The organism is Novosphingobium sp. ZW T3_23 (assembly GCF_044987305.1).
Lineage (GTDB): Bacteria > Pseudomonadota > Alphaproteobacteria > Sphingomonadales > Sphingomonadaceae > Novosphingobium.
Genome location: NZ_JBJDRF010000025.1, coordinates 1 through 55394, shown reverse-complemented (window position 1 = coordinate 55394; position 55394 = coordinate 1). Strand labels below are relative to the sequence as shown.

The following is a 55394-nucleotide window of genomic DNA, read 5'->3' as shown; positions in this document are numbered from 1 at the left end:
TCCAAGCGTGACGCGGTGAAGGTCAGCCTCGACTACATGGGCCTGACGCCCGGCACCCGCCTCACCGACGTGGAAGTGCAGAACGTCTTCATCGGTTCGTGCACCAACAGCCGCATCGAGGACATCCGCGCCGCCGCCGCCGTGCTCAAGGGCCGCCACAAGGCGGACAACGTGAAGTGGGCGATCGTCGTCCCCGGCTCGGGCCTGGTCAAGGCGCAGGCCGAGGCCGAGGGACTGGACAAGATCATCGTCGAGGCGGGCCTGGAATGGCGCGAACCGGGCTGCTCGGCCTGTCTCGCCATGAACCCCGACAAGGTTCCGGCCGGGGAGCGCTGCGCCTCGACCAGCAACCGCAACTTCACCGGCCGCCAGGGCCCCGGCAGCCGAACCCACCTGATGAGCCCCGCCATGGCCGCCGCCGCCGCGGTTACCGGCAGGCTCACCGATGTGCGCGAACTGGTAGGATAAGCACGACATGTCGAACGATTCGGAAAACAACCTGGCCGGCAAGGCCGCTCTCGCCGCCGGCGCCGCCATCGGTTCCGCTGCTATCGCCGCGGCGATGCTGTTCGTGAAGCGCCGCAAGGCGCGCGCCAGCGAAAAGCCGCTCCACCCCGAACACGCACCCGAGACCGATTGATGCAGGCGATCTCCCACGTTGCCGGACGGGCCATCCCGTTCGGCCGCAAGAACGTCGACACCGACGTCATCATCCCGGCGCACTGGCTCAAGACCATCACCCGCGAAGGCCTCGGCAAGGGCGCTTTCGAGGCGGTGAAGAAGGAAGAGGGCAACGTGTTCGAGAACCCCGAGTTCTCGGGCGCGCCGATCCTGATCGCGGGCGACAACTTCGGCTGCGGCTCCAGCCGCGAACATGCCGCCTGGGCCCTGCTCGACATGGGCGTGACCAGCGTGATCGCGCCCAGTTTCTCGGACATTTTCTCGGGCAACGCCTTCAAGAACGGCATCCTTACCGTGGCGCTGCCGCAGGAAGCGATCGACCGTCTGATGGAAGTGGCGCAGACCGATCCGATCGAGATCGATCTGGAGACCCAGACCGTCACCACGCGTTTCCAGGACCGCTACAGCTTCGAAATCGACCCCTTCCGCAAGCACTGCCTGCTGGGCGGGCTGGACGAAGTGGGCCTGACCATGGCCCAGGGCGATGCGATCGCGGCCCACGAAGCGAAGGCGCGCGACGCGCTGCCGTTCCTGGCAAAGGCACCCGCGACGGCCTGAAGACCCGTCCTGATATCCCGTCGTCCCGGACTTGATCCGGGACCGCTGGCCGTGAACAGCCCACCTCGCGGCAGGGCGCTCTCAAGCAAGCTACCGCCTCAGGAACTGCCAGCGATCCCGGATCAAGTCCGGGACGACGGACAAATCTCCATTGCCCCGACCCGCTTCGCCCCCTATCGGCAGGATGAAGTCCTAATCCGAGGGTATCCGATGACGAGTTTCCAGGATCGCGAACGCGGCGAAGAGGCCAAGTTCGTGCATGATGCAGACACCCAGTTTCGCATCCAGGCGCGCCGCAACCGTCTGCTGGGCGAATGGGCCGCCGCGCGTATGGGCCTTTCTCAGGCCGAAACCGAAGCCTATGCCAAGGCCGTGGTCCAGGCCGACTTCGAAGAAGCCGGCGACGAGGACGTGATCCGCAAGCTGCTGGGCGACCTGATCGCCGCCGGCGTCGATGCCTCCGAACCCGAAATCCGCACCGCGCTCGAAGAAAAGCAGGTCGAGGCGCGCCGCGCCTTCCTGGGCTGATAGCCCGCCGCTTCAAAGGAATCTGCCATGGCGATGCCCGCCAGTGAAATCGAAGCCATGATCCGCGCCGCCCTGCCCGACGCGACGGTCGAGATCACCGATCTTGCAGGAGACGGCGACCATTACGCCGCGCGCGTCACCAGCGCGGCTTTCGCGGGCAAGCCTCGCGTGGCCCAGCACAAGATGGTCTACGAAGCGCTGGGCGGCCGCATGGGCGGCGTGCTCCACGCCTTGCAACTCACCACCGCCGTCCCCAATTGATGTCGGCACATTCTGAAGGTTTTAGCGAAATGTCCGACGTCAACGCCCGTATCGACGCGATTGTAAAGAACAACGACATCGTCCTGTTCATGAAGGGCACGCCGCTGTTCCCGCAGTGCGGCTTCTCCAGCCGCGCGATCGCCATCCTCGAACAGCTTGGCGCGCCCTATGAAAGCGTCGACGTGCTTCAGGACATGGAAATCCGCCAGGGCATCAAGGCCTATTCGGATTGGCCCACGATCCCGCAGCTCTACGTGAAGGGCGAATTCGTCGGCGGCAGCGACATCATGATGGAGATGTACGAGGCGGGCGAACTGCACCAGCTCTTCATCGATACCGGCCTTGCCACCCAGGGCTGATCGGCGCCATTGCAAGCAATTCCGAAGCGTCCGGGGGCAACCTCGGGCGCTTTTTCATGGCAGCGTGTAGGGAAGCGGCTCGGGTGAGACGGGGCCGGGAGACATTCGGCCCCGTCTCGATCGAGAATACTCGAGGGTACGTTATCCTATAAGCACGAGGCGTGCCAATTGCGGAATAGCGCCAAATTCCGCAGTTTTCCCGGGATGCCCGAGCACCGCGCCCATAAAACTGTAAAGCATACCGACAGGTGCGATGCGTTGCCGATATGGCCAATACCCCGCACGATTACGCTTGCCTCTCCCGGTGGGCCACGCAAACTCGCGTCATGACCCTCTATGCTCCCAGCAACGATCCCATGCCCGCGGACGGCCCGCAGGTCGTGCCCGCGGCGACTCTCGTGATCTTCCGCAACGCTGCCGACGGCGGGCCTCCCGAACTGCTGATGGTCCAGCGCGCCCGCGAAATGCGCTTTGCCGGCGGTGCGGCGGTCTTCCCCGGCGGCCGCGTCGATCCCGCCGATCGTGAGCTGGCCGCCGCGCTCCTGCCGGATGAGCCCATCGAACTGGCCGCCGCTAGGATAGCGGCCATTCGCGAGACCCTGGAAGAAACCGGGCTGATGGTCGCGACCCACCAGCCGGTCAGCGCTGCGGAAGCGGCAGGCGCGCGTCTCATGCTGCTGGAACAGGGCGCTCTTGGCCCGGTGCTCGGGCATTTCGGCTGGACGCTCGCGCCCGAACGGCTCGTGCTCTATGCCCACTGGTGCCCGCCATGGGACAAGGGGTTCGATACGCGGTTCTTCGTAACAGACCTGGGCACCGGCGCCGTCGACGTGACCGTGGACGCCACCGAAAACACCCGGCTGTTCTGGGCCAGCGCCGCGCAGGCGCTCGACATGGCGGATCGGGGCGAGATTGCCGTGATCTTCCCCACGCGCCGCAACCTGGAACGGCTTGCCCGCTTCGCCAACCACGAGGAGGCGCTAGCCGATATCCGCCGTCATCCGGTGGAACGCATCCATCCTCGGATCGAGACGGTCGAGGGAGAGGAATGGCTGCTGATTCCGGATGGCCATGGCTATCCGGTGCGCGGGCAACTCAGGGCCAAAGCCGATCGCGGCTGATCCGCGACCGGCCTTGCCTTCAGGTCAGGCCGGCTCGGGAACGGCGTCCGGCCCTTCCACCTTGGGCCCGGTCGCCGCGAACAGGCCCAGTATGACAGCCAGTACGAAGAAAACCGTCATCGCCTTGATCGCCGGGTCGTAGCTGCCGGTGAGCGTGAAGGCCTTGGCCGATCCGATCACGGCCGAGGCGATGAACGGCAGGCCGATCAACGTGTTCAGCCCGAAGCCGCGGCTGTAGCTGGCCTGCCCGAAGGTGTCGGAAAGACCGCGACCCAGCGTGGGAATCGCACCGACACCGTGCATGCCGATCAGGCCCACGACCACGGCCGCAACGGCGAACGACGGATGAAGCAGCAACACCGCCCACAGCATCGCGCAGTTGAAACCGATAAGCGCCAGCGAGCGACCACCGCCGAGCTTGTCTGCCAACCATCCGAAGATGATCGATCCGGCGAACCCGGCGAGCGACATGATCGACTGGAGCTGCGCGGATTCCGCACGCGTAAAGCCCCAGGATTCACCCATGGGCACCAGCAGCGAGCCGAGCATGATGGAACTTGTCATGCTCGCCACCGCCGCCAGGCAAAGCGCCCAGAACCGAGGCGCGGCGAGCAGTTGGGCGACACTGAGCGATCCGTCCGACGTGCGCCGATCGGGGGAAACCGGGGCTTCGGTCTCCCTGCCGGGCGGGTGGTCGATTGCCATCAGGCTGAGCGGGATCAGGATCGCGGCGGTGACGAGGCCGATGGTGAGGTAGAGCGTGGTCGGCGCGATGCCATCCAGCATGTTGTGCAGCAGCCACGGCATGATCGCGATGACCACCGGCAGGTGAACGATGCCGAGCGCGAGCCCGCGATTGCCGTGGAACCAGCGCGTGACCAGCGTGGCCGGTCCGATCGATCCGGCAAGGCTCAATGCAGGCCCGAAGAACAGCCCATAAGCCACCAGATAAAGCGCGTAGCTCTGGGTGAAGGCCAGCACGACATATCCGCCCGCCGCCAGCACCGATCCGGCCAGCAGCAGCAGTCGCAAGGAAATCCTCGCGATCAGCACCCCCACGAACGGAGCCAATATCGATGACCCCACCAGCACCAGGGGGATACCGGCAGCGGCAGCCTCCGCGCTGACGCCGAGGCGCTGCTCGACCGAAGCCAGCATGATCCCGAAGGATCCCATGATCGTGCCGATGATCAGATTGTGCGCCACCCCGGCGATGACGCCCATGCGAATTGCCAGAGGGTGATTCGGAATATCCGGCGTATCGCCGGCTGCATGTGCCATGGTTCTCTCCCGGATGGCGAAGTGCCGGCTTTTCGCCGTGCATGTCTTTGCCGGGAGGATACGTGGCCGATGACCGGGCGCGAGAATATTGCTCCCACGACCAGAAAATAACGCCGGGGCGAAGCTGCGCTTCGTCTGGAAAATGCCTCAGGCATTCTCGTTGCGGCACCAGCCCACGCCCCCACCCGACCACCCAACGGTAGTATCCTGCGGGTGGTCGGGTGGGGGCGTGGGCTGGTGCCGCGAAATTCGCATTTCGCGAATTTCAAAATAGCCTTTAACCGACCGCGCGCCGATCGGGCGTGAACGTCGCGTGGAGCCGAACGAGATGGTCGACCACGGGCGCGTAGAGCGGGCGGTCGAACTCGATGCCCGCGAAGTCCCCGCTGATCCAGCGGACGATGCCGGTAAGGCCTTCCAGCCCTTGGGGGCGAATCACCACGCGCATGCCCACGCGAAAGAACGGCCCGGCCATGTGGAGGCAGCAGCCTTCGGTAGTGATGTCGGAAATCTCGCCCCGGTCGCGCAAGCCGCTGGCCGTGCGGCATTGTGCCGCCAGCGAAACCGGCTGTCGGCGAGATCGGCGCTGGAGAAAGGGGCGGTCCATGATCCGGTTATGCCGCAAACCGGTTGATCAACCCTTAAGTCGCCTCTTCGACGGCCGGCGCTTCATCGTGCTTCCGGGCCAGCCGTTTGGCCAGCACGGCGCAGACCATCAGCTGGATCTGGTGGAAGAACATCAGCGGCAGGATCACGGCGCCCACTTGCGCCGCCGGGAACAGCACGCCGGCCAGCGGGACGCCGGTGGCCAGGCTTTTCTTGGAGCCGCAGAACAGGATCACCAGACGATCCTCGTGCCGGAAGCCCAGCAGGCGGCCCAGCACATTGCCGATCACCATGATGGCGGCCAGCAGCGCCAGCGACAGGACCGCGATCAGCGCCAGCTCGGCCGGCGTCACCTTCTGCCACAGGCCCTCCAGCACCGCCGCGCCGAATGCCGTATAGACTACCAGGAGGATCGAGCCGCGATCGGTATAGCCGATCACTTTCTTGTGACGCTGCACGAAGCCGCCGATCCACGGCCGCAGCAGATGCCCGGTCACGAAGGGCAACAGCAGTTGCAGCGATATCGAAACGATCGGATCGGTCGAGAAGCCCTGCGCGCTGCCGGTGATGAACAGCGCCGTGAGCACGGGCGTGACGAAGATCCCGGCGAGGTTCGAGAACGAGGCGCTGCACACCGCCGCCGCCACATTCCCGCCTGCTATCGCGGTGAAGGCGATCGAGGACTGCACGGTGGAGGGCAGCAGGGTGAGGAACAGCATGCCCGTGCCCAGCGAGGGTTCCAGTCCGGGAATGGCCCTGATGCCAAGCCCCAGCAGGGGGAAGATCACGAAGGTCAGGCAGCCGACCGTCAGGTGCAGCTTCCACGCTCGCGCGCCTTCGAGGATCGCCTCCCGCGAGAGCTTGGCGCCGTGCAGGAAAAACAGCAGCGCGATGGCGGCGTCGGTCACACCGCCCGCGAGTCCCGCCCAGACGCCACGCGCCGGCAGCACGGAGGCCAATCCGACGGTCGAGAGCAGCATCAGGAGGTAGGGATCGATGTTCAGCCGGGCGAGAAAGCGATTCATGCGCTCTCCCTAGGCTCTCGCGCTCCTCGGCAAAACCCGCAACCGAGCCTCGCCCATGCAAAAACCGCAAGAACAATAAGATGTGGCGCGCCCGACAGGGTTCGAACCTGTGACCCCAAGCTTAGAAGGCTCGTGCTCTATCCAGCTGAGCTACGGGCGCGCGTCGCGCCTCCCATAGCGCGGTTCGCCGCTCGCGCAAACCGCATGGACGTCGCAAGTTGTGCTTTGCGGCATTGCGGCGACGGGTTACGCACAGCCGATGAGCGAAGCAGACCCTATCGGCCCCGATTTTTCCGGCTCCGGTTCTTCCGGACCAGGCACTCTTGCCCGCATCGACGGCCTCGCCGGGGCGCGACGCCACTTCCGCTACTTCGATTACATGCTGGTCGCCTTCGTGGTAATCCTGCTGCTCTCCAACCTGATCGGCGCGGCCAAGCAGGCGCAAGTCGACTTTCCCCTCGTCGGCCCGGTCACGTTCGGCGCGGGCGTGCTGTTCTTTCCGGTGTCCTACATCATCGGCGACGTGCTGACCGAGGTCTACGGCTATGCCAACGCCCGCCGCTGCATCTGGGTGGGCTTCTTCGCGCTGCTGTTCATGGTGCTGATGAGCGTGGTGGTCGTCGGGATTCCCGCCAATCCCGAATGGGCGCTCGCCTCGGCAACCTACACGGTCGCCGGCCAGCAGGTGACGGCGCCGAACCAGGCCGCCTACTACGCGATCTTCGGGCAGACCCCGCGTATCGTCTTCGCTTCCGTCTGCGCGTTCTGGGCCGGCGAGTTCGTCAATTCCTTCGTGCTGGCGCGGATGAAAGTCTGGACCAAAGGCAAACACTTGTGGACCCGCACCATCGGATCGACGGTGTTCGGACAGGGCGTGGACAGCGCGCTGTTCTACCCCCTCGCCTTCCTTGGCGTCGCCGGGTTCACGCCGCATTCAATCGCCTTGTTGGCGTTGACGCAGTGGCTGATCAAGACCGGATGGGAAGTCGTGCTCACGCCCCTGACTTACGCCGTCGTCGGCTGGCTCAAGCGGCGCGAGGGCGTGGACGTGTTCGACAGCAACGTGGACTTCTCGCCTTTCGCGAAGACGGGCAGACCGGCCGCAACGCCATAATAAAGCGCGCCTTCGGCTTGGCATGACCCGCCCACCCCGTTAGGTCCGCGCCGACCATGCTCGATCGCATCCTCCTGTCCCGTTTCCGCAACCATCGCGAAACCGCGGTGGACGGCACGGCGCAGTTCAATCTCTTGGTCGGCGAAAACGGCGCGGGCAAGACGAACGTGCTCGAAGCCATATCGCTGCTTTCGCCCGGACGGGGACTGCGCCGCGCCGGGCTGGGCGACATGCCGGGTCAGCAGTTCGACGGCGGCTTCGCGGTCAGCGCCGCGCTTCTCGTGGAAGGAGAAGAGCCGGTGCAGCTCGGCACCGGCGTCCTGCCCGAGCGACCGGGGCGGCGGCTGGTCCAGATCAACGGAGCCGAAGCGCCCGCCGTGCGGCTGGCGGAATGGATGTCGATCGGTTGGCTGACCCCGGCGATGGACCGGCTCTTCGTGGAGGGCGCCGGCGCGCGGCGCCGGTTCCTCGACCGGCTGGTGCTGGCCGTCCGCCCCGATCACGCCGGCAATGCTACTCGTCTCGAGAATGCGCTGCGCGAACGCAATCGCCTGCTGTCGGACGACATGCCCCCAGACCCGCGCTGGCTCGATGCGATCGAAATGCAACTTGCCGAGGCCGGATCGATGGTCGCCATGGCGCGCGCCGATCTGGTCGAAAAGCTGGAGCACACGCTGGCCGCCTTGCCGGAATCGCCGTTCGCGCGGCCTTCGCTCGCCTATCAACCGGGCGGGCCGATCGAAACCGAGGCTCTCATCCGCGCGCTTCGCGAAGGCCGCGCGCGGGAGCGCGCCGCGCAGCGCACCCTGACCGGGCCGCATCGCGACGAGATTCGCGTCACGCTTTCAGGCAAAGGCCAGCCCGCCGCCGACTGCTCGACCGGCGAGCAGAAGGCGATGCTGATCGCGATCACGCTGGCCCACTCCCAGCTTCTGGAAGGCGGCGCGGAGCAGCGCCCACGCCTGCTGCTGCTGGACGAAGTGGCCGCCCATCTCGACCCGCTGCGCCGCGAGGCCCTGTTCGACCGCCTCCGGGCAGGCTCCGCGCAAGTCTGGCTGACCGGCACGGAACTGGCGCCGTTCGATGCCATCGCCAAGGAGGCAGCCGTCTGGGAGGTCAGCTCGGGCTCGGTCCGCCGCTTAAGTTAGGAAGCGCCTCCACCACATCGTCCACCGTCGCGCTGACGATCGCGTCGATGCCCAGTGCGGTCGGGTGGACGTGGTCCTGCTGCATCAGGTCCGGCTTGTCGATCACCGGCTGAAGGAAGAACGGCACCAGCGTTGCCCCGTATTTCTGGGCGAGCTGGGGATAGATCGGATTGAACTTTTCCGCATAGTCCTTGCCCAGATTGGGTGCGGCCATCATGCCGAGCAGGACGATGCGAATGTTATCGCCCTTCAGCCGCTTGAGCACGTCCTCCAGGTTTCGGCGTGTCTCGGCAGGCGGCAGCGAACGCAGCATGTCGTTGCCGCCCAGGCTGACGATCGCGAGTTCCGGTTTCGGGGACTGGCTCTTCAACGTGAAGTCCAGCCGCTCCAGCCCCGCCGCCGTGGTATCTCCGGAAACGCCGGCATTGGCGATCTTCGCGTTCACCCCGCGCGCGCGCAGCGCCTGTTCGAGCCGGTCGGGGTAGCTTTCGCCGTCATCAAGGCCGTAGCCTGCCAGCAGCGAATCCCCGAATGCCAGGATCGGTCGCTCCGGCCCCATGACGGGAATCGCGGGCGGCGCATCGACGGCGCCTTGCGTCTGCTCCGACGCAGCCGAAGCCGCTCTATCTGCTCCCCTGTCGCAGGCGCCGAGCAGGACGGGCAGCAGCAGCGCGGGAACCAGCAGGACTTTCGCGTGAGCGTGCAAGGCTTTCTCCTTGAAAAACGGGGTTTCGCCTCGCCATATGGGGCCTGTGAACGATCCTTCCCAGCCCCCCGCCCCGTCAATTCTCGCGCAGGACCTGCGCCTCACCCTCGGCAGCGGCGACAGCGCGGTCGAAATCCTCAAGGGTATCGACCTCGTCGTGCCCCGCGGCCAGACCGTGGCCCTGCTCGGCCCCTCGGGCTCGGGCAAGTCCTCGCTGATGTCGGTTCTTTCCGGGCTGGAGCGGGCGAGTTCGGGATCGCTGAGCGTTGCCGGAGAGGATTTCGCGGCCATGGACGAGGACGCGCTGGCCCGCGCGCGGCGCGGACGGATCGGCGTGGTGCTCCAGGCATTCCACCTCCTGCCGACGATGACCGCTGTCGAGAACGTGGCCACCCCGCTGGAACTGGCCGGAATGGCCGACGCCCGCGAGCGGGCCGAGGCGGAACTGGCCGCCGTCGGGCTCGGCCATCGCCTTTCGCACTATCCCGCGCAGCTTTCCGGCGGCGAACAGCAGCGCGTGGCGATCGCCCGCGCGCTGGCCCCGCGCCCCTCGCTGGTCTTCGCCGACGAACCGACCGGCAATCTCGATGCCGCCACCGGCGCCACGATCGTCGACCTGCTGTTCACCCGCCGCGCCGAGGCGGGGGCGACCCTGCTCATCATCACCCACGATGAAAGCCTCGCCCATCACTGCGAGCGCGTGGTGACTCTGGCCGATGGCCGGATCGCGAGCGACCGACTTGCCTGACCAATCGCCTGCTTCGACGCTCGGCCCCCACCTGCCCAGTGACGCGCTTCCCTGGAGTACCGCCTGGAAGCTGGCCCGGCGCGATCTTTCGGCGCGGTTCAAGGGCCTGCGTCTGCTGCTGGTCTGCCTGTTCCTGGGCGTCGGCGCGCTGGCCGCCATCGGTACGCTGACCGGCTCGATCGAGCGCGAATTGACGACGCGCGGGCGTGAGGTGCTGGGCGGCGACATCGAACTCAAGACCTGGCAGCGCAGCCTGTCGGACAAGGAAATCTCCGCGCTCGCCCGCTATGGCAAGGTCTCGGCGGGGCTGCGCCTGCAGGCCATCGCGCGCAAGGGCGACCTCACGGCACCCGTGGCGTTGAAGGCGGTGGACGTGCATTGGCCGCTCTATGGCCGCCTGGAACTCAAGGACGGCCGCAAGGTCGGCGCGCCGCCACAAGGCGTGGTCTGGCTGTCGGAAGGGACGGCCGCGCGCCTTGAGGTGAAACCGGGTGATACCGTGTCCCTCGGCGGCGTGGACCAGCGGGTCGGCGGCGTGATCGCCAGCGATCCGGAAAAGCTTTCCGAAGGCTTCGCGCTGGGCGACACCGCGATTTCGACGCTCGACTTGCCTGAACTCGCGGGGCTGACCCAGCCGGGCGCCATGTATCGCAGCGCCACCCGCGTGCGCTTCGCCGATCCGGTCCGCGATCCGGACACCGTGGTCGATACGCTCAAGAAGCGCTTCGGCGACGACGCCTTCGACGCCCGCACCCGCAACGCGGCATCGCCCTCCACGCAGCGCTTCATCAGCCGGATGGGCCAGTTCCTTGCGCTGGTGGGCCTGGCGGCGCTGGTCATCGCCGGGATCGGCATCGGCGGCGGGGTATCCTCTTATCTGGAAGCGCGGCGCAGCTCGATCGCGACGCTCAAGGTGCTCGGCGCCACGAGCCGCGACATCGCGCGAATCTATCTGCTGCAAGTGGGCGCGGCGGCGCTTGTCGGCAGTGTCGCCGGGCTCGTGGCGGGTGTGCTGGTGACGCCGCTGCTGGCGCAGGCGCTGGGATCGCTGCTTCCGGTCGATACGGGGTTCACGATATCGCCTGCCGCGCTGGCCACGGCTGCGGCCTATGGCCTGCTGGTGGCGCTGATCTTCGCGGCGCCGCCGCTTGCAAGGGCGCGCAGCTTCCCGGCAATGGCGCTGATGCGCGCACAAGTGGCGCCGCTGGCGGCGAAACGCCGGGCCTGGCTTCTGCCCGTCGGCCTCGGCCTCGCCGCCGTGGTCGCCCTGGCGCTGCTCAACGCAGCCCAACCCCTGGTGACGCTGGGCTTCCTGGCCGGCGCCGCGCTGATGCTCGCCTTGCTGGCGCTGATCGGGCTCGGCATCCGGCAGCTCGCCGCGCGCCTGCCCCGCCCGCGCGACCCCATGCTGCGCGCGGGCCTCGCCAACCTCCACCGTCCCGGCGCCCAGACCGGCGCGCTGGTGACGGCGCTGGGCTTCGGCCTTTCCGCCTTCGTGCTGATCGCCGCCGTCCAGACCAGCCTCGACGCCAACATCCGCAAGACCGTGCCGGCCCGCGCCCCAGCCTTCTTCCTGCTCGACGTTCCGAAGGACAAGGCCGGTGAACTGCGCCAGATCGCCGGACGCGAGATGCCCGGCGCGATCGTGCGGACGGTGCCGAACATGCGCGGCCGCATCCTCGCCTATGGCCCGAAGGACCGCATGACCCGCGTATCGGATTTGAAGGAAATTCCCGAGGACGCCTGGGCCCTCAAGGGCGAGCGCGGACTGACCTATTCGGCCAAGGTGCCAGAAGGCAGCACCGTCACCTCCGGCCGCTGGTGGCCTGCCGACCACGCCGGAGAGCCGCTCGTCTCAGTCGACGAGAAGTTCGCGCAGACGATGGGCCTGAAGGTGGGAGACTACCTGACGATCGGCCTGCTCGGCGTGGAGCGCACTGCAAGGATTGCCGCGCTGCGCCGGATCGACTGGGACACGCTGGGCTTCAACTTCGTGCTGGTGTTCTCGCCCAACGCGCTGGCGGATGCGCCGCACAATCTGGCAGCGACCATCGAGGCTCCGGACGGAAAGGCTTCAGGCGGACAGGATTCGAGCCGGCTGCTGCCCCGCCTCGCCCGCGCCTTCCCGTCAAGCTCGGTGATCGAAACCGGCACCGTGCTGCGCGACGCGCGCGATCTGCTGGACCAGATGACGCTGGCCATTCTCGCTGCCGCCTCGGTAGCCGTGCTGGCGGGTCTTGCGGTGCTGTTCGGCGCGATCGCGGCGGCACGCGCCAGCCGCACTTACGACAACGTGATCCTGCGCGTGCTGGGCGCCAGCCGGGGCCAGCTCCTGCTGCTTCAGGTCGCGGAGTACGGGCTGATCGCTGCGGTACTCGCCGTGGTCGCGCTCGGTGCGGGCAGCGCCATGGCCTGGGCGGTGATCGTCAAGCTGTTCGAGTTCGACTGGTTGCCCGATTGGCCACGCATCCTGGCCGTGCTCGGCGCCGGGATTGCCCTCATCCTGACGTTTGCCCTCGCCGGCTCGCTGCCGCTGCTGCGGGCGAAACCGGCAAGGGCATTGCGGGAGCTTTAAGCCCGGAACTTAAGCGAAGACTTCGGCGCCGGTGGGGTCGCGCGGGTCCATGCCGAAGCGGTTGGGGCCGGGCGTGCCGGGCAGGCAGGTGATGACGAACGAGGCGATCGTCGCGATCCAGCCAACGAACGGAATCACGCCGAGGACGATCAGGCCCAGATACCACCAGCCGCTCATGTCACGGTCGTGGAAGCGGCGCACCGCCACGGCGATGCTGGGGATGAAGACCGCAAGGCTGTAGATGCCCGCAAGACCGACGAGAACGAAGAAGCCGGCACCGAACAGGGCCGAGGGATCGCCGCCTTGTTCGAGCTGCTGGAAGGCGTCGAAGGAAAGCCCCAAGACCATTGAAATGCCCAGGATCACCGCGAAGACGATGAAGTTCAGCAGGGCGAAGCCCCAGTATTCGATCCGCAGCGAACGCCCCTTGAAGTCCGCGTAGCGCTTGAACGGCAGGATCATATATTCAAGCATAGTCTTTTCCCCTCTTGCTCAATGCCTTGCTAGATGGCGCGAGTATAAGCCGCGAAGCGAAGCGGGCAAGGCACGGAAATGTTCCGGCAAAACAGGAAAAAGGAAAAGGGACGAAAGCAGTTTGGAAATTCGCCGCAGGCGAATTTTGCGGCACCAGCCCGCGCCCCCACCCTACCTCCCATCGGTAGTATCCTGCGGGTGATAGGGTGGGGGCGCGGGCTGGTGCCGCTCTAAAACGCCCATACGGGGCATTTTTCAAGGAAAACGCGCAAGGAAAAGGGACGCGCGGGAAACCCTGCGCGTCCCTGACTGAGTTTGCGGTTCCTGCGTCTCCTCCCCTGCCGCCGGTTCCGCCTTGTCACGCTCCGGCTGTGCGCCGGTAACGCGCCGCCGCGCCATGACGGCGTGGCTGGATCTCGATTCCATGGATGACAAAGCCGGCCGACGGGAAACCCGTTGGGGAAAGCCTTTAGCATCCTCTCCCGGCGGCGGTGCACTTCTCGAGTCACCGTCTCGCCCTTGATTACGCAGCCGACACTAAGAGAATAATGCGCGCCGAACAATCACTCTTGCAGGCAATCAAGCGGCTAATTCGAAAGCATCTTCCGGATGTGACACAAGTGCCACAATTGCACGGAACGCCTTGCACGCTTGCCGAATTTGCCGGGATCGGTTAAGGGCGCGCCAATTTTGCGGCGCAGCATGCGCTGCTGGCCAACTCCTCGAACCGATAGGCAACGCATGTCCGCCCCGCTTCCCTTGCGCAATATCGCAATTATTGCGCACGTCGACCATGGCAAGACCACCCTTGTCGACCAGCTTTTCCGCCAGTCCGGCACGTTCCGTGAGAACCAGCGCATCGAAGAACGCGCCATGGACTCCAACGACCTCGAAAAGGAACGCGGGATCACCATCCTTGCGAAGCCGACTTCGATCGAGTGGAACGGCTACCGCATCAACATCGTCGACACCCCCGGCCACGCCGACTTCGGCGCCGAAGTCGAACGCATCCTCTCGATGGTCGACGGCGTCGTCCTGCTGGTGGACTCGTCGGAAGGCGCGATGCCGCAGACCAAGTTCGTCACCGGCAAGGCGCTGGGCCTCGGCCTGAAGCCGATCGTCGTCGTCAACAAGATCGACCGTCCCGACGGCCGTCACGCCGAAGTGCTGGACGAAGTGTTCGACCTCTTCGTCAGCCTCGACGCCAACGACGAACAGCTCGACTTCCCGACCCTCTACGCTTCGGGCCGCAACGGCTACGCCAGCTACGATCCGGACGCGCGCGAAGGCAACCTGACCCCGCTGTTCGAAAAGATCGTCGAGCACGTTCCCGCGCCCGATCTCGATCAGGACGCGCCGTTCTCGTTCCTCGCCACCCTGCTCGACCGTGACAACTTCATGGGCCGCGTCCTCACCGGCCGCGTCCAGTCCGGCACGCTGAAGGTCAACGACCCGATCCGCGCCATCGACGCCGACGGCAAGGTGATCGAAGTCGGCCGCGCCACCAAGGTGCTGTCGTTCCGTGGTCTGGACCGCGTTCCCGTGGAAGAAGCCCGCGCGGGTGACATCATCGCGCTGGCCGGCCTCGAGAAGGCCACCGTGTCGAACACCATCGCCGATCCCTCGGTTTCGGTGCCGATCAAGGCCCAGCCGATCGATCCGCCGACCCTGGCGATGCGATTCGCCGTCAACGACTCGCCGCTCGCGGGCCGTGAAGGCGACAAGGTCACCAGCCGCATGATCCGCGACCGCCTGATGCGCGAAGCGGAAACCAACGTCGCCATCCGCGTCACCGAATCGGCCGACCGCGACAGCTTCGAAGTTGCCGGTCGCGGCGAACTCCAGCTGGGCGTCGTCATCGAAACGATGCGCCGCGAAGGCTTCGAGCTGGGCATCAGCCGCCCGCGCGTGCTGTTCGGCACCGACGAAAAGGGCGGCCGCACCGAGCCGTACGAAACCGTCGTGATCGACGTGGACGACGAATTCTCGGGCACCGTCGTCGAGAAGATGCAGCGCCGCAAGGCCGAGCTTACCGACATGCGTCCTTCGGGCGCCGGCAAGACCCGCATCACCTTCTCGGCCCCTTCGCGCGGCCTGATCGGCTACCACGGCGAATTCCTTTCGGACACCCGCGGCACCGGCATCATGAACCGCCTGTTCGAGAAGTACGACGCGCACAAGGGCCCGATCGAAGGCCGCCAGAACGGCGTGCTGATCTCGAACGGCACCGGTGAAGCCGTCGGCTACGCGCTGAACAGCCTCGAAGATCGCGGCATCCTGTTCGTGAAGCCGCAGGAAAAGATCTATGAGGGCATGATCATCGGCGAAAACGCCAAGCCCGACGATCTCGAAGTGAACCCGATGAAGTCGAAGCAGCTGACGAACTTCCGTTCGACCGGCAAGGACGACGCCATCCGCCTCACCCCGCCCCGCGTGATGACGCTGGAGCAGGCGATCGCCTATATCGACGACGACGAAATGGTCGAAGTGACCCCGCAGTCGATCCGTCTGCGCAAGGCGTTCCTCGACCCGAACGAGCGCAAGAAGCAGAGCCGCAAGAAGGACTGATCCTTCCGGCGCTTCGGCGCCGTCGGCCAATCAGGAAAAAAGGGGCGGCAACCGCAGGGTTGCCGCCCCTTTCTCGTGTACTGGAGCCGTTTTCGGCCCTCTCCCAATCAGGGTATGGTAGGGATCAGAACTGGAACCCGACCGTCGCGCGCAGCGAGTGATACGAGAAGTTCTTGTTCGATCCCTTGATGCTCGTCGAGCCCGAATCGATCAGGAATGGATTGGTTGCCGGCGCGGTGCCGGGGCCGACTTCGACGCTGTACTTGTTGTCGTTGTAGCGGTTGTAGAGGTACTCAAGGCCAAGGCTGACGTTGCGGGCGACCATGATTTCGCCGCCGCCGCCGGCCTGCCAGCCCCAGACCAGCTTGTTGTTCCGCTGCGGATCGAACGAGTTCGCCGTGTTGGTGGTCAGGAAGGTGTGGTCGATCTTGGCGACGCCGCCACCGCCCGTCACATAGAACAGCGCGCCGCCGCCCGGCGTGTAGCCAGCACGCAGGCGGGCATTGAGGCCATAGTCGAGCTGGCGCTGGATCACATAGCTGGCGGGCGTGCTGCTGAAGCCGGACGTGGCGTCCTTGGCCTCGCTCTTCACGCCTTCCACGAGGCCGCCGAGCACGAAGTTGCCCATGCGCTTGTCGTAACCGAAGCGCACGCCGTATTCGGCGCCGTCCTTGTCGCTACGGCAACCGCCGTCAGGGGTCGCGCCCAGCGCGCGGCCGTTGCAGAAACCGGGAGCAAAGGCATTCGCCCCAGCAGCGGTGTTTACCGTATTGTCGTAACGGCCGTCACCGTCGGTATCGAAGCGCAGGCCGTCTCCACTGTCGTTCCCGCGAGTCGAAAGACCTCCGAACGCCTGGACATAGGGGCCGTCGAAGTGGCTGTTGCGCGCAGGGGTGTCGACGGCGATGGGCGCGGTGGCCGGGGCCGTATCGTCCTGCGCCATGGCCGGAACCGCAACGACGGCGACCGCGAGGCCGATTGCCGACGAAAGAAGGCGGGCAGTTTTCATGGTAATATCCCTGTCAAATTCATGCTTGGCTCTGCGTGAAGTTCAACCAGCGGATTTTGTTTCCTTTTCTGCGACGAACCGACGATGAATAGCAGATGGGCGGAGAACAGGCGCAGGACCATTCATACAATGACGTACAAACCTGAACGGAATCTGCTAGGCTCGCTTCGATCCGGTTCAGCCTCATCAGCGTAGAAGAACTTCAACAAGGGACGAGACCCCGGCCCCACCGGAGCCCCTGCCCAGCAAGGAGTTTCGACTATGACATTCTTCCGCAACACCGCGATCGCCACCGCCCTCGCCGCCACGGCGCTGGCAAGCGCCACCCCCGCAATGGCGCGCGACCACTATCGCAACAACGACAACACGGCCGCCGTCGCTATCGGCGCCGGCGTGATCGGTGTGGCCCTGGGCGCGATCCTGGCCTCGAACAACAACCGCGACCGCGATCGCTATCGGGACGATCGCTATTACGGGAGCAGCTACGGCTCCGCCTACAACAGCAGCTGGCAGTATCGCGACGGCGGACGCCACAGCCGCGACGACTACGACCGCTACCAGCGCGGCGACTATCGCCGGGGCTACGACCGCGATCGCGGTGACTTCCGCCGCGGCTACTGATCGACACGGCTACTGATCGACACGGCTACTGATCGACACGGCTACTGATCGACACGGCTACCGAGGCAGACCGGAAAAACCCCTCTCCGGCCTGCTGGAGACGCCCGGCCAAGCGGCCGGGCGTCTTTGTTTCGCCGGCATTTTTCATGCGATGGGCGGTTCGTCGCAAGGCCACCCATAGACCGGCGGAATTCACGCCAAGTTCACGGCCGGAGGCGGATTTTGATGCTCCAACGTGCCCACCGACTCCGCCGTAACTTGGTTGGCCCGGAAAGGAGTGCGATATGATCAAATTGAACTGGAAGTCCCTCGGGCTGGCGACCGCGCTTGCGGCTTCGGCCCTGACCGCTTCCGCGCCAGCCATGGCGCGAGACTACTACGACAGAGGCGGGAACGACGCGGCCATCGCCATCGGCGCGGGCGTGATCGGCCTCGCTCTCGGTGCGGCCCTGGCCGATCGCGACGACGACCGATACTACGATCGCGGCTACTACGATTCCCGCCGCTACGTGACCGTTCGCGACCGTCCCGGCTATTACTACTACTATGACGGCGCCCCCAATCGGTACTACCGAGATCGCTATTACGACCGGTACTATGCGCCCTATTATCGGGACCGCTGGAGCGGCCGCGATCGCTGGCGCGACGGCCGCCATGCCTGGCGAGACGATCGCCGGGGCTGGCGGGGCGATCGGAACCGGTGGGATCGGGGGCGCGACTGGGATCGACGTCGCGATCGCGACCGCCGCGACTGGGACCGCCGTCGCGATTGGCGCCGCTAGAGCGGTTTCCGATCCTGCTGCACCGGATCAACCGCTCTTAGTTTTTGGTTTGCCGCATTTTCCCAGTCATCAGGTGATTCCACCTGATTAGAAAATGCTCTGATCAAACTTCCCCGGCGCGCTGTGCCGCGCCGGGGACAGTATCCCGATCGGCGGTTTTCCGCAGGAACCAGCAACCGGCCATGAAGTCTACTCGCCATTTGCGGCAGGGAAGGCTATGGGGCGCCCACCATGCAAACCGCCGATCTGCGCATCGCCCTGTTTTCGGGCAACTACAACTATGTCCGTGACGGTGCCAACCAGGCGCTCAATCGCCTTGTCGGCTATCTTCTGCGTCAGGGCGCGCAAGTCCGGGTCTACGCGCCGGTGGTCAAGAACCCCGCCTTCGAAGCGACCGGCGACCTGATCGGCATCCATTCGCTGCCGATCCCGAACCGTCCCGAATATCGCGTTCCGCTGGCCATCTCGATGAAGGCGCGCCGCGACCTGAAGGATTTTGCGCCGAACGTCGTGCACGTTTCCTCGCCCGATCCGGTCGGGCACCAGGCCGTGACCTGGGCGCGCGCGCGCAGCCTGCCGGTGCTCGCTTCGGTCCATACCCGGTTCGAGACCTACCTGCGCTACTACAACATGGCCTGGGGCGAGCCCGTGATCGAGGCGATCCTGCGCCGCTTCTACCGCCGCTGCGATGCGCTGGTGGCGCCTTCGGAATCGATGGCCCAGCTTCTTCGCGAGCAGCGCATGAACTACGATGTGTCGATCTGGTCGCGCGGCGTCGATCGCGAGATCTTCCACCCCGATCGCCGCGACCTTGCCTGGCGCCGCGCCCAGGGGATCGCGGACCATGAAGTGGTCGTGGGCTTCCTCGGCCGCCTGGTCATGGAGAAAGGCCTCGACGTCTTTTCCGACACTCTGGACGACCTCACCCGCCGGGGAGTTGCGCATCGCGTGCTCGTCGTCGGCGAAGGACCGGCGCGCGAATGGTTCCAGGCCCGCCTGCCGCAGGCGGCCTTCGTCGGCTTCCAGCAGGGAGCCGACCTTGCCCGCGCGGTGGCCAGCATGGACATGCTGTTCAACCCCTCGGTCACCGAAACTTTCGGCAACGTCACGCTGGAAGCGATGGCCTGCCGCCTCCCCGTGATCGCCGCCGCCGCCACCGGCAGCCAGAGCCTGGTCGACGACCACGTTTCCGGGCGCCTGATTCCTCCGGGTGCCATCCACCAGTTCGCCGAAGCCTTGAAGGCCTACATCGAAAACGCGGAACTGCGCGCCGCGCACGGCCTGGCTGGAGAAGCCCGCGCGCTCGACTTCAGCTGGGATCGGATCAACCAGGCTGTGGCAGACACCTATGTGCGCCTCGTCCGTCAGCGCTCGCGCGGCTGAGCCACTTCCAACTTTAGAGAGTCCTTTCAATCCCACTCTCCGTCATCCTGAACTTGTTTCAGGATCCATTCCTGACCATCAACGGCGGTGGGATCGGCAAGATGGATCCTGAGCCGAAGGCCAGCGCAGCTAAACAAGTTCAGGATGACGTTTGAGTATGGGATGCCGTTGCGGCTGTGGGGAAGGGTGAGGCCCTTACCTCAGAACTCCGGCGTTGCGCAGCCGCACCGCATACCAGAGCAGGAACAGCGCCACGGTCCAGATCACCAGCGTTATGCCGATGCTGGCCGGGCTGGTCAGCATCGCCGGCGTCTCGGAAACGAACGGGTAGATCTGGTTCACCGCCAGCCCCAGCAGCGAGATCGTGAAGGCCGCCACCGCCCAGCGCGAGCGCAGGAGCAGCAGCAGCGAACCCGCCAGCCCGCCCCATACGCCGAGCGCCCAGGTGACGATCGTCCAGCTCGGCGCCGCGTCCAGCCAGTCTATCATTTCCGGCGAGAGGGGCGCGAGCCATTCGGGATTGCGCGTGACGGTCATCGAAAAGTCGGTGCATCCGAAGGCGTTCCACACCAACGCCAGCACCCCGACGATCCACAGATGCCGTGGGGTTCTCACTCCCAAGGTCCCGGCCATCGCTTACCCTCCCTGTCTCGATCATGGCCTTGCAGGATACGCCTGCCCCGGAACCGATGCAATTCCTCGGAACAATAGCTAGATAGTGGCCATGGCCGACCTCTTTGCCGATGACCTGCCCCCTTCGCCCGCGCCCGACGAACCGCGTGAGGATGCTCCGCTGGCCGACCGCCTGCGCCCGCGCACGCTGGACGACGTGGTGGGGCAGGAGCATCTGACCGGCCCGGAAGGCCCGATCGGGCGCATGGTGGCGGCGGGCCGCCTCTCCTCGATGATCCTCTGGGGACCGCCCGGCACCGGCAAGACCAGCACCGCCCGTCTGCTGGCGGACGCGGTGGGCATGCGCTTCACCGCCGTCTCCGCCGTGTTCTCGGGCGTGGCGGATCTCAAGAAAGCCTTTGCCGAAGCCGATCTCGCCGCCCGCGCCGGGCAGCGCACGCTGCTCTTCGTGGACGAGATCCACCGCTTCAACCGCGCCCAGCAAGACGGCTTCCTGCCTTTCGTCGAGCGCGGCACCGTCACCCTCGTCGGCGCGACGACGGAAAACCCGAGCTTCGCGCTAAACGCCGCCCTCCTCAGCCGCGCCCAGGTGCTGATCCTGCACCGCCTCGGGCCGGAAGCCCTGAACGGGTTGCTGGACAAGGCCGAAGCGCTGGAAGGCCCGCTGCCGCTGGACGACAACGCCCGCGCGGCGCTGGTCGCCTCGGCGGACGGCGACGGACGCTTCCTGCTCAACCAGGCGGAGACGCTCTACGCCGCGCGGATCGCCGAGCCGCTCGATCCGGCCGGACTCGGCCAGTTCCTGCAACGCCGCGTCGCCGTCTACGACAAGGATCGAGACGGCCACTACAACCTGATCTCGGCGCTTCACAAGGCAGTGCGCGGCTCGGATCCGCAGGCCGCGCTCTACTACCTCGCGCGCATGCTGACGGCAGGAGAGGAACCGCTGTTCCTCCTGCGCCGCCTCGTGCGCATGGCGAGCGAGGACATCGGGCTGGCCGATCCGCAGGCGCTCGTGCAATGCTTGGCCGCCAAGCAGACCTATGAGTTCCTCGGCTCGCCCGAAGGCGAACTGGCGATCGCCCAGGCCTGCCTCTATGTCGCCACCGCGCCGAAATCGAATGCGGCTTACGTGGCCTGGAAGGGCGCGGCCCGCTCCGCGCGCGAGACCGGCTCGCTCATGCCGCCGGCCAATATCCTCAACGCGCCGACCAAGCTGATGAAGGACATCGGCTACGGCAAGGACTACGCCTACGATCACGACGCGCCGGACGGCTTCTCGGGCGACGACTACTGGCCTGAGGAGATGACCCCGCAGACGTTCTACGAGCCCGTCGAGCGCGGCTTCGAACGGGAAATCCGCAAGCGCATCGAATGGTGGGACCGCAAGCGGACCGAACGGCGCGAGAGTTAGCGCGGCGCGATGCCCCGGTTCCGGCATTTCATGGCGATCGACTGGTCGGGGGCGCTTGGCCCGCGCCAGAAGGGCATCGCCGTTGCCCTGTGCGGCCTCGAAGACGCGCCGCGCCTGCTGCGTCCGAACGGCCACGCCCACTGGTCGCGCGAGGACGTGCTGCGCCTGCTGCGGGACGGATTGCCGCAGGATACACTGGTCGGCCTCGATCTCGGCATCTCGCTGCCTTTCGCGGATGCCGGGGCCTTCTTCCCGGACTGGCCGGACAGCCCCCCGAACGCCCGCACGCTCTGGGCCCTGATCGACGCGGTCTGCGCGCAGGACGAGCATCTGGCCGCCGCCAGCTTCGTCGATCACCCCGAACTCAGCGCCTATTTCCGCCGCCACGGCGGCCGGGAAGGCGCGCGCTTTCATCTGCCCGCCGCGCTCCACCGGCGCGGGCGCATGCGCGTGACCGAGGAAGCGCAGGCCCGCGCGGGGTGCAATCCCTACTCCAACTTCAACCTCGTGGGCGCTGCGCAAGTCGGAAAGTCCAGCCTCACCGGCATGCGGCTGCTGCATCGCCTCGGCGGCGCGCTTCCCGTCTGGCCGATCGATCCCCTGCCGGAAAGCGGATCGGTGGTGACCGAGATCTATACCACCCTCGCCGCCGTCGCCGCCGGGAGATCGGCCAGCCGGGCCAAGATGACCGATCGTGCCGCCCTCAACCACGCTCTCTCGGCGCTGGGCTCCGCTCCCGTCACGGGGACCGGCCCGATCGATGATCACAGCGCCGACGCCTTGCTCACCGCCGCCTGGCTGCGCACCGCCGCGCCACGCGCCGACCTGTGGAAACCCGTTGATCTGACACCCGAACTTGCCCGGACCGAGGGCTGGACCTTCGGCGCGGCATAGCCCAGAACCAGGGCTATCGGGGCGATGAACGACGCGCCCCCAAGATGATCGACAGGGCAAAAGCGATGACAGGGCCAAAAGCGATGACAGGGACCATTCAGCCTATGAAACACGCGTTGCTGGCAGGTATCGCCTGCCTTGCTCTCGGTCTTGGAACCCAAAGCGCGCAAGCGAAGCCCGCCACCTCACCGCCTACGGCCGTCTCGGTCGCGCTGGGCAAGCCGGCCACGCCTTGGAAAGCCTTCGTCAACCGCACGATCGAAGCCTGGATGGCCCAGGACCCGTCGTTCGCCGTCTATCAGGGCGCCCACCAGTTCGACGGCAAGCTGCCCGACTGGAGCCCGGACGGCCTCAAGGCACGCGGCGCGTTCCTGAAGAAAGTGATCGCCGATGCCGGGGCCTTCACCCACCTAACCGTCGAAGACCGGTTCGAACGCGACTATCTCGTGCAGGTCGCCAAGGGCCAGCTGTTCTGGCTGGAAGACGCCGACAAGCCGCACAACAATCCCGGCTACTATATCGAGAGCGGCCTCGATCCGAACGTCTACGTCAGCCGCGCCTATGCCGACAAGCCGACGCGCATGAAGGCGATGATCGCCTTCTTCAAGGCGGTGCCCGCGGCCGCCGGGCAGATTCGCGGCAACCTGAAGACCGCCATGCCCGCCAGCTTCATCAAGCTGGGCACCGCAGGCTTCTCGGGGTTTGCCGACTATTACCGGGGCGATGCCCGCGCCGCCTTCGCCGACGTGAAGGACGCGAAGCTCCAGGCCGAGTTCAAGGCCAGTTCGGAAAGCGCGGCCAAGGCCATGCAGGATCTTTCCGAGTGGCTCGGCAAGGCCACGCCCACCCAGGACTTCGCGATGGGCGCCAAGCGCTTCTCGCGCATGCTTGCCGCCACCGAGGCGGTGGACGCCCCCTTGAGCGAGTTGGAAGCCGTGGGCCGCGCCGATCTCAAGCGCAACCAAGACCTGCTGAAGGCCGCCTGCGCCGAATATGCGCCGGGCAAGGACATCCAGGGCTGCTTCGACAAGATGCGCGCCGACAAGCCGGAAGGCGGCCCCGTCGCCGCCGCGCGCCTCCAGATCCCCGAACTCACCGCCTTCGTGCGCCAGCAGGACATCGCCACGATCCCCGGCACCGAGCAGGCGCTGGTTGAGGAAAGCCCTCCCTACAACCGCCAGAACTCGGCCTATATCGATCCCGCCGGGCCGCTGGAGAAGGGCATTCCCTCGGTCTACTACATCTCGCCGCCCGACCCTTCGTGGTCGCAGCAGATGCAGCAGGACTACATCCCCGGAAAGAACGACCTGCTGTTCACCTCGGTGCATGAGGTCATGCCCGGCCACTTCCTGCAATTCCTCCACTCGAACCGCTCCCCGTCATGGGTGGGCCGTCTCTGGGTCGGCTATGCCTATGCGGAAGGCTGGGCGCACTATGCCGAGGAAATGATGTGGGACGCGGGCCTGGGCAAAGGCGATGCGGGCGTCCATGTCGGCCAGCTCTCGAACGCCCTGCTGCGCAACTGCCGCTATCTCTCGGCCATCGGCCTCCATGCGCGCGGCATGACGCAGGCGCAGTCCAAGCGCCTGTTCATGGACGAATGCTACCAGGATGAAGGCACCGCCGAACAGCAGGCCGCGCGCGGCACTTACGATCCGGCCTACCTCAACTACACCTTGGGCAAGCTGATGATCCGCAAGCTGCGCGACGACTGGACCGCGCCGCGCGGCGGCCGCGCGGCCTGGAAGCCGTTCCACGACCAGTTCCTGAGCCACGGCGGCCCGCCGATCCCGCTCGTACGCCAGGCGATGATGCAGGAAGATGCACCCCACGCCATTTTCTGAGCGATATTTCACAAAAGCAACTGGACCGGCGCCCCTCCCTCAAGGTAAGGGCGCCGGACTTGTTTCGCGCATCGGCTCTCCCGTTGCGCCGGGCCGGCTTAGCTCAGTTGGTAGAGCACCTGATTTGTAATCAGGGGGCCACGGGTTCGAATCCTGTAGCCGGCACCACCGTCCACCTTTCTCCGACACCCTGACGACACGATTAAAGGACGATCGCTCCCAGCGAGGCGATTTCGTCGAAATAGCGGGCGATCCGGTCCGCGGCGTTTTCGGTGAGTTCGATGAAGGCCCGGCGACGGTCGTTTTCATCGCAGACGCGCTGGAACAGCCCGGCCTGGACCAGGGCGCCGATCCAGCGCAGCGCCGTGGTCGGCGGTACGCCGGAGGCGATGCAGAGCGAGGTTACGGCCACCCGCTTGCCTTCCACGCGCGCGGCGGCAAGGTCCAGCAGCATGTCCCAGGCGGGATCGGCAAAGAACTCGCCTTCGATGAAGCGCGCGCGCAACTGCCTTTGCCGTATGACGCGGCGAATCAGGCGCGCTTCAGGCAGGCTGGCAGACCTCGCCAGCGGCACTGCTCGCTCTTCCACCGGATTGCGCGGTTCCATGACCGCCGTCGTCTCGCGCGGCGCCAGTCGGTCGATGTGTCCCGCGATCTGCCCGACCTGCTCGGTAAGGCGCAGCAGCATCAGCCGATCGTCGTCGGACAGTTCCCTCAGGCGAGCGGCCGGGAACCCGGCCAGCGTCTGCCCCAGCGCCATGACACGTTCGGCACGGTTGGGATCGACCAGAAGAAGCGGCGAAGACATGTCCATGCAGGCGAACACATCGTCCAGCGCATCGACCGATGTGGACACGATCAGCCGCGCCTCGCCATTTGCAGCCCGCAGGTCCAGCCGCGCCAGCGCGGCCATGGCCTGCGCATCGACGATCGGGCAATCGAGCAGAACGACATCGGCCAGCGGCCGCCCCTCGTTCTCCATCAGTTCGCTGAGCGGCGCCACATGGGCGACTTCCACTCCGGCGGCGATTGCATCGTCCCGCATCGCCGCGCGCAAGTGCGGCCTGTCCACGAAGATCGACAGCGACACCGCCCTGGCACCAGATGCGCTGGATGAAACTCCATAGGAGAAATCGGCGATTTCCGCGCCCTGCATGATCGCTCGCCCCCTGCTTCGACAACCGCCTAAGGGGTATAACGTAAGCCTTCGAAGTCAACGCAATCGATGGTAAAACCTTGTTACCAGCCCGCAATCTCGCGGGTTACCAGTGCCTCCAGCATGTCCATCCCGGCAGCCTGGTCGTTCAGGCAGGCCAGCACCGCGATCTTCTGCCCACCGGCTTCCTCGAATACTTCGCGCCCACGAATCGCGAGTTCTTCGAGCGTCTCCACGCAGTCCGCCGAGAAGCCGGGCGCCGCCACCGCGATACGGCGCGTCCCGGCTTTCGCCTCTGCCGCCAGAACATCCTCCGTCGAAGGCTCCAGCCACTTGGCGCGGCCGAAACGCGACTGGAAGCTCGTCTCGATACGCAGGTCCGGCCGGGAATTGGCGAGGCGCTCGCTCAACAGCCGCGAGGTCTCGCGGCAGTGCCGGTGATAGGGATCGCCGAGGTCGGCGGTGCGCTGCGGCATGCCGTGATAGGAAAGCAGCAGCAGCTCGGGCACGAAGTCCAGCGCCTCGACCTGGCGCAGCAGATCGGTTTCCAGCGCGCCGATATAGGCCGGATCGTCGAAATAGGGCGGAAGCGTGCGGATTGCGGGTTGTGCGCGCATCGCCGCGAGTGCCTCGCCCAGCTTGTCCATCACCGAGGCCGTGGTCGCGCCGGAGTATTGCGGATAGAGCGGCGCCACGAGGATGCGATCGCACCCCGCCTGCTTCATCGCCTCCAGCCGCGAGGGGATCGAAGGATTGCCGTAGCGCATGGCCCAATCTACCCGCGCGCGGACGCCCAGTCGCTCTTGCAGACGGGCGGCCTGAGCCCGCGTGATCGCGGCGAGCGGTGAGCCTTCCTCGGTCCAGACCTGCCTGTAGGCGTGGGCCGACTTGGCAGGGCGGGTCCGCAGGATGACGCCGCGCAGGATCGGCTGCCAGGCGATCGCGGGGATCTCCACGACGCGGCGGTCCGAGAGGAATTCGGCAAGATAGCGACGGACGGCGGACGGTGTCGGCGCATCCGGCGTGCCGAGGTTGACGAGAAGGACACCGATACCCTTCGCAGGGGACGGCTGATCACTGGAAGACATCACATATCCTCGGCAAAGAGCGGCAAACGGCGGAAACGCAGCCCGGTTGCCGAGTAAAGTGCATTGGCGACGGCAGGCGCGACAGCCGCCACACCGATTTCGCCCGGATCAGCCGGATCAGCCGTGCTGTCGATGAACTCCACCTCGATCGCCGGGCAATCGGCCAGGGTGGGCAGGGCAAGGTCGGACAGGCGCTCGCCGTCCGGACGTCCGCCCGCGTAACTGGCACTGCATCCCAGCGCCACCCCGAGCCCGAAAACCAAACCGCCCTCGATCTGCTGACGCGCCACGTCCAGATTGACGATGCGGCCGATGTCGGCGACGGCGCTCAGCTTGTCCACCCGGACCCCGTTCTCGTCCCGCCGGGCTCCGGCGACCACGGCGATGCGCGCCTCTCCGATGACATGGCAGGCAAGGCCCTGGCCGCTGTTGTCGCCGCCTCCGCCCCACTGCGCCAGACTGGCCGCGCGCTGGAGGCACTCGGCAAGGCGGGGATCGTGGCCGAGCATCGCCATGCGGAATGAGAGCGGCTCGCGTCCGGCCCGGTGCGCCAGCTCGTCCACGAAACTCTCGTTGAAGAAGGCGGTGTAGCCGTGCGCATTGCCGCGCATACGGGCGGTTGGCAGGCCGATCGCGGCGGGAATGTGATCGACAGCCAGATTGGGCACGGCATAGGCGGGAATCGCGCCTTCCACCGCCATTCGATCGTCAGCCTCGGCCACGGCATCGAGTGCGTCGAACGGCGCATCGCCCGAAAAGAAGCGCCGTCCGAACTCGCGAGCGGTAGCCGGCGCGGCAATGCGGGCGCGCCACGCCATGGGTCTTCCCTCGGGGTCAGGCCGCGCGGCCATCACGGCCACCGCAGGCGTGCGGGGAAAGGTGGCGAAGTGCTCCTGCCGTCGCGAGACCGTCAATTGCACGGGACGCCCCGCCTCCTTCGCCAAAACCGCGACTTGCGCGGCGTGGGCGCATTCCAGGCGTCGGTCGAAACTGCCGCCGATCGGCATAGGGTAGAGCACGATGTCGCCCGTATGGATTCCGAGCGCCTCTGCCGCAGCGCTACGCGCGGCCTCGGGCGCCTGGGTGCCGATCCAGAGTTCGAGGCGGCCGCCGTTGTAGCGGGCAGTGGCGCAAGCGGTCTCGATCGACGCGTGGAGGCCCGGCGCCACTTCGTAGCGGATCTGCACGGGCATGGCGCCCTCGACCGCCGCCTTGTCTCCCGCCAGATGGATGCGCGTGGGCGAGCCATGCGCCATGGCCTCGTCCAGCGCCGTGTCGATCTCGCCGCTGTCGCTGCCGCGCGCGACGCGAAAACGCGGTGCGGCACGGGTGAGCGCGGTTTCCGCCGTCCACCAGTCCTGCGCCAGCGCCGCCACCCAGTCCGGCCCCTGGACGAAACGCGCGAAGCCGCGCAGGCCCTTGCCGGCGTTTCCGTCGTATCCCGAGACACTGGCCTTGCCGAGCGGCGCGTGGCGGATTGCGGCGCGCAGCATGTCCGGCAGGCGAACGTCGCCCGCGAAAGTCCACGATCCGTCCACTTTCGAGGGCAGGTCCAGCCGGGGATAGCGCAAGGGTGCGCCGGGCACGAATTCGCCCGGCTTCTCGGCCATCGGCTCGGGACGCAGCGGCGGCGGGTCCGGCGGGGAGAAGCCTGCCGCCTCGCGTGCCAGCGGGCCGAAGTTCAGCCGCTTTTCGCCATGCGTGACGAGCCCGGCGGCCACGTCGCACGCCTCGGGCGCGACATTCCAGCGCGCGGCGGCCGCCTGAACCAACAGGGCGCGCGCGGAGGCGGCGGCGGCGCGGGCCGGTCCCTCATAGGCGGCGACGGAAGTGCCATCGGCGGTGACGTTGAAGCGGTGATCCTCGGCCCAGCGCCGCGCGATCATGCCCTCGGGCGCCCCGGCAAGATCGGACGCGAACGGCATCCAGAGCGGCGCCCACTTCGCGGCCAGCACGGTGTTGGCGTAAAGTGCGCTGACCGGGGCGGGCTCCACCGCCACCTGCCGCCAGTCGGCACCGAGTTCTTGGGCGACGATCTGCGGAAGCAGCGTGGTCACCCCCTGCCCCATCTCGACTTGCGGCACCGCGACACTGACCACGCCATCGGCCGCGATCTTGATCCAGGCGCCGAAGGCATATTCGTCGCGGCCGGGTTCGAGCGGCAGCGGAAAGCGGTGCGGGCGCAGCAGATAGCCCACCGCAAGACCGCCGCCCGCCAGCGCGCCGATCAGGATCCCCCTCCTGGAAACGGAGGGGCGCGCAAGTGCCATCAGTGGCTGTCCAACCAGTCCGAAACCTTGGCGGCGAGCGCGGCGAAAGCCTCTGCCTGCGGGCCTTCTCCGGCGGCCGGCGGCTTGCCGGCATCGCTGTCGCGCCGGATGGCGATGTCCAGCGGGATGCGGCCGAGGAACGTCTGCCCCATGTCCCGCGCCGCCGCTTCGGCGCCGCCGATGCCGAAGGGATCGCTCACCTCGCCGCAATGGGGGCAGGCATAGCCGGCCATGTTCTCGACGACGCCCACCACCGGCACGCCGCTCTTCTCGAACAGTTCCACCGCGCGCGTGGCGTCCATCAGCGCCAGATCCTGCGGGGTGGAGACGATGACCGCGCCCGCCGGCTTGAACTTCTGGAGCATGGTCAGCTGCACGTCGCCGGTGCCGGGCGGCAGATCGACCACGACGACTTCGGCATTGTCCCAGTGACCTTCGAGCATCTTGGTGAGCGCGCCCGCCACCATCGGCCCACGCCAGGCGATCGCCTGCCCCGGTTCCAGCAGGTTGGCCATCGACAGCACCGGCACGCCGAAAGCGCTGGCGACCGGCACCAGCCGGCTCTCGTGCGCCACCGGCCGCTGCCCCTCGGTGCCGAGCAGACGGGCCTGCGAGGGTCCGTAGATATCCGCATCGACCAGCCCGACCTTGCGCCCCATGCGCGAGAGCGCCACGGCGAGATTGGCCGCGAGCGTCGACTTGCCGACCCCGCCCTTGCCCGATCCCACCGCCAGGATGCGTCGCACCGGCTTCTCCGCCATGACCGCCACGCGCACGTCATCGACGCCCGGCTGGCCATCGAGTGCGCCCGATACGAGCTGCTCCAGCCCCGCGCGATCCTGCACGGACAGGCCGGTGGCATCGATCACCACGCTCACCTTGCCGTCGGCAACCCGCAGCGACTGGATCCGCCCCGCCACCTCGGCCGGCAGGAGGGCTTTCAGTCGATCGGCGTCCGAAATGGTCATCGCGTCCTTTTCCAAAGCTGGCGGTGCCAAATGCCGGCACGCCTCGGGAAGAATTTGGGGTTCAGGTGGAGCAGTCGGAGAAAAAGGGCAAGAGAGGCACTGTTTTTGTGCGAATACCGCACCTATAGATAAAGCCATGAAAGCAATCGGTGATGCAAACTCGCCCCACGGTCTCGCCATGAGCGGACGCCAGAGCCCCTGGGGCGGCGGCAATGACGGAAATTCCGGCTCCGGATCCGAGGGGCCGGAAGACGGCTCGCAGAGCGGTTCCGGCGACAGTTCCGAACCGGAACGCCCCGTGACGGGAGAGACGGAAAGCGACGCTGAAGGTCGGGGCGCAAAAGGCGCCGGGCCACGCGGCGAGAACGCACCGTCGTCGCCCGATGGCGGCCCCGAACGCACCCCCGAACGGCCGGGCGACAAGAAAGGCCCGCGCAATCCCTGGCTGCCCAGCGGAGACACGCCGCCGCGCCGGTCGGCGGGCCTCGACGATATCTTCCGTCCGCGCGAACCGCGCCGCTCCGGCGGCAGCGGCGGTGGCGGCGGGTTCGGCCCCGGCGGCTTTCCCAACCTGCCGCGCCGCGCCGATGGCAGGTCCTGGCTGCCGCTGGGCATCGGCGTCGCCGTGGTCGCGCTGCTGGCGATGTCCACCGTCCACATGCTCGGCCCCAAGGAACAGGGCATCGTCACCCGGCTCGGCGGCTATTCCCGCACCATCGATTCCGGCCTGTCGCTGACCCTGCCCTGGCCCTTCGAATCCGTGGACGTGCAGGACGTTCGCAGCTTCAACGTCTATTCGATCCCCGATGGCGAGGGCGAGAAGCTGATGCTGACGAGCGACAAGAATCTCGTCGATCTCAGCTATCTGGTGCGCTGGAACATCAAGAACCTGAAAGACTACACCTATCGCCTTGCCGATCCGAAGGAGACGGTGCGGGAAGTGGCCGAAGCGGCGATGCGCGCCTCGATCGCGCAGATCTCGCTGAACGATGCGCTTTCGGGCGCGGGCCGCGCGGTCGTCGAACAGGACGTTCGCGAACGCACCCAGCGCATCCTCGACTTCTATCGCGCCGGCGTCGCCATCCAGGGCGTTGAGGTCAAGAAGGCCGATCCGCCGGCGAAGACGCGTGAGGCCTTCGACCAGGTCAACGTCGCCCAGCAGGAAGCCGATCGGGACCGCTCCAAGGCCCGCGCCTGGGCGCAGCAGACCATGGCCCGTGCCCAGGGCGCGGCGGCCTCGTTCGACAAGGTCTATGAACAGTACAAGCTGGCGCCGGAAGTGACGCGCCGCCGCATGTACTACGAAACGATGGAGAGCGTGCTGCGCGACAACGACGTTGTCGTCAGCGATTCCAAGAACATGACGTCCTACCTGCCCCTGCCGGAAGTAAGGCGCCGTGCGCCCGCCAGCGAAGAAACCGTGGTGACCGTGCCCGCCGGCTCGGCGCCGGCAGCCCCCGCAGCGAAGGGAGGCCAGTGATGAGCGGCAGCTTCTGGCAGGACTACAAGCTTCCCCTCGCGCTTGGCGGCGCGGCCCTCGTGGCCCTGATGCTCAGCGTGATCGTGGTGCCGGAAACCGAGCAGGCCGTGGTCGTGCGCACCGGCCGTCCGGTGGCGGTCTACAACCGGTTCAATCCGAAAGCCGATTACGGCCAGACCGACGCGGGCGTGCATTTCCGCATTCCCATCGTCGATCGCGTGGTGCGCATCGACAAGCGCCTGCTCTCGGTCGACATGCAGCAGCAGCAGGTGCTCTCCACCGACCAGCTTCGCCTGAACGTCGATGCCTATGCCCGCTACCGCATCATCGATCCGGTCCGCATGGTGGAATCCGCCGGCACGACTGAGAACGTGACCCAGCAGCTCGAACCGATCCTCTCCTCGGTGCTGCGCCAGGAGCTGGGCAAGCGGACCTTCCAGTCCCTGCTCACGGCCGAGCGCGGCAAGGCGATGGAGAATATTCGCGACGGCCTCGACCGCGAGGCGCGCCAATACGGCGCCCAGGTGGTCGACGTGCGGATCAAGCGCGCCGATCTTCCCGAGGGTGCCCTGGAAAGCGCCTTCACCCGCATGCAGGCCGCGCGCACCGAGGAATCGCGCACGATCGCCGCGCAGGGCCAGAAGGATGCGCAGATCATCCAGGCCGAAGCCGAAGCGCAGGCCGCGAAGGTCTATGCCGAAAGTTTCGGCAAGGATCCGGCGTTCTACGACTTCTACCGGTCCATGCAGAGCTATTCGGTGACCTTCGCCAAGGGCGACAACGGCAAGACCATCCTGCTTTCCCCCGATAACGCCTATCTCAACCACTTCAGGGAACCGTGACCGGCGCGAGGCGTCTTCCAGTGAAAAGCCCCCAGGGTTTTCCCGCTGCGGCAAGAGCCCGCTCCCCGATCCATTCAAACCCGGTTAAGCTCTCAAGAGTTCAATCGGCACCAGTCGGCGGATGTGACGCCACACCGCCAAGACGGAGGAATTAAAGGACGTGAAGCCCGTGCGATACGCTTATGGATTGACCACAGCGCTCCTGCTGGGAGGTGCCACCGCCACGCTGGTGACAGGCTTCCCCGCCGGAGCCCAGGTCGCCCAGAACGAAGCAAGCCAGATGGCCCGCGTCGTGCCCCGCGCCGGCGCGCCGGACAGCTTTGCCGACCTCACCGAGCAGCTTCAGCCTGCGGTGGTGAACATCTCGACGCGCCAGCGCGTGCAGGTGGCAGGGGGCGGCAACAATCCCTTCGCCGGTACGCCGTTCGAAGGCCTGTTCGGCGGTGGCGGCGGCGGCGGCACGCCGCAGACGCGCGAAGCCCAGTCGCTGGGTTCGGGCTTCGTCATCTCGGCGGATGGCTACATCGTCACGAACAACCACGTGATCACGGCAGAGGGCAAGGGCGAGATCGAATCGATCACCGTCATCATGCCCGACGGCACCGAGTATCCCGCCAAGCTGATTGGCAAGGACGCGCAGTCCGACCTCGCGGTGCTCAAGATCACTGCCGGCAAAGCCCTGCCCTACGTCAAGTTCGGTGACAGCTCGAAGGCCCGCGTGGGCGACTGGGTGCTGGCGATCGGCAACCCCTTCGGCCTCGGCGGCACGGTCACGGCGGGCATCGTCTCGGCCGTCTACCGCAACACCGGTGCGGGCGGCGCCTATGACCGCTATCTCCAGACCGACGCCTCGATCAACCGCGGCAACTCGGGCGGCCCCATGTTCGACATGAAGGGCCAGGTGATCGGCATCAACAACGCGATCTTCTCGCCCACCGGCGGCAGCGTCGGCATCGGCTTCGCAATCCCTGCCGAAATCGCCTCGCCCATCGTCGAGAAGCTGATGAAGGGCCAGGCGATCGAGCGCGGCTACCTCGGCGTCACGATCCAGCAGCTGAACGAAGACCTCGCGGATTCGCTTGGCCTGGAACACAACAAGGGTGAATTCATCCAGAGCGTCGTTCCCGATGGCGCCGGCGCCAAGGCCGGCATCCAGGCGGGCGACGTGGTGGTGAAGGTGGGCGGCAAGGAAGTGACCCGCGACCAGACGCTCTCGTTCCTCGTCGCCAATACGCCTCCCGGCACGCGCATCCCGATCGAACTGATCCGTGGCGGCCGCCGCCAGACGGTGACCGCCACGGTCGCCAAGCGCCCGACCGACGACGAGCTTCAGCAGAGCTTCGACCCGAGCACCAACGAGAACGATCCGCTGGGCAATGCATCCAAGGAACAGGGCGAAAGCGCTGTTCAGAAGTCGCTCGGCCTCTCGGTGATCCCGCTGACGCCGCAGATCGCCCGCCAGCTCGGCGCGGCCGAAGGCACGCGCGGCCTGGTGATCGTGGGCGTCGATCCCAGCTCCGACGCGGGCCAGAAGGGCTTCGCTCGCGGCTTCATCATCCTCTCGGCCAACAATACGCCGGTGGCGACGCAGGCCGATCTGGACAATGCGATCAAGGCCGCCAAGGCCGAGGGTCGCTCCGCGATCCTGCTGCGCGTCCAACCGCGCGGCCAGCCGCCGGCATTCGTCCCGGTGCGCCTGCGCTAAGCAGCCCCCTCGAAGGCAAAAGAAAGCGCCCGTCGGAGAAATCCGGCGGGCGCTTTCCTTTGTCGGGACGCCGCATCTTTCGGCAAGCTCACGGAAAGCTCGCCGGTCAGAGCCGTGCCGGTACTGCACAGGCCACAAAAAAGCCCGCCTGGATGAAGGCGGGCTTTCTCGTTTTCACGAAAGATGTCTCGTATCAGTCGCCCGGCGTACGGGTCGCGGTCGGACGTGGGGTCGGCGAACCGGGCCGCATGCCCGGCCCATTGCCCAGTCCCTGCCCAGCGCGAAGGCCGGGATCGTCACTGCGCGAGCGTCCGGTGGCGCGGTCGAGGAAATCCTCGCCCGCCGCCGCCGGTGCCTGGCCGGGGCCGTAGTCCGGCATCTGCGGCTGTCCGGGGCCGGCGCCTGGCCCCATCGAGCCGTCCTCGTAGCGCGGCTGGCCGTCCGGCCCCACCGCGCCGTTCTCGGGCCGCACGATGTTGCCGTTCTCGTCGACGTAGTAATAGTCCTCAGGGTTGCCCTGAAGGGCTTCGTCGTCGGGTTCGAGCTGCCATTCGGGAAGCTTCACTTCCGTTTGGAACTGCTCCACCGGGCGCTTGGCCACGGCGACCTTCATGTAGTCCGAGAAAGCGCGCGCCGGGGCGTGGCCGCCGGAGAGGCCCGGTACCGGGCGAGCATCGTCGCGGCCCATCCACACGCCGGTGGTGATGCCGCTGGAGAAGCCCAGGAACCAGCCGTCCTTGTTGGAGCTGGTGGTGCCGGTCTTGCCCGCGACCGGACGGCCGATCTGCGCCGCACGGCCAGTGCCCGTGGCGACGGTGGTCTGCAACAGATCGGTGATGCCCGCCGCGACATTGGGCGGCACCAGCACCTGCCCGCGCGCGGACTTGTGCTCGTAGATCACGTCACCCCCGCCGGTCGTCACCTTGACGATGCCATAAGGCTCCACCGAAGTGCCGCCCGCCGAGATCGCCGCGAAGGCGCGGGTCATGTCGATGACGTGGACTTCCGAAGTGCCGAGGACCATCGCGGGCTTGGTGTTGATCGGGGTCGAAACGCCGAAACGCCGCGCCATCGAGGCGACGGTGCCGAAGCCCACTTCGTTGCCGAGCTGGGCGGCCACGGTGTTCTTCGAATAGGCGAAGGCGGTGCGCACGTCGATCTGGCCGGCGAAGTTGCGGCCATCGTTCTGCGGGCTCCAGCCGTCGATCGTCACCGGCTCGTCCACCACGCGATCGTCGGGCGTATAGCCCGCCTCGAATGCCGATAGGTAGACGAACAGCTTCCACGCCGAGCCGGGCTGGCGCAGCGCGGTGGTGGCGCGGTTATAGTTCGAGTTCACGTAGTCCGTGCCGCCGACCATCGCCAGCACCGCGCCGTCGCGGTCGAGGCTGACCAGCGCGCCCTGCGCGCCCTTGGGGGCGTTGGCGACGATCGCGCTCGTGGCTGCCTGCTGCATCTTCGGGTCGAGCGTGGTCCAGACCTCGATCGGCTCGTTGGTGTCGGGAAGCAGCATGTCGAGCTGGGGCAGCGCCCAGTCGGTGAAGTAGCGGACCGCGTTCTGGCCCTTTTCCCGCACGACCTTGACGTCGGCTATGTCGGCCTGGTCGGCCTCGCTCTGGCTGATGGCGCCGTTCTTGACCATCAGGCCCAGTACCACTTCGCCGCGATCCTTCGCCGCTTCGACGTCGGCCGTGGGCGAATAGTTGGAGGGCGCCTTCACGAGCCCGGCGATGATCGCCGCCTCGGCGGTCGAAAGCTCGGTGCCGGGGTGGCCGAAGAACTTGCGGCTCGCCGCGTCGATGCCGTAGGCGCCGCCGCCGAAATATACCTTGTTGAGGTAGAGTTCGAGGATCTGGTCCTTGGTGAACTTGCGTTCCAGCGCCAGCGCCAGCACCGCCTCGCGCGCCTTGCGCGTGAAGGAGCGGCTGTTGTTCAGGAACACGTTGCGCGCCAGCTGCTGGGTGATCGTGGACGTCGCCTTGGCGCGCCCGCCCGTCGTGGTCGAGACGTAGACCGCACGCAGCAGGCCCAGCGCGTCGACGCCGATGTGCTCGCGGAAGCGGCGGTCCTCCACCGAGACCATCGCGCCCTTCATCACTTCGGGAATCTGGTCGTAGCTCAACCACTTGCCATAGCTCGGCCCGAGCGAGACGAGTTCGGTGCCGTCCCGCGCGCGCACGACGATCATCTGGCCGTTCTGGCTGCTCTTGAGCGAATTGTATTCCGGCAGCTCGCTCATCGTGAAGATGACGGCGGTGCCGAGGAACAGGACGCCGAGCACCGTCAGCGCGGCACTCCAGATCACCACGCCGCGAACGATTCGGCGCCAGAGAGGTTTTTTCTTTGCAGGAGAGGAAGGCCCGCTGGTCGAGCGGCGCCGGCCGGAATCATTGGCCATTTTCTAGGTACAAATCCCTTAAGCGGGCGACATGGCCCGAGCGGTTCCTACACTCTGGACGCGGCTATTGTAACCCGGCGTTAACAGGGAAACGACGGCGACCGGACCCTGTAACTCTTACAGTCCACCGAACAGAGCCAACATCCGTTGCCAGGCCTTGTCCGCGGCGTCCGGATCCCACGCGGGAGAATCGGGCACGCACCAGCCATGATCGGCGGGGTAGACTTCCACTTCGGCCGCGCGCCCCGCAGCGGCGGCGGCGGCCTTGAGGTCGGTCTTCTGGGTGGGCTGCCTGGCATCGTCGTTGCGGGCGATCGCGAAGAGATAAGAGGCCCGGGTGGCGGCGAGAAGGCGGTGTGGGCTGTCCGGCTTGTCGGTGACCAGCCCGGCACCGTGGAACGACGCCGCCGCGCGCACGCGGCTCGGCATGGCCGCCGCCGTACGCACGGTGAAGGGCCCTCCCATGCAATAGCCGTTGGAGCCGATTCCCCGCTTGCGGTCGACCGCCTTCTCGCCATCCAGGAACGCGACATAGGCCCGCGCATCGCGGGTGATCGCCTCGGGCGTCAGCGCGGCGCGGAGCGGTTCGACCTTGGCCTGGCCTTCGGGCGTGCGGAAACCGGCGAAGCTTTCGAAGACCGGCGCCGGTTGCCCGCGATAGTAGGGGTTCACGACAAGCACCGCATAACCCTCCGCGGCGAGGGTGCGGGCCATGATCTTCTTGGCTTCGCGCAGGCCGGCGATGTCGGGCCAGAAGATGACGCCGGGGTGGCTGCCCTTGGCCGGATGCACGAAGAAGGCATCGGCCACGCCGTCCGCCGTGGTGATCGAGACCATCCGCTCCCGCACCGAATTGGCGGGATGCGTCTTCATGATGCTGGTGCAACCCGCCAGCGCCGCGCTTGCGCCGATCGCCGTGAAGGCGCGCCGGTCGAGCCCGCTCGAAAGGGAGGCGCGGCGCGCGAGATGGGCTTCTTCGGCCTCGGCAGTGAAATCGTCGCACATGAGAGGCGATCCGGTGTTGTTTTCGGGACGAAAATCAGGCTAGCCGCGAGTTCGTCGCAAGGCGAGTCCCACGTTTCACCGAAGGAACCGCAGCATAGCGATGCACGACCCGCTCGAAATGGCATGCTGGCAGCGCATGGACGCAAGACTGACCACATCGGGCAAGCTCGTCGCCGGGGATCCCGGGTGTCTCGCTGCGATCGGCGTGCGCCGGGTCATCAACCTGGCGCTCGCCAGCCATCCGGAAGCCCTTCCGAACGAACTTGGGGAGTTGGCGCGGGAAGGCATCGATTACGTTCATATTCCGGTGCCATTCGATGCGCCGGACGAAGCTCACTACACCGCGTTCGCACGCGCCATGGCGGAAGTCGAAGGCCAGGCGGTGCACGTCCACTGCATTCTGAACTGGCGCGTTTCCGCCTTCCTCTATCGATGGAACCGCTCGCGCGGGATGCCAGAGGCAGAGGCCCGCGCGCTGATGCGCCGTCACTGGGAGCCGGAAACCAGCGACAATCCCGACGCGGGCGCCTGGGCCCGCTTCATCGCCGGTTGAGTGCCTTCAGAGCGCGCCGCCGAAGTTCAGTTCGAGATTGACCGCGTTCGGATCGACCAGGAATATCTGGGCAAGACCCAGCGCCGGATGTTCGCTGACCCGATGCGATAGCCCCAATGCCTCGATTTTGGCGCGGGTTTCCGGATAGCCGGTGCAGCGCAGCGCGAAGTGATGGAGGGCATTGGTCGGCTGTCCCGGATGGTAGGCGTCGTAGCGGTCTCCCGCCGTGGTCCGGTCCACGAGATGGATGATCGCGTCGCCCGCCGCGTCGCGCATCCAGTATCCGGCAATACCCTTGGCGATCGTCGGATTTTCGCTGCGCGTAAGGCCTAGCACCTGCTCATAGAACGAGGCCGTCGCTTCGAGGTCGTCGGTGAGGATATTGACGTGATCGACGCCATTCACGGGCATGGTCGCTCTCCCTTTTATTGAAAATGCGACGCTGGCGGATCTTAGTCAAATCCTCAGCTGCGGAAAACCACCGTGCGCGAACCGTTCAACAGCACGCGGTCTTCGAGGTGCAGGCGCACGGCTTCGGCCAGGACGCGGCGCTCGATGTCGCGGCCCTTGCGCACCATGTCCTCCGGCGTGTCGGCATGGGTCACCGCCTCGACGTCCTGATGGATGATCGGGCCTTCGTCGAGGTCTGCCGTCACGTAGTGCGCGGTCGCGCCGATCATCTTCACGCCGCGCGCATGGGCCTGGTGGTAAGGCTTGGCGCCCTTGAAGCCCGGCAGGAACGAGTGATGGATGTTGATGCAGCGGCCCGAGAGGAAGGCCGCCATCTCGTCCGAAAGGATCTGCATGTAGCGCGCCAGCACCACCAGCTCCGCGCGCGTCTCTTCCACCAGAGCACGGATCTGCGCTTCCTGCTGCGCCTTGGTGTCCCTGGTGATCGGCAGGTGATGGAACGGGAAGTCCCCGATCATCAGCGAATTGATCGCCTCGCGCGGGTGGTTGGAGACGATGCCGACGACTTCCATCGGCATTTCCCCGATGCGCTGGCGATAGAGCAGGTCGGCCAGGCAATGGTCGAACTTGCTGACCAGCAGCAGCACGCGACGCGGCCGGTCGCGCCGGGTCATCGACCAGGCCATGCCATATTCGTGGGCGATCGCCCCGAAGCCCTCGCTGAACGCCTCGCGGTCTGCCGAGCCCGGATCGAAGGCCACCCGCATGAAGAACTTGTCTTCCTCAAGGTCGTTGAACTGCTGCGCCTCGATGATATTGCCGCCCGCCTGCGCGAGATAGCCGGTGACGCGGGCGACGATGCCCGGACGGTCGGCGCAGGACAATGCGAGGATCAGCGGTTCGGCCATCGATCGGTCTTTCAGGCGGAGCGGTTGGAAAGCGCGGCTTCGGATTCGGCCATGAGCGCGGCGATGATCTCGCTCACCGGCTCTTCCTTGCTGACCATGCCGACCGACTGGCCCGCCATGATCGAGCCGTTCTCGACATCGCCCTCGATCACCGCGCGGCGCAGGGCACCGGCCCAGAAGTGCTCGATCTTGAGCTGGGCCTCGCCCATGTCGACCTCACCGGCGTCCAGCAGGCGCGCCACTTCGATCTGCTTGGCGGTGAATTCCTCGGTGCCCTTGTTCTTGAGCGCGCGCACCGGAATCACCGGCAAGCGCGGATCGACCTGCACCGAAGTGACCGCGTCGCGGGCATTGGCGCGGAAGAAGGCCTTCTTGAAGTCCGGGTGGGCGATCGATTCGGTGGCGCAGGCGAAGCGCGTGCCGAGCTGGACGCCCGAAGCGCCCATTTCGAGGTAGCCGGCCATGGCCTCGCCCCGGCCGATGCCGCCCGCCACGAAGACGAGATGATCGGCCGCCAGCGCGGGCAGGATTTCCTGCGCCAGGACCGAAGTGGAGACCGGGCCGATGTGGCCTCCCGCTTCCATGCCCTCGATCACCAGGGCGTCCGCACCCGAGCGCAGCAGCTTCTTGCCCAGCGCCAGCGTCGGCGCGAAGCAGATGACCTTGGCGCCTGCTTCCTTGATCGCCTCGACACTGCCCTTGGGCGGAATGCCGCCGGCCAGCACGACATGGCCGACCTTGTGCCGAGCGCAGACCGCGATCAGGTCGAACAGCTGCGGGTGCATGGTGATGAGGTTCACGCCGAAGGGCTTGTCCGTCATCGCGCGGGTGGCTTCGATCTCCTTGTCGAGCAGCTCGGGGTTCATCGCGCCGCAGGCGATCACGCCGAAGCCGCCGGCATTGCTGATCGCCGAGACGAGGTTACGCTCCGACACCCAGGACATGGCGCCGCACAGGATCGCATATTCGGTACCGAGGAACTCGCGTCCGCGCGTCATCAGTGCGGAAGTCTTAGAGGTGGCCATCGATGCTCCCATAGCCGGCAATTCTAGAAACGAGCGTGCGCCATAGATGCGCACAGCCCCGCGCACAAGCGCTGGCGCCAAGGGGGCTTTCGCTTGCCCCGGAGCGATGGCAGACCGTCGGCACCGAGCGACGGCACCGAGCGATGATAGCCGTTGCAGCGATGAAGGGCGGGACGATGGACGCAAGACAGACTTACGCCGCCAGGCTGACGAGTGCCGACGAGGCCGTCCTTGCCATCGCCAGCGACAGCGACCTGGCCATGGGGATGGCCGTGGCCGAGCCGCCCGCGATCCTGGCCGCGCTTGCCCGGCGCGCGGAAGCGGGAACGCTGCGCGACGTGCGGGTCTGGTATCTCCTGTCCCAGACTCACGCGGGATCGACCATCCTGCGCCGCGACCTGCTCGGAGCGATCCGACCACGCTGCCTGTTCATGAGCGGCGTGGAGCGCGCCCTGATCAAGGCCGACCCCACCGCCGAAGCCCTGATCGATTTCGTGCCCTGCGCCTTCAGCGGCTCGCCCCGGCTGCTGCGCGACGAGATCGCGCTCGATGCCTGCGTGCTGACAGTCTCGCCGATGGACGAGGACGGCTACTTCAGCTTCGGTGTCGCCAACGACTATACTTCAGTGGCCGCGCACTGCGCGAAGACGGTGATCGTCGAAGTGAACCCGGCCATGCCGCGCGTCGCCTGCTCCACGCCTCTGCACGTCTCGCAGGTCACGGCCATCGTCGAGAACCACGTCCCCCTGCTCAGCTTCGGAGAAGGCCCCGCCTCGCCCGAGGACGAGGCAATCGCCGCGCAAATCGCGGACATGGTCGACGACGGCGCCTGCCTGCAAATGGGCATCGGCAACCTGCCCGCCGCCGTCTGCCGCCGCATCGGCAACCGCCGTGACCTCGGCATCCATACCGAGCTGCTCACCCCGGCCATGGCGGGGCTGGTCCACTCGGGCGCCGTCACCAACCGGCGCAAGACCACGCATCCAGGCCGCAGCGTCTATTCCTTCGCCATGGGGGACGAGCCCTTCTACCGCTGGATGGACGGCAACCCGCAAGTCTATTCGCTGCCCGTCGATGTCGTGAACAATGCCGCCGAAATCGCCCGCAACGACCGCGTCGTCTCGGTCAATGCGACAATCCAGGTCGATCTCCAGGGTGCCTGCAATTCGGAGTTCATGGGCGGAATGCAGCACTCGGCGGCGGGCGGCCAGCTCGATTTCGTGCGCGGCGCCTATGGTTCGAAGGACGGCGTCTCGGTGATCGCCTGCCGCTCGACCGCGAGAGGCGGCACCGTAAGCCGCATCGTCCCCAGGCTCGACGGTCCGGTTACGACCCCGCGCAACGACGTCCACTGGATCGTCACCGAGCACGGCGCCGCCGACTTGCGCGGCAAGAGCTTGCGCGAGCGCGCCGAACTGCTGATCGGCCTGGCCGATCCCAGGTTCCGCGACGCACTGGCGCGCGCTCTAGAAACGAAAAAAGGCGGCGCTTAGCGCGCCGCCTTTTCCTGATTCGCGCTAAGTCGCGTTATTACGCAGCAGCGTCGAGCCCGTAGGCCGTGTGCAGCACGCGCACTGCCAGTTCGGTCTCGTCGGTGTCGATCAGGACCGAAACCTTGATCTCGCTGGTCGAGATGGCGATGATGTTGATGCCGCGATCGGCCAGCGTCTTGAACATGGTGGAGGCGACACCAGCGTGGCTGCGCATGCCGACGCCGACGACGCTGACCTTGGCCACGTTACTGTCGGCGATCATGCGGTAGTAGCCGATCGCTTCCTTGCGTTCTTCCAGCAGCGCCTGCGCGCGGACGAGGTCGGCCTGCGGCACCGTGAAGGTGACGTCGGTCTCGCCTTTGTCCTTGGCAACGTTCTGGATGATCATGTCGACGTTGATGTTCTGTTCGGCAAGCGGCGCGAAGATCGCGGCCACGGCGCCAGGACGGTCGGGCACGCGGGTCATCGTGACCTTGGCTTCGTTCTTGTCGGCGGCGATGCCGGTGATCAGCTGGCGTTCCATATCGCTTCCTTCGAGTTCTTCGTCGCTGACGATCATCGTTCCGGGGAGGGTGTCTGCGGCCGGGGCATTCTCGTCGATGAACGAGGAGAGCACCTGCACGCGCACGTTCTCCTTCATCGCCAGCGAGACCGAGCGGGTCTGCAGCACCTTCGATCCGACCGAGGCCAGTTCGAGCATTTCTTCATAGGTCACCAGCGGCAGCTTGCGCGCCTTGGCAACGATGCGCGGGTCGGTGGTGTAGACGCCGTCGACATCGGTGTAGATGTCGCAGCGGTCGGCCTTGACCGCAGCCGCCACGGCCACCGCCGAAGTGTCCGAACCGCCACGGCCCAGCGTGGTGATGCGGTTGTCGGGCGAAACGCCCTGGAAACCGGGGATCACCGCGATTTCACCGGCGGCCATCGAAGCCAGCAGAGCTTCCGAATCGAAGTCCTCGATACGGGCCTTGGCATGGGCGTCGTCGGTCTTGATCGGCAGCTGCCAACCCAGCCACGAACGCGCCTTGCAGCCCATCGCCTGAAGCGTGAGCGCCAGAAGGCCGGACGTTACCTGCTCGCCCGAGGCGACGACCACGTCATATTCCGCCGGATCGTAGAGGGCATTGGCTTCGCGGCAGAAGTTCACGAGGCGGTCGGTCTCGCCGGCCATGGCCGAAACGACGACGGCGACTTCGTGGCCCGCTTCCTGCTGGCGTTTGACAATGCCCGCCACGCGCCGGATTCGCTCGGTCCCGGCCATGGAAGTGCCGCCGAATTTCATCACGATACGTGCCAAGGTGCCACTGCTCCCCGTCGGTTGTTGCGCAAAGAAGAGATGCGCGTGTGGATAAGAGTCGGGCGCGCTGTTAGGGGGGAGTGATGGACAATGCAACTGCTTCGAACACGCCTTCTCGCGCAACAATCGATCCGAAAGAGGCTGCTCACTTCGGTGCACTGGCGGCGGAATGGTGGGATCCCAAGGGTTCCTCGGCCATGCTGCACAAGCTGAACCCGGTCCGCCTGGGCTTCATCCGCGCCGAGATCGACCGGCACTTCTCCACGGACTCGCGCATGCTGCGCCCCCTTTCGGGCAAGCGCGCGCTCGATGCCGGCTGCGGCGCGGGTCTGCTCTGCGAACCCCTTGCCCGCCTCGGCGCCAGCGTGACCGGCGTGGACGCGGCGGCGGAAAACATCGCGGCGGCTTCCGCCCATGCCGAAGCGATGGGCCTTGCCATCGACTACCGCCACGGCGAACTGGGCGCACTGGGGCTCTCCGGCTACGACCTGGTCTGCTCGCTGGAAGTGATCGAGCACGTCACCGACAAGGCGCTGTTCATCGGCCAGCTTGCCGATGCGCTCGCGGACGACGGGCTGATGTTCCTCTCCTGCCCCAACCGTACCCCGGCATCGCGCCTGCTGCTGGTGGAGGCCGCCGAACGCCTCGGCAAAGTCCCGCGCGGCACGCATGATTGGAACGCCTTCGCCACGCCCGACGAACTGCGCGACCTTGCGGATGGCGCCGGGCTGGTGCTGGGCGAACCGAAGGGTATCGCATGGTCGCCCACGGCTGGCCTGCACCTGTCGGAGGATCTCTCGCTGAACTTCATCGCTACCGCGCGTAAGAAGTAGGAGGGAACGCAGGGGTCAACACCCCTGCACCCCGCTACTGTCGAGGTCATGCCCTGCACTAGCCGCCCCGCGCCCATGGCGGCGTCGGGAGACATATTGGCTGCGCCGCAAGGGGCGCAAAACTTTAAGCCGCGCGCAAGATCGACATTCCGAGGGTCTGGGGGATCATCCCCCAGGACTTCCTCTTAAATCCCGAATAACCCCCCGAACCTGCTCTTCCCGCTCCTCCCAGGAACCGCCGATCCGCGAAAACGGCACGCCCGCCCGCACCAGCATCTCCTCGGCCAGAGCGGCAAAGCGCGCGCGCCTGTCGTCCGTACCGAAGAACCGCGTCCCATCGTCCCGCCACGGAACGTCTGGCGCGAACAGCAGGTAGTGGTCGGCCTTGGGGTAGCTCAGCAGAACCTCCGGCGCTTCGCCGAAGAGCATCAGCGCCCAGGCGGCGGTCATGAGCTGGTCGGTATCGAACAGGAGAACGGGCGGGCGCGCCGCCATAGCCTTGCGGTTCTCCTCGGCCTGCCCCTCTGCAATGGCGAGCAGGTCCGCCATCGCCAGGTCGGTGCCGTGTTCCTCGCAGTAGGTCCGGCCGAATTCCGGCACCCAGGGGTAGCCCAGCCGCCCCGCGAGTACCGACTTGCCGGTGCTTTCCGCTCCGTGGAGGCAGACCGTGATCACGCCTCTTGCGCCTTTTCCGCCGCGATCCATTCACGCAGGCCCAGCACCGACATGACCAGCAGCACCAGATAGAGCGCGGCGGTCGGCCAGAGTTCCTTGTAGAGATAGACCCCGATCGAGGCGAGGTCGATCGCGATCCACAGCACCCAGTTCTCGATACGGCGGAAGCCCAGCAGGATCTGCGCGGCGATGCTGGCGCCCGCTATGGCGGAATCCGCATAGGGCAGCGAGGCGTCGGTGAACCGGTGCATGACCCAGCCCAGATTGAGCGCCAGCGCCGCCGTGCCGGTCAGCCAGAGCAGCCGCGCAAAGTGGCCCAGCCGCCGCACCGGCACCCGGCTTTCGCCGCCACCCGCGCGCACCCACAGCGCCCAGCCCCAGATCTGCGCGGCGAAGAAGAACACCTGCAGCCCCGCCTCGCCATAGAGCTTCGCTTCCCGGAACACGACGAAGTAGAGCGCGACCATGGCCATGCCGAACGGAAAGTTCCACACGCTGCGCCGCACCAGCAGCGCGATATTGGCAAGGCCCAGGCCTGCCGCCACCCATTCGACCGTGTTCATGAAACCCCGATCAGCCGAGCGTCGCTTCCCATTCCGGCTCCTTGAAGCCCACCAGCAGCCCACCCGGATGTTCGACGACCGGGCGCTTTATGCAGCTGGGGTTGGCGGTCATGATCGCAACCGCCTTGGCGGCATCGATATCGGCCTTGTCCGCGTCCGGCAGCTTCTTGAACGTCGTCCCGGCGCGGTTGAGCACTTTTTCCCAGCCCGCGTCGGCCACCCACTTCTCCAGCCGGGCGGCATCGGCGCCTTCCTTCTTGTAGTCATGGAACGTGTAGTCGGTGCCGCGCGCCTCCAGCCACTTGCGGGCCTTCTTGACGGTGTCGCAGTTGGGGATGCCGTAGAATTCAAGGCTCACGATTCGGTTTCCCTCTCGAAATGACGCACACGCGGTTCGTTGCAGGCGAAGGCGGTGTAGCTCTGATAGTAGTGCTCGCGCCCCTTGGCCTGCACTTCGGCATGGGCGGCGACGCGGCGCCATGCAAGGGCGGCGGCTTCGTCCTGCCATTCCGACAGCGCGATCACTTCGCCGTCCTCGCTGGTGTAGCTCTTGAAGGAGAGGAAGCCAGGCTGCGCGCGGGCGAGCGCATCCATGGCCTCGGCATCGGCGGAATAGGCTGCCGCATCGATGTCGGCGCGCTTGCGATTGCGGAAGACGACCAGGAACATGGCCGCGCTCATGGGCCTTCACAGAGCGTTCCGCAAGCATCTGGCTCGCACCCCATGCTGGACAATCCGAAGATTGCGCGCCAAGGCGCGGAGCATGAGCGTGAACACTTTCGGCCGTCTTCTGCGATTCACCACTTGGGGCGAGAGCCACGGGCCGGCCATCGGCGCCGTCGTCGACGGGTGCCCGCCGGGCCTCCCCATCGACGAGAGCGTGATCCAGCCCTTCCTCGACGCGCGCCGCCCTGGCCAGTCGAAGTTCACCACGCAGCGGCAGGAGCCGGATCAGGTCCGCATCCTCTCCGGCGTGTTCGAAGGCAAAACGACCGGCACGCCGATCAGCCTGATGATCGAGAACGTAGACCAGCGCTCGAAGGACTATTCGGACGTAGCCAAGGCCTATCGCCCCGGCCATGCCGACTATGCCTATGACGCCAAGTACGGCTTCCGCGACTATCGCGGCGGCGGCCGCAGCTCGGCCCGCGAAACCGCGAGCCGCGTGGCGGCGGGCGGCGTGGCGCGGCTGGTGATCCCGGAAGTGACGATCCTCGCCTATGTCTCGGAGATCGGCGGCGATGCCATCGACAGGGCGAATTTCGATTCGGCCGAGATCGGCAACAACCCGTTCTTCTGCCCCGATGCCGAAGCGGCGAAGCGCTGGGAAAAGATCGTCGACGATGCGCGTCTGGCCGGTTCCTCGGTCGGCGCGGTGGTCGAATGCGTGGTGACGGGCGTTCCGGTAGGCTGGGGCGCGCCGCTCTACGGCAAGCTCGACGCCGATCTGGCCGCCGCGATGATGGGCATAAATGCCGTGAAGGGCGTGGAGATCGGCGACGGTTTCGCTGCCGCACGCCTCACCGGCGAACAGAACGCCGACCCGATGCATCCGGGTACGAATGGCCCTGAATTCAGTGCCAACCATGCGGGCGGCATTGCCGGCGGCATATCGACCGGCCAGCCGGTGGTGGTGCGCGTGGCTTTCAAGCCGACCAGCTCGATCCTGACCCCGCAGCCGACCATCAACCGTGAAGGCGAGGCGACCGAACTGTTCACCAAGGGCCGCCACGACCCCTGCGTCGGCATTCGCGGCGTTCCGGTGGTAGAGGCGATGATGGCGCTGGTCCTGGCCGACCACAAGCTGCTCCATCGCGGCCAGTGCGGCTGACCTGAACCAACGGCGCCGCTTCAGATCAATCCAGCGGACTGCGCACTTTCGCCGGATTGCCGACCACTGTGGCGCCTTCCGGCACATCGCGCGTGACGACGCTGCCTGCGCCGATCACTGCATGGTCGCCCACGGTCACGCCGGGCAGGATGATCGCGCCGCCACCGATCCAGACATTGCGACCGATCCGGATCGGACGCCCCCACTCGCGCCCGGTCGTGCGCTCCGCGGGATCGCGTGGATGGTCGGCCGTGAGGATCTGGACGCCCGGCCCGATCTGGGTGCCATCACCGATGCTCACTTCCACCACGTCCAGCACCACGCAGTTGAAGTTCAGGAACACGCCGCTGCCAAGGCTGATGTTGAAGCCGTAGTCGCAGTGGAACGGCGGCCGGATCACGCAATTCGCGCCGACCGCGCCGAACCGCTCGCGCAGCAGGGCCTCGCGCTCGGCGGCAGCTATCGGACCGATATGGTTGAAGCGGTGCATCCACTCCGCCGCTGCCAACTGGTTGGCCTGAATCTCGGGATCGCTGGCGTGGTAGGGCTCTCCAGCGAGCATCTTCTGCTTTTCGGAACGCTCCATGGGAATGCTACCTCCGCTTCCTGAGGACGACGTAGATGGCGCCCTGGCCGCCGTGCCGGCGGTGCGCGCCGCGAATGGCGACGATGTCGTGGGCGTGATCGCTGGCCGCCAGCCAGTCGGTGATCTTGGCGCGAATCGCCCCGCGCGCGGAGCCACGGTCCATGGCATCGACGGGCCGGGGCTTGCCCGTCACGATCAGCACCACGCGCGCGCCCATGGCCTTGGCCTGGGTAAGCCCGTGCATCAGTCGCACATAGGCCTGGTCGAGGTTCGATCCGTGCAGGTCGAGGCTGAAATCCGGGATCAGCGTGCCCTTCGAGATGCGCTTTTCCCAGGAACCGTCGAGATGGAGCGGCGCATCGACTTTCGGCTTGGCCGGCGCCACCGGCTTGGGCGGAAGCGGCGGCGGCACCCGGCCTTTCACCTTCTTGGGCGGCGGCGCGGGCGGAAAAACCACGGTCTTCGGCGGTGTCGGCACGGTTGCGGCAGGCGCCGCAGCGGGTCGGCGCTTTTCGAGCGGCGTCACCGTCCGGGCGACTAGCGCCCAGACTTCCGCTTCTTCCGCCGTCAATCGCCGTCCCGACCTTCGCATGATCGTTCTATCGCACGCCGAGGCGCGCAAGCGTACCCTTGGGTACCAGAATCAGCGCCTCGCCCCGGCCGCTCATCCCGCCGGCGGTCAGCCGCGCCTGCTCGCCCGAGCCCCAGAAGGTGTCGAAGCGATTCGCGCCCTTGATGGCGCCGCCGGTATCCTGCGCGATCCAGAGCCCGGTCGCCTCGCGCCGGTCGAGGCGCAGCCAGACCGGCGCGCCCAGCGGCACGAAGCGGGGATCCGCCGCCACCGAGGCATGGCCCCGCACCGGCACGTTCAGCGCACCGAGCGGACCATCGCCCTTGAGTTCCTTGAAGAACACCCAAGACTTGTTCTCGCGCATAAGTGCGGCGCCGTCCCGGGGGTTGTCGTGGATGTAGCGGATGATCCCCTGCATCGACCCGGAATACTGTCCCGGCCCCGAGCCCACCAGGCCGCGATCGCGCATGACGCCGCCGATGCCGGTATAGGGCAGGCCGTTCTGTCCGGCGTAACCGATGCGCATCACGCTGCCGTCCGGCGCGCGCAGGCGGCCCGAACCCTGGACCTGGAGGAAGAAGAACTCCACCGGATCGGCCACCCAGGCGATTTCCAGTCCCTTGCCGGAAAGCGCCCCCTGCTCGATCGCGGCGCGGTCGTGATAGGGCACGAAGTCGCCCCCGACATCGTAGCGACCAAGCGGCATGCGTCCGCTCGACGTCGGCGTGGCGTCACCGGGCCGGGCGCGCACGAGGTCGCCGGGCATGGAATAGACGGGCACCGTATAGCCCGGAACCGGCAGGCGCGAACCGGCGATTTCGGGTTCGTAATAGCCGGTTGCGAAGCCCTTGCCGTCACCGATGCGGGCGGTTTCGAAATAAGTGGCGAAAAATTGCGCGGCGGGCTTGCCGCTCCAGGCTGCTGCGGCGGCGCAGGCCTGCCGCCAATCGGCCGCGCGCGTAAGTCCGCTGGCATCCGTGCGCACGGTGACGCGCGGGCAGCTTTCGCGGAAAGAGGCGAGCGCCGCGACGGCGTCGCTGGAGCCGAGCGGAAGGGAAGACACGGCTGGCCCCGCCTTCACGCCCGCCGCTACGGCACTGACCGGCTGCGGCTGCGCAGGCCCGGCAGGCACCGGTGGCCGGGGCTTCTGCACGGGCGGCCGGGCCGGCGGCCGCGAAGGCCCTTTGGGGCCGGGGACCACTTGCACGCAGGCCGCCAGCAGGGCCGGCAGGACAAAGGCAGACAATCGGCGCAACGGAAAACGCGACTCCCGGCGTCGCGACACATTCCATCCCCGCAAGATCGATCTCCGAAAGCCTGATAACAACGCTGATAACAACAGGGCCGGACCTTTCGGCCCAGCCTGTTTACCCTGGAGGGTCTGCCAACTCTTGTGGGATACTCGGCGTGAAATCAACCGAGTTGGGCGATCAACCCGCGTCGGTTTCGTCGAGCAGCCAGTCGGGACCGGACGAATTGAGTTGCCGGCTGAAAGTCCAGACGTCCACCGCCTCGATCGCATCGTCGAGCGATCCGGCGATCACATGGCCTTCGGCATCCCGCGTCACGGCCGCAATGTCCGACCGGAAGCGCAGGGTGATGCGAGCATAACCGCTTTCCACGCCGGCAGAGACGATCGCCACGTCCTCTACGCGGATAAGGCGGTTGTCCATGGTCTCGCCCGCCGCTGCACGTGCGTCGATCGCGGCCGCGAAGCTTTCATAGACATCGCCGTCGCAAAGCGAGCGAAGCTCTGCCTTGTCGCCCTTCCAGAACGATTCCAGAATCAGGCGATAGGCACTGCGCGCGCCTTCGAGGAAGGCATAGGCATCGAAGCGACGGTCCACGCCGGAGATTTCGGCAAGGCCTCGCTCGACCGAAGGCGGGGCAAGCGGCATTTCGCGCGCTCGCTGCGGCTGACCAGCCCGGCCGCGCTCTTCCGCCTTGGCTTCCGGCTTGCCGTCGACCTTGGGGGCCGGAACGCGCGGCGCACCGGGCTGGCCCTGGCGGCCTTCGAAGCGCCCCTGGATCGGCTCTTCCTCATGCTCGGCACGACGGCCAAGTACCGAATAGAGCCGCAGGCCCAGGAAGGCTGCGATCATGGCCAGGATCACGATTTCCGGTGTCACGTTCCTTTGTCCATCCTTGTGTTGGACGCTTCAGGGGTACGGGTGGAGCGATTTCGCCATCCGCCCGAAGGCGCCATCATAGACCCAGATAGGTACGGTTTTCAAATGAACAACGCGTGAGCAACGGTATCTGGGGTTTTTCCGCCGTTACGCGAGCCCTATCGCGTCATTATAGCGTAACCAACGTCCGGGCCCGGCAACCGTTCCCTCGGGCGTTCCCCGACCCTTGCGCCGAATCGACCGCCCAGAACCGGCCGCCCAGAACTGACCGGGCAGAACCGCGCCGCACTTGGGCATAAAACGATTTCGCCCTTCTCGGGTGTTCCACCGGCCCGAAAAATGCTTTACGCGGCGCGCCAGACTTTAATCCGTGCGCTCTGTTGATGGGCCAAATTGACGGGAACGAACCAAATGGCCGACGAAGGCAACGTCATCTCCGATCTCAACCTCGAAAACGGCGAGGATTCCGCGCCGGCCGCCGGCATCATCTCGCAGTACGTGAAGGATCTCTCGGTAGAGAATCCGAACGCACCGCAGAGCTTCTCGTGGCAGGACCAGCCGCAGATCGAAGTGCAGTTCAACATCGGCGCGCGCCAGATCGACGGCGAAGTGCATGAAGTCGAACTGAAGATCACCTGCGCCTCGAAAGGCCCGCAGGGCACCGCCTTCGCGGTCGAACTGGCCTACGCCGCCCTCGTCGGCATGCGCAATCTCGACGAAGGCCAGGCCCATGCATTCCTCTATGCCGAAGCGCCGCGCATCCTGTTCCCCTTCGCCCGCCGCGTCGTCGCCGATGCCGTGCGCGATGCCGGCTTCGCGCCGCTGATGCTGGAGCCGATCGACTTCAACGGCCTCTACATCCAGCAGCTCCAGGCGCAGCAGCAGGCCGACGCCACCCAGGGCGAGCCGGTCGGCCACGCCTGAACGCCTGCCTGAACGGCGTATGACGCGCGTTCTTGCACTATCGGCCCGCGCCTCCAGACCGGAGACGTGGGCCGTTGGCTTATCCGGGCCTAACATTTTGGCGACCAGCGGGATTTTCCGGGCATGAACCTTGTAAAGGCGCTGGCCAGCGTCGGCGGCCTCACTCTCGCCAGCCGCGTGCTCGGCCTGGTCCGCGACAGCCTGTTCGCCCGCTTCGTGGGCGCGGGTTTCGCCTCGGACGCCTTCCTGATCGCGTTCCGACTGCCGAACATGTTCCGCGCCCTCTTCGCGGAAGGCGCCTTCGCCTCGGCCTTCATCCCCATGTTCAACCAGAAGGTAGCGGACAAGGACGGCCCCGGCCTGCCCGCCGGCATCACTTTCGCGGAGCAGGCGCTGGCCGTGCTCCTGCCGATCCTGATCGCCATGACGGTGGTGCTGGAAGTCTTCGCCTGGCCGGTGACTTTCCTGCTTTCCGGCAAGTTCAACGGCGTCAGCCACGAGCAGTTCGCCTATGCGGTGCAGCTCAGCCGGATCACCATTCCCTATCTCGCGCTCATCAGCCTCGTCTCGCTGCTGGGCGGGATTCTGAATTCGCTCAATAAGTTCTGGGTCAACGCCGCCGCGCCGATCCTGCTGAACCTGACGCTGATCGTCGCCCTGCTCGGCTTCCATTCGAACGATGCTCTGGTGACGGCACGCAACCAGGCAATCGCCGTTTCGATTTCTGGCGCGCTCCAGCTGCTCTGGCTGATGTGGGCCTGCCGTGCCAACGGCGTGTCGATGCGACTGCGCCGGCCGGTATGGAACGCCGACGTCAAGCGCCTGATGAAGCTGATCCTGCCCGCCGCCGCCGGAGCGGGGGCCGTACAGATCAATCTCGTGATCTCCACCGCACTCGCCGCCTCGCTGCTGGCGCATGGTTCGGTCACCTACATCTACATGGCCGACCGCCTGAACCAGCTTCCGCTCGGCCTGATCGGCATCGGCCTTGGCACCGTGCTGCTGCCGACGATCTCGCGCCAGCTCGGCGGGGGAGAGCACCAGGCGGCGATGGACACGCAGAATCGCGGCATGGAACTGGCCCTGCTGCTCACCCTGCCCGCCGCCGTGGCGCTGATCGTCTGCGGCCAGCCGATCGCCGCCGCCCTGTTCGGCTACGGCAAGTTCGACGCGAACGACGTGGCCCGCACCGCCGAGGCGCTGGCCGCCTTCTCGATCGGCCTCCCCAGCTACATCCTCGTGAAAGTGCTGACCCCCGGCTTCTACGCCCGCCAGGACACGAAGACGCCGGTCCGTTTCGCGATGATGTCGATGGTGGTCAACCTCGTCGGCAACCTCGTGCTGATCGTGCCGCTCCAGCACATGGGCCCGCCGCTGGCCACCGCCATCGCCTCTACCGCGAACGTCGCCATGCTCTATTGGGCTTTGGTGAAGCGCGGCCATTTCCAGGCCGACGCTCGCCTCAAGCGCCGTGCTCCGCGCCTTACCCTCGCCGCCGTGGCGATGGGCGCGGTGCTGTGGTTCGGCCAGGATCTGTTGACGCCCTACCTCCACGGCACCTGGCTGGTGCGCGGCCTTGCCCTGGCCGTGCTCGTTTCCGCCGGCGGCGTGGTCTATGCGATGGCAACGCTGGCAACCGGCGCCTTCACCCGCGCCGACCTCGCCCTGCTGCGCCGCCGCCGCACCGCGCCCTGAGGCTTCCATCCGTGCCCGATTGTGCTAAGAGCCCCGCCCATGCAGGATCTTTCGCTCTCGAAGTCTGCCTTCTCGCGCCGCTCATGGCGATGGCGGATCGTCGCGCGCGCGCCGCGCTGACCGCACCTGCATTCGCGCCGCTACCGGCGCCACCACGACATCCCTGACAACTCACAACTCGCGAAGGACGCATCCATGCGTATCGTCTCCGGCATCCAGCCTACCGGCAACCTGCATCTCGGCAACTATCTCGGTGCGATCCGCAATTGGGTAAAGATGCAGGACGACGTCGCCGCGCAGGGTGGTGACAGCCTCTACTTCCTGGCCGACCTCCACGCGATCTCGATGCCGCACGATCCGGCCACGCTCTCCGCCAACACCCGCGAGATGGTGGCGGCGCTGGTGGCCTGCGGGGTCGATCCCGACCGTTCGATCCTGTTCAACCAGACGCAGGTTCCCCAGCATGCCGAACTGCAATGGCTGCTCAACGGCACCGCGCGGATGGGCTGGCTGAACCGCATGACGCAGTGGAAGGACAAGGCCGGCAAGAACCGCGAAGGCGCGTCCGTCGCGCTATTCACCTACCCGGTGCTCCAGGCTGCCGACGTGCTGCTCTATCAGGCCACGCACGTTCCGGTGGGCGAGGACCAGAAGCAGCATCTCGAACTCGCCCGCGACATCGCGCAGAAGTTCAACAACGACTTCGGAACCGAGGAAGACCCGATCTTCACCCTGCCCAAGCCGATCATCCCGCCGGAAGCCGCCCGCATCATGAGCCTGCGCGACGGTGCGTCGAAGATGAGCAAGTCCGACCCCTCGGACATGGCCCGCATCAACCTCACCGACGATGCCGACACGATCATGCAGAAGGTCAAGAAGGCCAAGACCGATCCCGAGCCGCTGCCTTCGGAAAAGGAAGGCCTGGAAGGCCGAGCCGAGGCGCGCAACCTGGTGGGCATCTACGCGGTGATGGCCGGAACCACGATCGAGGCGGTGCTCGCGGACTTCGGCGGCGAGGGCTTCGGCAAGTTCAAGCCGGCACTGGGCGAGCTGCTGGTGGATAAGCTGGCGCCGATCAATGCGCGCTTCGTCGAACTGCGCGGCGATCGCGACTCGCTCGATGCGATCCTGCGCAAGGGCTCCGAAAAGGCGCGCGCGCTGGCCGTGCCGACGCTGGAGAAGGCCTACCAGGCGCTCGGCCTGGTTCGCTGACCGGGAAAAAGGACGTCGTCCCGGACTTGATCCGGGACCGCTGGCCTGGCCGCGCCCACCTCGCAGCCAGGCACGCGCTCAGCAAGAGTGGCCCGTCGCGGGCGAGCGCCTAAAGATTTGACCGCGGTCCCGGATCAGGTCCGGGATTACGGTCAGTCCAACCCCAGCAGCTTTGCGCGCCGCCTCATCCAGGTCGCCGCCAGCGAGGCGACCTCACCCAGCGCCTCCAGTCCTTCGCGGTCCTTCTTGTGCTCGCCCGCGATAAGCAGGCCAAAGACGCGCTTTACGCTCCAGTCCGGGTAGGGCCGTTCCACCAGTACCATCCGGTCCCCGGCGGCTACTTCGCCTTCCTCCAGCACCCGATAGTACCAGCCCGAGCGACGCGACTTCACCACCCGCGCGTTGACGATCGCGCCATCGAAGCGGTGATCAAGCTTCCAGCACGGCTGGCGCCCCTGGCTGACCTCCACCAGCGCGGTGCCAAGCCGCCAGCGATCGCCCACGCAGATCTGCTCCTCGGTCAGGCCCTCCGTAGCGATGTTCTCGCCGAATGCACCGAAGTCGGAGAGCAGGGGGTGATCCCCGAGCGATTCGCGCCAGAAGCCGTAGTGATCGTGGGGATAGTGGTGGATCGCCTTGTCTGGTCCGCCGTGGACGGCAAGATCGGCCTGCTCATCTCCGTCGAGGCCGAGGCGATGGACCGTCACCCGCCCCTCGATCGGCTTCTTGCCGATGGCACTAGGCTCGTCCTCACCCCGGAAAGGCCTGACCTTTCCGCACTGAATCGAAAGAATCGCAACCGAAAGCGTGTCTGGGGAACTGTTCAACATCCGGGTGACTTCCTACATGATAACCCTGATCTCAAGGCTTGATCGCGAAGGAATGGGATATCGGCTCCGGGAACGCTTCGCCGCCACCCTGCCTCCATTCAACCGCTATTCAGGGCCTTGATATTAAGGCAGAGTCGCAAAGAATCAGAGTCTTTGGAAGAATCACAGGCCGCGCTTGGGAAGGGCGTCTCGGTCCTGTCGGGTTCGTGGAGTGAAACCGATGACAGATAATCCCGGAACCCATCTCGGAAAGCTGCGGCTCGTTGCCGTGGGCGTCCTGCTGATGGCCCTCGCCGCCTGCGCCACGCCTTTCAAGGCCGACGTATCGCGGTTCCAGCAACTTCCGGCGCCTGCCGGCCAGACCATCGCCGTCGTGGCCGATGACCCCAAGCTTGCCGGTGGCCTCGAATTCGCCACTTACGCCCGCCTGGTCAGCGATCGCCTGCAGAAGGTCGGATATACCCCGGTGGACGATCCCGCGAAGGCCACCCTCATCGCCCGCTTCGATTACGGCGTGGACACCGGCCGCGAGCGCGTGCGCTCCACGCCCGGCATGGGCGGCGCCTGGGGCCCGTGGTACGGCGGCGGCTGGGGCGGCCGCGGCTTCTATGGT

Annotated in this window: 54 protein-coding genes, 2 tRNA genes and 1 pseudogene (1 of these 57 running past the window's edge); 30 read left to right on the top strand and 27 right to left on the bottom strand. The window is 66.5% G+C overall.

Annotation, left to right across the window (positions count from 1 at the left end; translation table 11 throughout):
- The 7 genes from leuC to ACI3K3_RS14000 form a co-directional block, all read left to right on the top strand.
- On the top strand, positions 1-468 hold the end of the coding sequence (leuC, locus tag ACI3K3_RS14030) for a 3-isopropylmalate dehydratase large subunit (RefSeq protein WP_404914660.1). The gene continues 966 nt to the left of window position 1, outside the view; the window shows 468 of its 1434 coding nt (coding positions 967-1434); its start codon lies beyond the left edge, outside the window; it ends in the stop codon at positions 466-468.
- A 7-nt stretch (positions 469-475) separates the two neighbouring features.
- Positions 476-640 carry a hypothetical protein gene (locus ACI3K3_RS14025; protein WP_404914659.1) on the top strand — a complete coding sequence of 55 codons (165 nt, stop codon included), beginning with the start codon at positions 476-478 and terminating at the stop codon, positions 638-640.
- Positions 640-1239: a 3-isopropylmalate dehydratase small subunit gene (gene leuD / locus ACI3K3_RS14020; RefSeq protein WP_404914658.1), complete on the top strand. Its 600-nt coding sequence runs from the start codon at positions 640-642 to the stop codon at positions 1237-1239. The genes ACI3K3_RS14025 and leuD overlap by 1 nt, the downstream gene beginning before the upstream one ends.
- 210 nt (positions 1240-1449) lie before the next feature.
- Complete coding sequence (locus ACI3K3_RS14015; protein WP_404914656.1) at positions 1450-1767, top strand: DUF1476 domain-containing protein; 318 nt, start codon at positions 1450-1452, stop codon at positions 1765-1767.
- Positions 1768-1794: 27 nt separating this feature from the next.
- On the top strand, positions 1795-2028 hold the full coding sequence (locus tag ACI3K3_RS14010; RefSeq protein ID WP_021232330.1) for a BolA/IbaG family iron-sulfur metabolism protein: 234 nt from the start codon (positions 1795-1797) through the stop codon (positions 2026-2028).
- A gap of 29 nt (positions 2029-2057) precedes the next feature.
- Positions 2058-2387 carry a Grx4 family monothiol glutaredoxin gene (gene grxD / locus ACI3K3_RS14005; protein ID WP_313435741.1) on the top strand — a complete coding sequence of 110 codons (330 nt, stop codon included), beginning with the start codon at positions 2058-2060 and terminating at the stop codon, positions 2385-2387.
- Positions 2388-2713: 326 nt separating this feature from the next.
- The gene (locus tag ACI3K3_RS14000) at positions 2714-3508 is read left to right on the top strand and encodes an NUDIX hydrolase (RefSeq protein WP_404914654.1); all 795 of its coding nucleotides are present in this window, start codon (positions 2714-2716) and stop codon (positions 3506-3508) included.
- Positions 3509-3532: 24 nt separating this feature from the next.
- Here the strand turns inward: ACI3K3_RS14000 and ACI3K3_RS13995 are convergent, their stop codons facing one another.
- The 4 genes from ACI3K3_RS13995 to ACI3K3_RS13980 form a co-directional block, all read right to left on the bottom strand.
- Positions 3533-4789, bottom strand: a complete 1257-nt coding sequence (locus ACI3K3_RS13995; protein WP_404914652.1) for an MFS transporter — start codon at positions 4787-4789, stop codon at positions 3533-3535.
- 277 nt (positions 4790-5066) lie between these two features.
- Complete coding sequence (locus ACI3K3_RS13990; protein WP_404914650.1) at positions 5067-5396, bottom strand: PilZ domain-containing protein; 330 nt, start codon at positions 5394-5396, stop codon at positions 5067-5069.
- A gap of 34 nt (positions 5397-5430) precedes the next feature.
- Positions 5431-6420, bottom strand: a complete 990-nt coding sequence (locus ACI3K3_RS13985; RefSeq protein ID WP_404914648.1) for a bile acid:sodium symporter family protein — start codon at positions 6418-6420, stop codon at positions 5431-5433.
- An 83-nt stretch (positions 6421-6503) separates the two neighbouring features.
- Positions 6504-6580 (bottom strand) — tRNA-Arg (locus ACI3K3_RS13980).
- A gap of 219 nt (positions 6581-6799) precedes the next feature.
- Here ACI3K3_RS13980 and ACI3K3_RS13975 point away from each other — a divergent pair.
- Entirely contained in the window at positions 6800-7534 is a 735-nt protein-coding gene (locus ACI3K3_RS13975; RefSeq protein WP_404914703.1) for a queuosine precursor transporter, read from the top strand.
- Positions 7535-7590: 56 nt separating this feature from the next.
- Complete coding sequence (recF, locus tag ACI3K3_RS13970; RefSeq protein WP_404914646.1) at positions 7591-8682, top strand: DNA replication/repair protein RecF; 1092 nt, start codon at positions 7591-7593, stop codon at positions 8680-8682.
- Here recF and ACI3K3_RS13965 read toward each other — a convergent pair.
- Positions 8651-9388 (bottom strand): arylesterase, encoded by a 738-nt coding sequence (locus ACI3K3_RS13965; protein ID WP_404914644.1) that lies wholly within the window; start codon positions 9386-9388, stop codon positions 8651-8653. The two genes, recF and ACI3K3_RS13965, sit on opposite strands and share 32 nt — an antisense overlap.
- Positions 9389-9425: 37 nt before the next feature.
- On the opposite strand from ACI3K3_RS13965, the gene ACI3K3_RS13960 reads away from it, so the two are divergent.
- Both ACI3K3_RS13960 and ACI3K3_RS13955 read left to right on the top strand, forming a co-directional pair.
- Complete coding sequence (locus tag ACI3K3_RS13960; RefSeq protein WP_404914642.1) at positions 9426-10136, top strand: ABC transporter ATP-binding protein; 711 nt, start codon at positions 9426-9428, stop codon at positions 10134-10136.
- Complete coding sequence (locus ACI3K3_RS13955) at positions 10105-12711, top strand: ABC transporter permease (RefSeq protein WP_404914640.1); 2607 nt, start codon at positions 10105-10107, stop codon at positions 12709-12711. Before ACI3K3_RS13960 ends, ACI3K3_RS13955 begins: the two co-directional genes overlap by 32 nt.
- A gap of 9 nt (positions 12712-12720) precedes the next feature.
- On the opposite strand, the gene ACI3K3_RS13950 is transcribed toward ACI3K3_RS13955, so the two are convergent.
- Complete coding sequence (locus ACI3K3_RS13950) at positions 12721-13185, bottom strand: DUF805 domain-containing protein (RefSeq protein WP_404914638.1); 465 nt, start codon at positions 13183-13185, stop codon at positions 12721-12723.
- Between the two features lie 741 nt (positions 13186-13926).
- Here ACI3K3_RS13950 and typA point away from each other — a divergent pair.
- The gene (gene typA, locus ACI3K3_RS13945) at positions 13927-15753 is read left to right on the top strand and encodes a translational GTPase TypA (protein ID WP_404914636.1); all 1827 of its coding nucleotides are present in this window, start codon (positions 13927-13929) and stop codon (positions 15751-15753) included.
- 124 nt (positions 15754-15877) lie between these two features.
- Here typA and ACI3K3_RS13940 read toward each other — a convergent pair whose 3' ends face one another.
- Positions 15878-16762 carry an outer membrane protein gene (locus tag ACI3K3_RS13940; RefSeq protein WP_404914634.1) on the bottom strand — a complete coding sequence of 295 codons (885 nt, stop codon included), beginning with the start codon at positions 16760-16762 and terminating at the stop codon, positions 15878-15880.
- Positions 16763-17023: 261 nt separating this feature from the next.
- On the opposite strand from ACI3K3_RS13940, the gene ACI3K3_RS13935 reads away from it, so the two are divergent.
- The 3 genes from ACI3K3_RS13935 (at position 17024) to ACI3K3_RS13925 (ending at position 19548) form a co-directional block, all read left to right on the top strand.
- Positions 17024-17383 carry a hypothetical protein gene (locus ACI3K3_RS13935; protein WP_404914632.1) on the top strand — a complete coding sequence of 120 codons (360 nt, stop codon included), beginning with the start codon at positions 17024-17026 and terminating at the stop codon, positions 17381-17383.
- Positions 17384-17667: 284 nt separating this feature from the next.
- Positions 17668-18165: a hypothetical protein gene (locus ACI3K3_RS13930; RefSeq protein WP_404914630.1), complete on the top strand. Its 498-nt coding sequence runs from the start codon at positions 17668-17670 to the stop codon at positions 18163-18165.
- Positions 18166-18396: 231 nt separating this feature from the next.
- Entirely contained in the window at positions 18397-19548 is a 1152-nt protein-coding gene (locus ACI3K3_RS13925) for a glycosyltransferase family 4 protein (protein WP_404914628.1), read from the top strand.
- A 195-nt stretch (positions 19549-19743) separates the two neighbouring features.
- On the opposite strand, the gene ACI3K3_RS13920 is transcribed toward ACI3K3_RS13925, so the two are convergent.
- On the bottom strand, positions 19744-20163 hold the full coding sequence (locus tag ACI3K3_RS13920; RefSeq protein ID WP_404914626.1) for a hypothetical protein: 420 nt from the start codon (positions 20161-20163) through the stop codon (positions 19744-19746).
- A gap of 109 nt (positions 20164-20272) precedes the next feature.
- On the opposite strand from ACI3K3_RS13920, the gene ACI3K3_RS13915 reads away from it, so the two are divergent.
- From ACI3K3_RS13915 to ACI3K3_RS13900, 4 genes are all read left to right on the top strand, one after another.
- Positions 20273-21595, top strand: a complete 1323-nt coding sequence (locus tag ACI3K3_RS13915; protein WP_404914624.1) for a replication-associated recombination protein A — start codon at positions 20273-20275, stop codon at positions 21593-21595.
- Between the two features lie 9 nt (positions 21596-21604).
- Positions 21605-22489 carry a hypothetical protein gene (locus ACI3K3_RS13910; RefSeq protein ID WP_404914622.1) on the top strand — a complete coding sequence of 295 codons (885 nt, stop codon included), beginning with the start codon at positions 21605-21607 and terminating at the stop codon, positions 22487-22489.
- A gap of 104 nt (positions 22490-22593) precedes the next feature.
- Positions 22594-24333 carry a DUF885 domain-containing protein gene (locus ACI3K3_RS13905; protein WP_404914620.1) on the top strand — a complete coding sequence of 580 codons (1740 nt, stop codon included), beginning with the start codon at positions 22594-22596 and terminating at the stop codon, positions 24331-24333.
- Positions 24334-24425: 92 nt separating this feature from the next.
- A tRNA-Thr gene (locus tag ACI3K3_RS13900) sits at positions 24426-24501 on the top strand.
- Positions 24502-24535: 34 nt separating this feature from the next.
- Here ACI3K3_RS13900 and ACI3K3_RS13895 read toward each other — a convergent pair.
- From ACI3K3_RS13895 to ACI3K3_RS13880, 4 genes are all read right to left on the bottom strand, one after another.
- Complete coding sequence (locus tag ACI3K3_RS13895; protein WP_404914618.1) at positions 24536-25489, bottom strand: MarR family transcriptional regulator; 954 nt, start codon at positions 25487-25489, stop codon at positions 24536-24538.
- A gap of 83 nt (positions 25490-25572) precedes the next feature.
- Complete coding sequence (hemH, locus tag ACI3K3_RS13890) at positions 25573-26577, bottom strand: ferrochelatase (RefSeq protein WP_404914616.1); 1005 nt, start codon at positions 26575-26577, stop codon at positions 25573-25575.
- Positions 26577-28847, bottom strand: a complete 2271-nt coding sequence (locus ACI3K3_RS13885) for a molybdopterin cofactor-binding domain-containing protein (protein WP_404914614.1) — start codon at positions 28845-28847, stop codon at positions 26577-26579. Before ACI3K3_RS13885 ends, hemH begins: the two co-directional genes overlap by 1 nt.
- Complete coding sequence (locus tag ACI3K3_RS13880; RefSeq protein WP_313435693.1) at positions 28847-29815, bottom strand: Mrp/NBP35 family ATP-binding protein; 969 nt, start codon at positions 29813-29815, stop codon at positions 28847-28849. Before ACI3K3_RS13880 ends, ACI3K3_RS13885 begins: the two co-directional genes overlap by 1 nt.
- 178 nt (positions 29816-29993) lie before the next feature.
- Between ACI3K3_RS13880 and hflK the strand changes: the two genes are divergently transcribed.
- From hflK to ACI3K3_RS13865, 3 genes are all read left to right on the top strand, one after another.
- Positions 29994-31295, top strand: a complete 1302-nt coding sequence (gene hflK, locus ACI3K3_RS13875) for a protease modulator HflK (protein ID WP_404914701.1) — start codon at positions 29994-29996, stop codon at positions 31293-31295.
- Positions 31295-32137 carry a protease modulator HflC gene (hflC, locus tag ACI3K3_RS13870; protein ID WP_404914611.1) on the top strand — a complete coding sequence of 281 codons (843 nt, stop codon included), beginning with the start codon at positions 31295-31297 and terminating at the stop codon, positions 32135-32137. Before hflK ends, hflC begins: the two co-directional genes overlap by 1 nt.
- Before the next feature lie 169 nt (positions 32138-32306).
- Positions 32307-33842 carry a Do family serine endopeptidase gene (locus ACI3K3_RS13865; protein ID WP_404914699.1) on the top strand — a complete coding sequence of 512 codons (1536 nt, stop codon included), beginning with the start codon at positions 32307-32309 and terminating at the stop codon, positions 33840-33842.
- Positions 33843-34035: 193 nt separating this feature from the next.
- On the opposite strand, the gene ACI3K3_RS13860 is transcribed toward ACI3K3_RS13865, so the two are convergent.
- Together ACI3K3_RS13860 and ACI3K3_RS13855 are read right to left on the bottom strand one after the other, a co-directional pair.
- On the bottom strand, positions 34036-36240 hold the full coding sequence (locus tag ACI3K3_RS13860; RefSeq protein ID WP_404914609.1) for a transglycosylase domain-containing protein: 2205 nt from the start codon (positions 36238-36240) through the stop codon (positions 34036-34038).
- Between the two features lie 117 nt (positions 36241-36357).
- Entirely contained in the window at positions 36358-37245 is an 888-nt protein-coding gene (locus ACI3K3_RS13855; protein WP_404914607.1) for a dienelactone hydrolase family protein, read from the bottom strand.
- 100 nt (positions 37246-37345) lie between these two features.
- Here ACI3K3_RS13855 and ACI3K3_RS13850 point away from each other — a divergent pair, with 100 nt between their 5' ends.
- Complete coding sequence (locus tag ACI3K3_RS13850; RefSeq protein ID WP_404914605.1) at positions 37346-37798, top strand: protein tyrosine phosphatase family protein; 453 nt, start codon at positions 37346-37348, stop codon at positions 37796-37798.
- A 6-nt stretch (positions 37799-37804) separates the two neighbouring features.
- On the opposite strand, the gene ACI3K3_RS13845 is transcribed toward ACI3K3_RS13850, so the two are convergent.
- From ACI3K3_RS13845 to ACI3K3_RS13835, 3 genes are read right to left on the bottom strand one after another with little or no spacing between them, the layout of a single operon-like run.
- Positions 37805-38209 (bottom strand): VOC family protein, encoded by a 405-nt coding sequence (locus tag ACI3K3_RS13845; protein WP_404914603.1) that lies wholly within the window; start codon positions 38207-38209, stop codon positions 37805-37807.
- Between the two features lie 53 nt (positions 38210-38262).
- Positions 38263-39117, bottom strand: coding sequence for a formyltetrahydrofolate deformylase (gene purU, locus ACI3K3_RS13840; RefSeq protein ID WP_404914602.1), 855 nt, complete (start codon positions 39115-39117; stop codon positions 38263-38265).
- Positions 39118-39128: 11 nt separating this feature from the next.
- Positions 39129-40142 carry an NAD(P)H-dependent flavin oxidoreductase gene (locus ACI3K3_RS13835; RefSeq protein WP_404914600.1) on the bottom strand — a complete coding sequence of 338 codons (1014 nt, stop codon included), beginning with the start codon at positions 40140-40142 and terminating at the stop codon, positions 39129-39131.
- A gap of 143 nt (positions 40143-40285) precedes the next feature.
- On the opposite strand from ACI3K3_RS13835, the gene ACI3K3_RS13830 reads away from it, so the two are divergent.
- Positions 40286-41635: an acetyl-CoA hydrolase/transferase family protein gene (locus ACI3K3_RS13830; protein ID WP_404914598.1), complete on the top strand. Its 1350-nt coding sequence runs from the start codon at positions 40286-40288 to the stop codon at positions 41633-41635.
- Positions 41636-41672: 37 nt separating this feature from the next.
- Here ACI3K3_RS13830 and ACI3K3_RS13825 read toward each other — a convergent pair whose 3' ends face one another.
- On the bottom strand, positions 41673-42932 hold the full coding sequence (locus ACI3K3_RS13825) for an aspartate kinase (RefSeq protein WP_404914596.1): 1260 nt from the start codon (positions 42930-42932) through the stop codon (positions 41673-41675).
- 83 nt (positions 42933-43015) lie between these two features.
- Between ACI3K3_RS13825 and ubiG the strand changes: the two genes are divergently transcribed.
- Positions 43016-43765, top strand: a complete 750-nt coding sequence (gene ubiG / locus ACI3K3_RS13820) for a bifunctional 2-polyprenyl-6-hydroxyphenol methylase/3-demethylubiquinol 3-O-methyltransferase UbiG (protein ID WP_404914594.1) — start codon at positions 43016-43018, stop codon at positions 43763-43765.
- Positions 43766-43930: 165 nt separating this feature from the next.
- On the opposite strand, the gene ACI3K3_RS13815 is transcribed toward ubiG, so the two are convergent.
- The 4 genes from ACI3K3_RS13815 to ACI3K3_RS13800 are packed head-to-tail and all read right to left on the bottom strand — an operon-like array spanning position 43931 to position 45672.
- A complete protein-coding gene (locus tag ACI3K3_RS13815; protein ID WP_404914592.1) occupies positions 43931-44440 on the bottom strand; it encodes an AAA family ATPase in 510 nt (169 codons plus the stop codon).
- A complete protein-coding gene (pnuC, locus tag ACI3K3_RS13810; RefSeq protein ID WP_404914590.1) occupies positions 44437-45003 on the bottom strand; it encodes a nicotinamide riboside transporter PnuC in 567 nt (188 codons plus the stop codon). Before pnuC ends, ACI3K3_RS13815 begins: the two co-directional genes overlap by 4 nt.
- Positions 45004-45013: 10 nt before the next feature.
- Positions 45014-45361 (bottom strand): arsenate reductase, encoded by a 348-nt coding sequence (locus ACI3K3_RS13805; RefSeq protein WP_404914588.1) that lies wholly within the window; start codon positions 45359-45361, stop codon positions 45014-45016.
- Positions 45358-45672 carry an antibiotic biosynthesis monooxygenase gene (locus tag ACI3K3_RS13800; RefSeq protein WP_147219627.1) on the bottom strand — a complete coding sequence of 105 codons (315 nt, stop codon included), beginning with the start codon at positions 45670-45672 and terminating at the stop codon, positions 45358-45360. The genes ACI3K3_RS13805 and ACI3K3_RS13800 overlap by 4 nt, the downstream gene beginning before the upstream one ends.
- Before the next feature lie 94 nt (positions 45673-45766).
- On the opposite strand from ACI3K3_RS13800, the gene aroC reads away from it, so the two are divergent.
- A complete protein-coding gene (gene aroC / locus ACI3K3_RS13795; RefSeq protein ID WP_404914586.1) occupies positions 45767-46834 on the top strand; it encodes a chorismate synthase in 1068 nt (355 codons plus the stop codon).
- Positions 46835-46859: 25 nt separating this feature from the next.
- Here aroC and ACI3K3_RS13790 read toward each other — a convergent pair whose 3' ends face one another.
- The 4 genes from ACI3K3_RS13790 to ACI3K3_RS13775 form a co-directional block, all read right to left on the bottom strand.
- On the bottom strand, positions 46860-47420 hold the full coding sequence (locus ACI3K3_RS13790) for a sugar O-acetyltransferase (RefSeq protein WP_404914584.1): 561 nt from the start codon (positions 47418-47420) through the stop codon (positions 46860-46862).
- 7 nt (positions 47421-47427) lie between these two features.
- Positions 47428-48012, bottom strand: a complete 585-nt coding sequence (locus ACI3K3_RS13785) for a Smr/MutS family protein (RefSeq protein ID WP_404914582.1) — start codon at positions 48010-48012, stop codon at positions 47428-47430.
- Between the two features lie 7 nt (positions 48013-48019).
- Positions 48020-49246 carry a murein transglycosylase A gene (locus ACI3K3_RS13780; protein WP_404914580.1) on the bottom strand — a complete coding sequence of 409 codons (1227 nt, stop codon included), beginning with the start codon at positions 49244-49246 and terminating at the stop codon, positions 48020-48022.
- 175 nt (positions 49247-49421) lie between these two features.
- Positions 49422-50120, bottom strand: coding sequence for a Tim44/TimA family putative adaptor protein (locus tag ACI3K3_RS13775; RefSeq protein ID WP_404914578.1), 699 nt, complete (start codon positions 50118-50120; stop codon positions 49422-49424).
- 411 nt (positions 50121-50531) lie between these two features.
- Between ACI3K3_RS13775 and secB the strand changes: the two genes are divergently transcribed.
- The 3 genes from secB (at position 50532) to trpS (ending at position 53951) form a co-directional block, all read left to right on the top strand.
- Positions 50532-51044, top strand: coding sequence for a protein-export chaperone SecB (gene secB / locus ACI3K3_RS13770; RefSeq protein WP_313435655.1), 513 nt, complete (start codon positions 50532-50534; stop codon positions 51042-51044).
- A gap of 123 nt (positions 51045-51167) precedes the next feature.
- The gene (gene murJ, locus ACI3K3_RS13765; protein ID WP_404914576.1) at positions 51168-52739 is read left to right on the top strand and encodes a murein biosynthesis integral membrane protein MurJ; all 1572 of its coding nucleotides are present in this window, start codon (positions 51168-51170) and stop codon (positions 52737-52739) included.
- A 195-nt stretch (positions 52740-52934) separates the two neighbouring features.
- Complete coding sequence (trpS, locus tag ACI3K3_RS13760; protein ID WP_404914574.1) at positions 52935-53951, top strand: tryptophan--tRNA ligase; 1017 nt, start codon at positions 52935-52937, stop codon at positions 53949-53951.
- A 152-nt stretch (positions 53952-54103) separates the two neighbouring features.
- Here trpS and ACI3K3_RS13755 read toward each other — a convergent pair whose 3' ends face one another.
- Positions 54104-54778 (bottom strand): MOSC domain-containing protein, encoded by a 675-nt coding sequence (locus ACI3K3_RS13755; protein ID WP_404914572.1) that lies wholly within the window; start codon positions 54776-54778, stop codon positions 54104-54106.
- A gap of 223 nt (positions 54779-55001) precedes the next feature.
- Between ACI3K3_RS13755 and ACI3K3_RS13750 the strand changes: the two are divergent.
- Positions 55002-55394, top strand: a pseudogene (locus tag ACI3K3_RS13750) (DUF4136 domain-containing protein); the annotation flags it as partial.

Bases quoted from the DNA above. Each gene is read 5' to 3' on its own strand.
- ACI3K3_RS14025 (WP_404914659.1), top strand. From the start codon at position 476: ATGTCGAACGATTCGGAAAACAACCTGGCCGGCAAGGCCGCTCTCGCC.
- leuD (WP_404914658.1), top strand. From the start codon at position 640: ATGCAGGCGATCTCCCACGTTGCCGGACGGGCCATCCCGTTCGGCCGC.
- ACI3K3_RS14015 (WP_404914656.1), top strand. From the start codon at position 1,450: ATGACGAGTTTCCAGGATCGCGAACGCGGCGAAGAGGCCAAGTTCGTG.
- ACI3K3_RS14010 (WP_021232330.1), top strand. From the start codon at position 1,795: ATGGCGATGCCCGCCAGTGAAATCGAAGCCATGATCCGCGCCGCCCTG.
- grxD (WP_313435741.1), top strand. From the start codon at position 2,058: ATGTCCGACGTCAACGCCCGTATCGACGCGATTGTAAAGAACAACGAC.
- ACI3K3_RS14000 (WP_404914654.1), top strand. From the start codon at position 2,714: ATGACCCTCTATGCTCCCAGCAACGATCCCATGCCCGCGGACGGCCCG.
- ACI3K3_RS13995 (WP_404914652.1), bottom strand. From the start codon at position 4,789: ATGGCACATGCAGCCGGCGATACGCCGGATATTCCGAATCACCCTCTG.
- ACI3K3_RS13990 (WP_404914650.1), bottom strand. From the start codon at position 5,396: ATGGACCGCCCCTTTCTCCAGCGCCGATCTCGCCGACAGCCGGTTTCG.
- ACI3K3_RS13985 (WP_404914648.1), bottom strand. From the start codon at position 6,420: ATGAATCGCTTTCTCGCCCGGCTGAACATCGATCCCTACCTCCTGATG.
- ACI3K3_RS13975 (WP_404914703.1), top strand. From the start codon at position 6,800: ATGCTGGTCGCCTTCGTGGTAATCCTGCTGCTCTCCAACCTGATCGGC.
- recF (WP_404914646.1), top strand. From the start codon at position 7,591: ATGCTCGATCGCATCCTCCTGTCCCGTTTCCGCAACCATCGCGAAACC.
- ACI3K3_RS13960 (WP_404914642.1), top strand. From the start codon at position 9,426: ATGGGGCCTGTGAACGATCCTTCCCAGCCCCCCGCCCCGTCAATTCTC.
- ACI3K3_RS13955 (WP_404914640.1), top strand. From the start codon at position 10,105: ATGGCCGGATCGCGAGCGACCGACTTGCCTGACCAATCGCCTGCTTCG.
- ACI3K3_RS13950 (WP_404914638.1), bottom strand. From the start codon at position 13,185: ATGCTTGAATATATGATCCTGCCGTTCAAGCGCTACGCGGACTTCAAG.
- typA (WP_404914636.1), top strand. From the start codon at position 13,927: ATGTCCGCCCCGCTTCCCTTGCGCAATATCGCAATTATTGCGCACGTC.
- ACI3K3_RS13940 (WP_404914634.1), bottom strand. From the start codon at position 16,762: ATGAAAACTGCCCGCCTTCTTTCGTCGGCAATCGGCCTCGCGGTCGCC.
- ACI3K3_RS13935 (WP_404914632.1), top strand. From the start codon at position 17,024: ATGACATTCTTCCGCAACACCGCGATCGCCACCGCCCTCGCCGCCACG.
- ACI3K3_RS13930 (WP_404914630.1), top strand. From the start codon at position 17,668: ATGATCAAATTGAACTGGAAGTCCCTCGGGCTGGCGACCGCGCTTGCG.
- ACI3K3_RS13925 (WP_404914628.1), top strand. From the start codon at position 18,397: ATGCAAACCGCCGATCTGCGCATCGCCCTGTTTTCGGGCAACTACAAC.
- ACI3K3_RS13915 (WP_404914624.1), top strand. From the start codon at position 20,273: ATGGCCGACCTCTTTGCCGATGACCTGCCCCCTTCGCCCGCGCCCGAC.
- ACI3K3_RS13910 (WP_404914622.1), top strand. From the start codon at position 21,605: ATGCCCCGGTTCCGGCATTTCATGGCGATCGACTGGTCGGGGGCGCTT.
- ACI3K3_RS13905 (WP_404914620.1), top strand. From the start codon at position 22,594: ATGAAACACGCGTTGCTGGCAGGTATCGCCTGCCTTGCTCTCGGTCTT.
- ACI3K3_RS13895 (WP_404914618.1), bottom strand. From the start codon at position 25,489: ATGCAGGGCGCGGAAATCGCCGATTTCTCCTATGGAGTTTCATCCAGC.
- hemH (WP_404914616.1), bottom strand. From the start codon at position 26,577: ATGTCTTCCAGTGATCAGCCGTCCCCTGCGAAGGGTATCGGTGTCCTT.
- ACI3K3_RS13885 (WP_404914614.1), bottom strand. From the start codon at position 28,847: ATGGCACTTGCGCGCCCCTCCGTTTCCAGGAGGGGGATCCTGATCGGC.
- ACI3K3_RS13880 (WP_313435693.1), bottom strand. From the start codon at position 29,815: ATGACCATTTCGGACGCCGATCGACTGAAAGCCCTCCTGCCGGCCGAG.
- hflK (WP_404914701.1), top strand. From the start codon at position 29,994: ATGAGCGGACGCCAGAGCCCCTGGGGCGGCGGCAATGACGGAAATTCC.
- hflC (WP_404914611.1), top strand. From the start codon at position 31,295: ATGAGCGGCAGCTTCTGGCAGGACTACAAGCTTCCCCTCGCGCTTGGC.
- ACI3K3_RS13860 (WP_404914609.1), bottom strand. From the start codon at position 36,240: ATGGCCAATGATTCCGGCCGGCGCCGCTCGACCAGCGGGCCTTCCTCT.
- ACI3K3_RS13855 (WP_404914607.1), bottom strand. From the start codon at position 37,245: ATGTGCGACGATTTCACTGCCGAGGCCGAAGAAGCCCATCTCGCGCGC.
- ACI3K3_RS13850 (WP_404914605.1), top strand. From the start codon at position 37,346: ATGCACGACCCGCTCGAAATGGCATGCTGGCAGCGCATGGACGCAAGA.
- ACI3K3_RS13845 (WP_404914603.1), bottom strand. From the start codon at position 38,209: ATGCCCGTGAATGGCGTCGATCACGTCAATATCCTCACCGACGACCTC.
- purU (WP_404914602.1), bottom strand. From the start codon at position 39,117: ATGGCCGAACCGCTGATCCTCGCATTGTCCTGCGCCGACCGTCCGGGC.
- ACI3K3_RS13835 (WP_404914600.1), bottom strand. From the start codon at position 40,142: ATGGCCACCTCTAAGACTTCCGCACTGATGACGCGCGGACGCGAGTTC.
- ACI3K3_RS13830 (WP_404914598.1), top strand. From the start codon at position 40,286: ATGATAGCCGTTGCAGCGATGAAGGGCGGGACGATGGACGCAAGACAG.
- ubiG (WP_404914594.1), top strand. From the start codon at position 43,016: ATGGACAATGCAACTGCTTCGAACACGCCTTCTCGCGCAACAATCGAT.
- pnuC (WP_404914590.1), bottom strand. From the start codon at position 45,003: ATGAACACGGTCGAATGGGTGGCGGCAGGCCTGGGCCTTGCCAATATC.
- ACI3K3_RS13800 (WP_147219627.1), bottom strand. From the start codon at position 45,672: ATGTTCCTGGTCGTCTTCCGCAATCGCAAGCGCGCCGACATCGATGCG.
- aroC (WP_404914586.1), top strand. From the start codon at position 45,767: ATGAGCGTGAACACTTTCGGCCGTCTTCTGCGATTCACCACTTGGGGC.
- ACI3K3_RS13790 (WP_404914584.1), bottom strand. From the start codon at position 47,420: ATGGAGCGTTCCGAAAAGCAGAAGATGCTCGCTGGAGAGCCCTACCAC.
- ACI3K3_RS13785 (WP_404914582.1), bottom strand. From the start codon at position 48,012: ATGCGAAGGTCGGGACGGCGATTGACGGCGGAAGAAGCGGAAGTCTGG.
- secB (WP_313435655.1), top strand. From the start codon at position 50,532: ATGGCCGACGAAGGCAACGTCATCTCCGATCTCAACCTCGAAAACGGC.
- murJ (WP_404914576.1), top strand. From the start codon at position 51,168: ATGAACCTTGTAAAGGCGCTGGCCAGCGTCGGCGGCCTCACTCTCGCC.
- trpS (WP_404914574.1), top strand. From the start codon at position 52,935: ATGCGTATCGTCTCCGGCATCCAGCCTACCGGCAACCTGCATCTCGGC.